Origin of the sequence: Methylobacterium ajmalii (assembly GCF_036448855.1) — a bacterium.
Classification (GTDB): domain Bacteria; phylum Pseudomonadota; class Alphaproteobacteria; order Rhizobiales; family Beijerinckiaceae; genus Methylobacterium; species Methylobacterium ajmalii.
Genome location: NZ_JAZFXT010000021.1, coordinates 169591 through 227087, shown reverse-complemented (window position 1 = coordinate 227087; position 57497 = coordinate 169591). Strand labels below are relative to the sequence as shown.

Below are 57497 nucleotides of genomic sequence, written 5' to 3'. Positions count from 1 at the left end.
CAAGGCGGCCGCCGCGATGGGGCTCATCGACGAACTGGCGCCGGAGGATTCGCTTCGCGCCCACGCGGTCGCCTTCGCCGAGCGGGTGGTGGCCGAAGGCCGGCCGCTCCTGAAGATCCGCGACCGCGACGACAAGATCGCCGAGGGGCGCGACGATCCCGGCCTGTTTGCGGCGTTCCGCGAGGAGAATGCCCGCAAGACCCGCGGCTTCGAGGCGCCGGAAGCCTGCATCGCCTGCATCGAGGCCGCCTGCCGGCTGCCCTTCGACGAGGGGCTGGCCTTCGAGCGCGCGGAGTTCCAGAAGCTCGTCTCAGGCACCCAGTCGGCGGCGCAGCGCTACGTCTTCTTCGCCGAGCGCCAGGCGGCCAAGATCCCGGACGTGCCGGACGACACGCCCGCCCGCCCGATCGCCCGCGTCGGCGTGATCGGCGCCGGCACGATGGGCGGCGGCATCTCGATGAACTTCCTGAACGCCGGCATCCCGGTGACGATCGTCGAGACGAAGCGCGACGCGCTCGACCGCGGCCTCAAGACCATCCGCACCAACTACGAGAACACCGCCAAGAAGGGCCGGCTGAAGCCCGAGGACGTCGAGACCCGGATGGGCCTCCTCACCGACACCCTGGAGCTGGAAAAGCTCGCCGAGTGCGACCTCATCATCGAGGCCGTGTTCGAGGATATGGGGATCAAGAAGGAGATCTTCTCCAAACTCGATCAAATTGCCAAGCCCGGCGCGATCCTGGCCTCCAACACCTCCTACCTCGACATCGACGCCATCGCGGCGATGACCAGCCGGCCGGCCGACGTGATCGGCATGCACTTCTTCTCGCCGGCCAACGTCATGCGCCTGCTGGAAGTCGTGCGCGGCGAGAAGACCGCCAAGGACGTCATCGCGACCGCGATGCAGATCGGCCGCAAGGTCGGCAAGATCCCGGTGCTGGTCGGCGTCTGCCACGGCTTCGTCGGCAACCGGATGCTGGCCCAGCGCCAGCGCGAGGCCAACCGTCTGATCCTCGAGGGCGTCACCCCCTGGGACGTCGACCGGGTGGTCTACGAGTTCGGCCTGCCGATGGGCCCGTTCACGATGAGCGACCTCGCCGGCCTCGACATCGGCTGGAGCCGGGAGACCAACAAGTCGGAGAGCGTGCGCGACCTCCTCTGCGAGCAGGACCGTCGCGGCCAGAAGACGAGCGCCGGCTTCTACGACTACGACGCCAAGCGCAAGGCGACGCCCTCCAAGGTCACCGAGGAGATCATCGCCAAGGTCGCCGAGCGCCAGGGCGTGAAGCGGCGCGACGCGACCGACCAGGAGATCCTGGAGCGTACCCTCTACCCGATGATCAACGAGGGCGCGAAGATCCTCGAGGAGGGCAAGGCGATCCGGGCCTCCGACATCGATATCGTGTGGATCAACGGTTACGGCTGGCCGGTCTATCGCGGCGGCCCGATGTTCTGGGCCGACACGATCGGCCTGCCGAAGGTGCTGGAGCGCCTGCGCGCCTACGAGGCCGAATACGGCGAGGACTTCAAGCCGTCGGCGTTGCTGGAGCGGCTTGCCGCCGAGGGCAAGGGCTTCAAGGACCTGTAGCGTCGTTCAGCCCTCCCCCCTCCTGCCGCAGGGTTGTCCGGGGAAAAGAAGGGTGCGGGTCCTCTCCTCTCCCCGCGGGCGGGGAGAGGGGAAACCCGCGCCATCCATTTCCCCGCAGAGGGGGGAGGGCTCAGGCGTCGCGCCGACCCAATTCAAGACATTAAGCCATCCAGGAGGCACCCCATGGACCTTCGCTTCACCCCCGAGGAGCGCGCCTTCCGCCAGGAAGTCCGCACCTTCTTCCAAGAGAATCTCCCGCAGGAGATCCGCCAGAAGATGATCGACGGGCGTCATCCGTCGAAGGACGACATCGTCACCTGGCAAAAAATCCTCAACAAGAAGGGCTGGGCGGTGCCGAACTGGCCTGTCGAGTGGGGCGGCACCGGCTGGGATCCGGTGCGCCAGTACATCTTCCTCGACGAGCTGCAGAGCTTCCCGGCCCCGTCGCCGCTGCAGTTCGGCGTCTACATGGTCGGGCCGGTGATCGCCCAGTTCGGCAACGAGGCGCAGAAGAAGCACTTCCTGCCGCGCATCGCCAACATCGACGACTGGTGGTGCCAGGGCTTCTCGGAGCCGGGCTCGGGCTCCGATCTCGCCTCGCTCAAGACCAAGGCGGTGCGCGAGGGCGACCACTACATCGTCAACGGCCAGAAGACCTGGACCACGCTCGGCCAGTACGCCGACTGGATCTTCTGCCTGGTGCGCACCGACGCCACCGTGAAGAAGCAGGAGGGCATCAGCTTCCTCCTCATCGACATGAAGACGCCGGGCATCACCGTACGGCCGATCCAGACCATCGACGGCGGCCACGAGGTCAACGAGGTCTTCTTCGACGACGTGAAGGTGCCGGTCGAGAACCTGGTCGGCCAGGAGAACAAGGGCTGGGACTATGCCAAGTTCCTGCTCGGCAACGAGCGCACCAACATCGCCCGGGTCGGCGTCTCGAAGCAGCGCATCCGGCGCCTGAAGGAGCTGGCGGCGATCGAGCGGGTCGGCGACACCCCGATCCTGGAGAACCCGCGCTTCCGCGAGAAGCTGGCGGCGCTCGAGATCGAGCTCAAGGCGCTGGAGATGACGCAGCTGCGGGTGGTCGCCGCCGAGCGCACTCGCGAGAAGGGCAAGCCCGACCCGGCCTCCTCGATCCTCAAGATCAAGGGCTCTGAGATCCAGCAGGCGACGACCGAGCTGCTGCTCGAAGTGGTCGGCCCCTACGCCCTGCCTTACGCGGCCGAGGACGAGGGCGACGAGCACCTGAGCAACGAGCCCCCGGTCGGCCCCGACTGGGCCGGGCCTGCCGCGCCGACCTACTTCAACTGGCGCAAGATCTCGATCTACGGCGGCTCGAACGAGATCCAGAAGAACATCATCGCAAAAGCGATCTTGGGGCTCTGAGGACAGGTGAGGGCCGGGCAGCAGAACAACCCGATCCCTCCCACCCTCGACCTCATCCTGAGGTGTCGGTCCATCGCAGATGGACTGACCTCGAAGGAGGGCTCCAGCGACCACCGAGACATCCGGAGCCCTCCTTCGAGGCTCCCCTCGGTCGCACCTCAGGATGAGGTTGCGATCGGGACGAATCGAACAAAGCCGCGCTTCAAAACCGGCGAGAACGGAAACGACCCGATGGATTTCGATCTGAGCGAGGAGCAGCGCCTCCTCAAGGACAGCGTCGAGCGACTTCTCGCTGACCGCTACGACTTCGAATCCCGCAAGCGCTACGGCCGTGAGCCCGAGGGCTTCACCAAGGCGATGTGGGCGGCTTACGCCGAGCAGGGCCTGCTCGCGGTGCCGTTCTCCGAGGAGGATGGCGGCATCGGCGGCGGGCCGGTCGAGACCATGATCGTCATGGAGGCGTTCGGCGGCGCGCTGGCGCTGGAGCCCTACCTGGCGACGGTCGTGCTCGCCGGCGGCGCGCTGCGTCATGCCGCGAGCCCGGAGCAGCGGGCCGAATGGCTGCCGGGCCTCATCGCCGGCGAGACCCGCTACGCCTTCGCGCATAGCGAGCGCCAGGCCCGCTACGACCTGAACGACGTCGGCGTCACCGCGCGCCGCGACGGCGACGGGTGGGTGCTGGAGGGCGAGAAGTCGCTCGTCCTGCACGGCGACAGCGCCGACCGGCTGATCGTCTCCGCCCGGACCGCGGGCTCGCGGCGCGACCGCGACGGCATCGGCCTGTTCCTGGTCGAGGCCAATGCCGAGGGCGTGTCGCGCCGCGGCTACCCGACCCAGGACGGCTTGCGGGCGGCGGAAGTCTCGCTGTCCTCGGTCCGCGTCGGGGCGGACGCGGCGATCGGCGATCCGGCGGGCGCGCTCCCCGTCATCGAGCGGGTCACCGACGAGGCGATCGCCGCGCTCTGCGCCGAGGCGGTCGGCGCCATGGACCGGATGCACAACCTGACGGTCGAGTACCTCAAGACCCGCAAGCAGTTCGGGGTGACGATCGGGTCGTTCCAGGTGCTCCAGCATCGGGCCGCCGAGATGTTCATCGCGCTCGAACAGGCCCGCTCGATGGCCTTCCTCGCCACCATGATGGCGGGCGAGGACGACGCGGAGGAGCGCGCCCGCGCCGTCGCCGGCGCCAAGGTGCAGATCGGCCGCTCCGGCCGCATCGTCGGTCAGGGCGCGGTGCAGCTCCATGGCGGCGTCGGCGTCACCATGGAGTACAGCGTCGGCCACTACTTCAAGCGCGTGACGATGATCGACCAGCTCTTCGGCGATGCCGACCACCATCTCGGTCGGGTCGCCCGGATGGGCGGGCTGATCGCCGCTTGACGCGGGATCGAGCGGGAGATGAATCCCGCTCATCTCGGCGCGGATAAAACTCGTTTGAGTTCCGCCCCGGGCGATTGTTGGGTGATCGTGCCTCAAGAGCACCCGACAATCCCCGGGAGGGACCCCAAGATGACCGGCACCGAGCCGCGCGCGCTCGCGGATGCGATCCGCTTCCTGTCCATCGACGCCATCGAGCGGGTGGGCGAGGGGCATCCGGGCACGCCGCTGGGCGCCGCCGACACGGTAACGGCGCTCTTCACCCGCCACCTCAAGTTCCTCGCCCGCGAGCCCCTGTGGTTCGACCGCGACCGCTTCGTCGAGTCGAACGGTCACGGGTCGATGCTGCTCTACTCGCTGCTCCACCTCTCGGGCTATGCGGGGATCGGGCTTGACGACATCAAGCGCTTCCGCGAACTCGGCTCGCCCTGCGAGGGCCACCCGGAATACGCCCCCGCCCACGGCATCGAGACCACCACCGGCCCGCTCGGCCAGGGCATCGCCAACGCCGCCGGCATGGCGCTGGCCGAGGCCTATCTCAACCGCTGGCTCGGGCCGGACATCATCGACCACCGCACCTATGCGCTCGTCGGCGACGGCTGCCTGCAGGAGGGCGTCGGCCAGGAGGTGATCTCGCTCGCCGGCCACCTGCGGCTCGGGAAGCTCACCTTCCTCTGGGACGACAACCAGATGACCGACGACGGCGCGATCGAGCTCGCGCTGAGCGACGACATGGCGGCGCGCTTCCGCCTCAGCCACTGGCACGTCCAGGAGGTCGACGGCCACGACATCGAGGCGGTCTCGGCGGCGCTGCTGCTCGCCAAGGCCGACCCGCGCCCCTCGATGATCCGCTGCACCACGGTGATCGGCCGCGGCCTGCCCGGTGTCGAGGGCACGCGGGCCGCCCACTCCGCCCGCATCCCGGCAAGCTTGAGCGAGGCCGCCCGCAAGGCCCTGAACTGGCCGCACCCCGCCTTCGAGATCCCGGACGAGATCCGCGCCGCCTGGCGCGAGGCCGGCGAGCGCAACGCCCCCGAATTCGACTCCTGGACCCGCCGCGTCGCCGCCCTGCCTCCGGAGCGCCGCCGCCTGCTCGACCGCCTGCGCGAGGGCAAGCTGCCGGAGGGCTGGGAGGCGCCGTTGCGGGCCTTCCGCGACGAGGCGGCCCGGTCGGGCAGGGCGCAATCCGGCATCGCGCTCTCGGGCGAGCTGGTCGACCGCCTCGCCGACGCCATTCCCGAACTTCTCTCCGGCGCGCCGGACCTCGAGGGCGCGACCCAGCACAAGCGCAAGCTCAAGGCCTTCACGGCCGAAGACCAGGGCGGACGCTACGTCCACTACGGCATCCGCGAGCACGCCATGGGGGCGATGATGAACGGCATGGCCGCCCATGGCGGCGTGGTGCCGGTCGGCGTCACCTACCTGGTCTTCTCGGATTACCTGCGCCCGGTGTTGCGGCTCGCCGCCATGATGGGGCTGCCGGTGCCGTTCGTATTCAGCCACGATTCGGTCGGCATCGGCCGCAACGGCCCGACCCACCAGCCGGTTGAGTACCTGGCCTCGCTCCGCGCCATTCCCAACATGCTGGTGCTGCGCCCGGCCGACGCCGTCGAGGCGGCCGAGAGCTGGGAGATCGCCCTCGACACCCGCACCGGCCCATCCTCGCTGATCTTCGCCCGCCAGGCCCTGCCGGCCGTTCGGCGCGACGGCTCGGGCGAGAACCGCTCGGCCCGCGGCGCCTACGTGCTGGAGGAGGCCACCGGCCCCCGCCGCGTCACGCTCCTCGCCACCGGCTCGGAGGTGGCGCTCGCCGTCGAGGCGCGCCGGCGGCTGGAGGAAGAGGGCATCCCGACGGCGGTGGTGTCGATGCCGTCCTGGGAGCTGTTCGAGCGCCAGGACGCCGCCTATCGCCGCGAGGTTCTGGGGCCCGGGACCGTCCGGGTCGGCGTCGAGGCGGCGGTACGCCTCGGCTGGGACCGCTACCTCGGCGAGGATGGCGGCTTCGTCGGCATGAGCGGCTTCGGCGCCTCGGGCGCGGAGGCCGACCTCGCCCGCCATTTCGGCCTCACCCCGGAGCGGGTCGTCGAGGAGGTGCGGGCGCGGCTCTGAAAGTCCGTCTGACCGAGCGCCATACACCATCCAACCCTCCGCCTCACTCTGGGGTGGAGGGTTGGATGGGAAATACCCCCCGCGATTACGTCGTCGTGAATCACGCAGGCTTCGAAACCTCATGACGAGGTCTGGTGCGGAACAAATACTCTACTCGATTTCAGCAGATCCTGCGAGTTCGCACCCTCGAAACAACGTCTTCGATCGAGGACGCGAACGGGGGTTCGACCGTCCGGAAAAACCTCGGTTCCTTGCCGGCGGTCGATTCCGAGCCCCCCATGCCGTTCATCGTACGGCTTCCGCCTGGTCGCTCGGCGATGGCCGCGCGACGGCCGGTGCCTCGCGGCTGCGCGTCGCGGCGCCGACGCGACGGCGCGCCCTACCTTGGCCCGATGATCCTGCTTCGCCACGGCCAGAGTGAGTTCAACCTGCATTTCCACGCGACGGGGGTCGATCCCGGCATCGTGGATGCGCCTCTGACGCCGCTCGGCCACGGGCAGGCGGAGGCCGCCTCCCGGTCGCTCGCCGGGGAGGGCGTGCGGCGCATCCTGTGCTCCCCCCTGACCCGGGCGCTCCAGACCGCGACGCCGGTGGCGGAGCGTCTCGGCCTGCCGATCCTCGTCACCCCGATGGTGCGCGAGCGCCGGGGTGCGAGCTGCGACACCGGCACCTGCCGGACCGACCTCGCCCGCGCCTGGCCGCATCTCGATCTCAGTCATATGGACGAGGTCTGGTGGCGCGGGGCCGACGAGGCGGAACAGGAGCCCGACCACCTGTTCGAGGCCCGCGTCGCGGCCTTCGGGAGCGCGATGGCCGGGGATCCCGACTGGTCCCACACCCTCGTCGTGTGCCACTGGGTGTTCATCATGGCGGTCACCGGCTGCAGCCTGGCCAACGGCGAGTGGGTCCGCTGCCGGATGGACGAGGCCGGTCGGCTGGCGGCGGTCGAGCGCTGACCGCCGCCAGCTACGCTCAGGCGAACGGATCGGCGACGATCGGCCAGAGCGGCCGGCCGGCCCGCGGCAGGACGAGCGCCGCGAAGTCGGGATTGGCGCTCCCCGTCACCGCGACGTGGAGGATACGATCGGCCCGCGGCGCGAAGCCGGCATTGAAGTGCTGGGCCGACTTCACGAACACGGTGGCGTAGTCGGTGAGCGAGACGCCGAACTGCTCGAAGGCCGAGGGCTGGAAGACCTGGGTGCGCAGGGCGTTGAGCACGATGTGCAGGCCGCCGGCCTCGACCATCACGCAATCGCCCATCGGCTGCTTGCCGTTGCCGTAGGTCTGGACCGCGTCCGCCTGGATGCCGATCACCCGCACGGCGAGATCCACGGGATCGCCCGACATCGGCCCGGTCTTGCCGCCAATGCGCAAGGCCAGGCGCGCGCCGAGGCCTGCCTCCCGGCAGAGCCGAACCGCGACCGGATCCCAGAAGCTGCCGATGGCGCAGCGCGTCGCGCCGGCCTCGACGAGGGCGCGCAGCAGGAACGTCGAATCGCTCGCCGCGCCCGCCCCGGCATTGTCCGACACGTCGGCCAGCACCGTCACGCCCTCCGGGGGCTTCAGCGCCACCTGCACCGCCTCGTCGAGGGTCAGCAGCCGGTCGGTGGTCGCCTCGCGCATCTCCCACAATTCGCGGGCGAGCGCCTCGGCGGTGGCCCGGGCCAGGTCCGGGTCGCCGTCGGTCACCGCCACCACCTTGGCGCCGACATCCGGGAGGTCGGCCCAGGGAAAGCCGTGGGCGAGCGACAGGGACAGGATGCCGTCCCGCCCCTCCGCTGCGCTCATCCGGTCGACGAAGCCGCGGGTCGGCTGGTTGGGCGTGCGCCACACCGCCAGCATCCGGCAATCGGCGACGGCGATCGTCGGCCGGATCCGGCCGGCCCGCGCGTCGTCGCAGAGGCGGAAGAGGTCGCGCGCCCGGTCGTCGACGTCGATGTGGGGGTATTCCTTGTAGGTGAGCAGCACGTCGGAGGCCGCGACGATGCGCTCGCTCAGGTGGCAGTGCAGGTCGAGCTCGACCCCCACCGTCACCCCCTTGCCGACGATCTCCCGGGCCGCGGCGACGAGCTCGCCCTCGCAATCGTCCTGCTCCTCGGCGACCATCGCGCCGTGGAGGTCGAACAGCACCATGTCGACCGGGCCGGCGGCCCTGAGGTCGGCCAGCACCCGGTCGCGCAGGTCCACCCACACGTCCTGGCGCGTCGGCCCGCCCGGCGGGGCGAAGGCCGCCAGGCTCTCCACCACCGCGTAGCCGGCGGCCTCGCCCATCGTGCGCCAGACCTTGAGCGGCCCGGCGAACCAGTGATCCGAGGTGCGGGAGGCGCCGGTCTCGACGTAGAGGTCCTCGAGGAAGGCGGCGCGCCCGGTCGGGATCGGCGAGAAGGTGTTGGTCTCGGTGCCGAGCGCGGCGATGAAGAGCTTCACGGATGGGTCTCCTCTGGGAGATGGTCTTCGAGACGGAGCCGGATCGGGGCGGCGCGCCTCATGCTCGCGCCGTCGTCCCGGGCACGCCTTCGGCCCCGGGATGACCCTGATTCCACGTTTCTGTCGAGGGGCCGGCCCTCACCCCGCCGCCGCCACGTGGACGCCCGGCCGCTTGCCGTCGTTCCACCGGCCGCCGATGGCGCGCTCGACCTGGGCGGCGAGCTGCAGCAGCAGCCCGTCGGCGCCCTGGCGCGCCTGCGCCTGGATGCCGAGCGGCAGGCCGTGCTCGTTCCACGCGAGCGGCATCGACAGGGCCGGCAGGCCGCACAGGTTGGCGAGCGGCGTGTAGGCGAAGTTGCGCCACAGGTTCTCGAACCAGGCGTAGACCGACGGCTCGTCGCTGATCGTCAGGTATTCGGTGGTGCCGACGCGCGGCGTCGGCACGGCGGTGATCGGGGTGAGGATGACGTCCCATTCCTCGAAGAAGGCGCCGAAACCCCGGGCCGTGGTGTTGAACGCCGCCTGCATCGCCGTCCGCTCCGCGTAGCTCGCATGGCGTCCGGCTTCCCAGATCCGGATGTTCATCGGCTCGATCAGGTCCTCGGGCGGCCGCTCGAGGCCCTTCAGGGCCAGCAGCCCGTTGATGGTCTGGGCGAAGTTGGTGATGTAGCAGGTGGTCTGGGCCGCGAAGGCGGCCCGGATGTCGACCGCCGGCAGCGCCCATTCGACGTGGTGGCCGAGGCCTTCGAGGAAGCGGCCGATCCGCTCCAGCTCGGCGACGTGCCGGGGTACGGCGCGGTAATCGCCCCATTCGTGCGACAGCGCGATGCGCAGGCGCCCGGGATCGCGCTCGATCAGCGTGGCGTAGGGCTCGGGCGCGGCCCAGTAGGGCATGAACTCGCCCGGAGCGCCGCCGCGGCACTGGTCGACGAAGACCGCGGTGTCGCGCACGGTCCGCGACTGGCAGCCCTGGATCGACACCACGCTGGTCAGGTCCGAGCCGTAGGGCGCGATCGAGAACACGCCGCGGGAGGGCTTGAGCCCGAGATTGCCGTTGACGCCCGCCGGGATGCGGATCGAGCCGCCGCCGTCGGTGGCGTGCGCCATCGGCACCACGCCCGAGGCCACCGCGGCGGCGGATCCCGCCGAGGAGCCGCAGGTGGTGTAGTCGAGGTTCCAGGGGTTGCGGGTGACGTAGACCGCCGGGTTCTCGGCCGAGCTGCACACGCCGAATTCCGGCGTGGTGGTGCGTCCGACGAGGTTGAGGCCGGCCTGCCGCATCTTGCCCGTCAGGTGGCTGTCGCTCGTCGCGCGGTTGCCGCGCATCAGGAGCGAGCCCATCTCCTGCAGCCGGCCCTTCAGGGTCGGCCCGAGGTCCTTCATCAGGAACGGCACGCCCGCGAAGGCGCCGTCGAGGTTGGTGCCGTCCGTCGCCGGGTCGGCGACGCAATCGTCGAACAGCTCGATCACGGCGCTCGTCGCCGGGTTGGTCAGCGCCACGCCGGCCGCCGCCTGGGCGGCCAGTTCCGCCGCCGTCACCTCGCCGGCGCGCACCCGCGCGGCGAGCCCGCAGGCGTCGTGCTGCGCCCATTCCTCCCAGGTCATGGCGAGGGTCATTGGTGTCGTCCCGTTGTTGTTGTCACTGGTATCGAAAGATCGGGCGCGTTCCTTCTCCCTTATGGGAGAGGGGTCAGGGGATCGAAGATCCCGCGTGAGGGTGGCCCGGTTTCCGCGACGAAACGGCACCGTCGAGCTGCCGGTACGACGCTCGGCGTCTCGTACGGAAGCCTGTCACCCTCGTGCGATCTTCGATCGCCCCGACCCCTTTCCCACACGGAAGAGGGGATCCCGCGCCGCATCGTTACTTGCCGGTGTCAGGCGGACGCCGCTTCCGGAAGATGCTCCCCCCGCCCGAACTCCCGCCCCGGCGCCGCCTCGATCAGAGCACGGGTATAGGCAGCCGAGGGCCGGGCGAAGACCTCGGCGGTCGGGCCTTCCTCGACGATGCGGCCGCGCTGCATCACGATCAGCCGGTCGCAGATCTGGGCCGCCACCCGCAGGTCGTGGGTGATGAACAGGATCGCGAGGTCGAAACGGCGCTGCACGTCGTCGAGGAGGGCGAGCACCTGGCGCTGCACCGAGACGTCGAGCGCCGAGACCGCCTCGTCGGCGATCAGGATCTCGGGTTCTATGGCCAGCGCCCGGGCGAGCGCGATGCGCTGGCGCTGGCCGCCGGAGAACTGGTGCGGGTAGCGGGCGAGCGCCGACGGGTCGAGCCCGACGAGGCCCATCAGCTCCCGGGCCTTCGCGGTCGCGGCCTCCGGGCTGGTGCCGAAATTCACCGGCCCCTCGATGATCGAGGCCCCGACCGTGCGGCGCGGGTTGAGCGAGCGGAACGGATCCTGGAAGACCACCTGGATCTTCCGGCGCATCGGCCGCAGCCGGCGCTCGGGCAGGCGGGCGATGTCCCGGTCGCCGACCATGATCTGGCCCCGACTCGGGGCGATCAGCCGGGCGATGCAGCGCGCGACCGTCGACTTGCCCGAGCCCGACTCGCCGACGATGCCGACCGTCTCGCCGCGGCGGATGCGCAACGCCACGTCGGCGGCGGCGTGGACGACCCGCTCCGTCTTGAACAGGCCGCCGCTGCGATAGGTCTTCTCGAGGCCCGCGGTCTCCAGCGCCAGGGCGCCGGTGACCGGCGGGCGCCGGGCGGGCGTCATCGTCGGCACCGCGCCGATCAGCATCTTGGTGTAGGGGTGCTGGGGCCGCTCCAGCACCTGGGCGGCCGGCCCCTGCTCGACGACGCGGCCGCGCTGCATCACCACCACCCGGTCGGCGATCTCCGCCACCACGCCGAAATCGTGGGTGATGAACAGGACGCCGGTGCCGCGGCGCTCCTGCATCTCGCGGATCAGCTTGAGGATCTGGGCCTGGGTGGTGACGTCGAGCGCCGTCGTGGGCTCGTCGGCGATGAGCAGCGCCGGGTCGAGGATGAGGGCGGCGGCTATCATCACCCGCTGGCGCTGGCCGCCGGAGAGCTGGTGCGGGTAGGAGGCGTGCATCCGCTCGGGGTCGGGCAGGTGCATGGCGTCCAGCATCGCCAGCACCTTGGCCCGGCGCTCCTTCGCGCCGAGGTCGGTGTGGATGCGCAGGACCTCCTCGATCTGGTCGCCGACGGTGAGCACCGGGTTCAGCGCCGTCATCGGCTCCTGGAAGATCATCGCCATGCGGTCGCCGCGCAGGGCCCGCAGGCGCTGGGGGCTCGCCGTCAGCACGTCCTCACCGTTGAGCCGGATCGCGCCGGCGACGGGCTTCAGCACCTTGGCGAGGAGCCCCATCACCGAGAAGGCGGTGACCGACTTGCCGGACCCGGATTCGCCGACGACGCAGACGATCTCGCCGCGGGCCACCGTGAACGAGACCCCGTCGACGGCGCGCGACCGGTCGCCGCCGCCCGGCAGCGCGATGGCGAGGTTCTCGATCTCGAGAACGGGGGAGGGCGCAGCGCTCATCGGCCGGTCATCTTCGGATCGAGGGTGTCGCGCAGGCCGTCGCCCAGCATGTTCACGGCCAGCACCGTGAGACCGAGGACGATGCCCGGATACAGGATGTTGTGGGGGTAGACCCGGAACAGGTTGCGGCCCTCCGCCATGATGTTGCCCCAGCTCGGCGTCTCCGGCGGGATGCCGATGCCCAGGAAGGAGAGCACCGCCTCGACCAGGATCGCCGAGGCGGCGATGAAGGTGCCCTGCACGATCAGGGGCGCGACGGTGTTGGGCAGGATGTGGCGCGCCATCAGCAGCGGCAGGCGGGTTCCGGCCATGATCGCGGCCTCGACGTAGGGTTCCTCGCGCACCGAGAGCACGATCGAGCGCACCAGCCGCACCACCCGGGGGATCTCCGGCACTACGATCGCGGCGATGACCGCCGGGAGGCCGGCCCGGAAGAGCGACACCACCGCGATGGCGAGCAGGATGCCGGGGATCGCCATCAGCCCGTCCATCAGCCGCATGATCGGCCCGTCGAGGGGGCGGATGTAGCCGGCGACGAGCCCGAGCAGCAGGCCGACGGCGAGCGACAGGGCCGCCACCGAGACGGCGATGGCGAGGGAGACCCGGGCGCCGTAGAGCACCCGGCTGTAGACGTCGCGCCCCAGGCTGTCGGTGCCCATCCGGTGACGGAAGGTCGAGGTCGAGCCGTCCTCGGCCCGGATCGTGCGCTCGAAGCCCGGCGGGCGGTTGCGGGTCGCCGGGTTGATCGCGCCCGGGTCGAGGGTGCCGAGGAGCGGCGCGAAGGCGCCGATCAGCGCCATCAGGAGGAGGAAGCCGGCGCCGATCGCGACGACCGGGTTGCGCATCAGGCGCGCGGCGAGGGTGCGGCCGGGCGGCAGGGGCGCGGCCGCGACGGGCGCCAGGAGGGTCGGCTCGGCACTCACGGGCTCGGCACTCAATGGCGGATCCTCGGGTCGAACAGGCTGTAGGTGAGGTCGATAAGGAGATTGATGAGGACGTAGACGCCCGAGAACATCAGGATCAGCGCCTGGATCGTCGGATAGTCCCGGGCCAGCACCGCATCGACCGTGAGGCGGCCGAGGCCGGGAATGGCGAAGACGCTCTCGGTCACCACCACGCCGCCGATGAGGAGCGCGATGCCGATGCCGACCACCGTCACGATCGGCACCGCGGCGTTCTTGAGCGCGTGGCGAAAGAGGATCTTGCGCTCGACCTGGCCCTTGGCACGGGCGGTGCGGATGTAGTCCTCGTTCAGGACCTCCAGCACGCTCGCCCGGGTCATGCGGGCGATGAGCGCGATGTAGACCACCGACAGGGTCACGGCCGGCAGGACCAGCCGGTGCAGGTAGCCGCCGAGGCCCGCGGAGAGCGGCTGGTAGCCCTGGACCGGGAACCAGCCGAGCGTGATCGAGAAGACGTAGATCAGGAGGTAGCCGATCACGAAGACCGGCACCGAGAACCCGAGCACCGACATGCCCATCACGATCCGGTCGAGCCAGGATCCGTGCCGGTAGGCGGCCACGACCCCGAGCGGGATCGCGACGCAGACCGCGATCAGCATCGTGGCGGCGGCGAGCGACAGGGTCGGCTCGATCCGCCCGAGGATCAGCTCGCCGATGCTCTTCTTGAAGAAGAACGACTCGCCGAGATTGCCGTGGAGGAGGTTGCCGATCCAGATCGCGAACTGCGCCGGCAGCGACTGGTCGAGCCCGAGCTTCTGGCGCACCTGCGCGATCTGCTCGCTCGAGGCGTTGTCCCCGGCGATCACCGCCGCCGGGTCGCCGGGGGTGAGCCGCAGCATCAGGAACACCAGCACCGCGACGATCGCCAGAACCGGAATGGCGGCGAGCAATCGCCGCAGGACGTAGCCGGCCATCGCCCTACTTCTTCTTCTCGACGTTCCAGAACACCGGCACGGCGGCGGTCAGGATGCCGGTGACGTTCTTGCGCGCGGCGATCGGGATGTAGAACTGGCCGAGCGGGATATAGGGCACAACCTCGCGCCAGCGGGCCTGAACCGACTCGGCGATCGCCTTCTGCTTGCCCGGATCGACCTCGCGGGCGAAGTCGTCGCGGAGCTTCTCCATCTCGGAATCGCAGGGCCAGCCGAACGGGGCCTTGTCGCAGCTCATGTTCACGAAGCTCGACATCACCGGGTTCAGGATGTCGGCCGAGACCCAGGAGGTGTTCATCAGGTTCCAGCCGCCCTTGTCGGCCGGATCCTTGCGTACCCGGCGCGACACCACGGTCTGCCAGTCCGAGGACTGCATATCGACCTTGAAGCCGCCCTTCTCGAGGAGCTGCTTGGCCACCGGCCCGAGATTGGTCAGGGTCTGCAGGTCGGTCGAGTGCAGGAGGACGATCGGCGTACCGTCGTAGCCCGCCTCCTTCAGGAGCTGCTTCGACTTCGCGAAGTTCGACTCGAGCAGCCCGTCCATCCCCTTCTCGGTGGCGAGGGCTGAGCCGCAGACGAACAGCGCCTTGCAGGCCTTGTAGTAGTCGGGATCGCCCACCGCCGCCTGGAGGAAGTCGGTCTGGTTGAGGGCGTAGGTCAGCGCCTGGCGCACCTTCGGGTTGTCGAAGGGCTTGATCAGGTGGTTCGGCCGCATCGAGTATTGCAGGCCGAGCGGGTTGTAGTCGACGAGGGCGACGTTGGAATCGCCCTTGATCAGCGGGATCAGGTCGTAGGCCGGCTGCTCGATCACGTCGATCTCGCCGGCGAGCAGCGCGTTGACCGCCTGCTGCTGGTCGGAGATCGCCAGCCACTCGACCCGGTCGAGCTTGACCACCTTGCCGCCGGCGAGCCCGGAGGCCGGCTCGGGCCGCGGCTTGTAGTCCTTGAACTTGGTGTAGACGATCTTGTCGCCGGGCTTCCACTCGTCGGTCTTCATCACGAACGGGCCGGAGCCCGTGAAGTCCGAGATCTGCTGGTTCGGGTCGGTCTCGGCGACCCGCTTGGGCATCATGAAGGGCACGTTCGAGGACGGCTTGGCGAGGCCGAACAGCAGCAGCCCGGTCGGCGACTTCAGCTTGACGGTGAAGCGGTTGGCGTCGTCGGCGCTCATGCCCTCGACGAAGGTCATCAGCTTCTGGCCGAGGGAGTCGCGGGCGCTCCAGCGCTTGATCGAGGCGACGCAGTCCTCCGCCGTCACCGGCTTGCCGTCGTGCCACTTCAGCCCGTCGCGCAAGGTGAACGTGTAGGTGAGGTTGTCGGGCGAGACCGTGTAGGTGTCGACCATCTGCGGCTTGACCTCGCCCTTCGCGTCGAGGGCGAACAGCGTGTCGTAGATCATGTAGCCGTGGTTGCGGACGATGTAGGCGGTGGTCCAGATCGGATCGACGATCTTGACGTCCGAATGCATCACCGCCTTGAGCGTCTGCGCCGGCGCGCCGACGGGCGCGAGCAGGGCGGCACTTGCCGCGACCAGGCCGAGAACGGACCGACGAAACGCCATCAAGTTGTCTCCCTCACAATCGAGCCGCCGGTGCGGCGGTGAAACCATTGCGTCGGACCGCGTCCGTCGCGGCGCCGACCATGCAATCGACAGACCAGTTCGCGTGTGACCTGCGACGCTGATCGACGGCGCCGCAAATCTGTGCGCTCGACAAGTCTAGGAAAGCGGCGTCGAGACCACCGAAATAGTCACGCGACCTTGCCGCTGCGGATCGGGGCAGGATGCGGGAGCCCGTGCGGGCTGACTACGACGAAAGCGTGCGACCGGTGCGCCGTTTTTCGTTGCACGCCTGCCGCAGGGTGACGAACCGCGGTGCAGTCAGGCGCGCAGGCGCTTGAGGGCGGTCTCGAGGTCGCGGCGCAGGCGCTCGGCGGCGAAGCTCGGCTGGCGGTCGGCCGGGACGCAAAGGTCGAGGGAGGTCTCGACCGGCATCGCCTCGGGGAAGGGGACCGCCGCCATGGTGCCGGCGGCGAGCTCCTCGGCGACCGCCGCGCGGGGCAGCACCGCCAGGGCCCCGGCCTGCGCCACCAGGGTGCGCTGCAGGTCGAGGGAGGAGGCCTCGAAGGTCGGGACGATCCGGCATCCGGCCTCGGCCGCGACCCGGTCGAAGAAGGTGCGGGCGCCGAAATCCGGACCCGGCAGGACCCAGCGGTATCCCGCGAGTGCCGGGAGCGCCGCGCCGCCGGTCCGGGTCACCGGATGGTCGGGCGGCGCGACGATGAATTGCGGCAGCCAGATGCGCTGCACCACCGTGACCGCGTCGGAGGGCGGGGCGAAGAAGGTGAGGGCGAGGTCGCAGGAGGCGTCCTCGATCGCCCGCATCGCGTCCTTGGCGGTGCCGGTGCGCAACCGGGCGCGGACATGGGGGTGGCGGCTCGCGAAACCGGAGAGCACCGGCACCAGGATCGCCGAGGCGATGCCCTCGGCGGCGTGGACGCCGACGACGCCGCTGCGCAGGCCCTTCAGGTCGTCGATCAGGCGCACGACGTGGTCGAGCTCGTTGATCGTGCGGTCGAGCTTGGCGGCGAGCAGCTCCCCGGCGGCGGTGAGCCGGATGCCGAGCGGACCGCGCTCGAGCAGCGGCGCGTCCATGTAATACTCGAGCTGCGAGATGTGCCGCGCCAGCACGTTGGGGTGGATGTCGAGCTGGCTGGCGGCGTCGCGCAGCGAGCTGCACCGGGTGACGACGGCGAAGTAGTGGAGAGCCACGATCTTCGCCATGCCGATGTCACCGTGCTGCTTTGGCCGTGGCGCCGCGGTCCGGCGCGGGGCGCCTCTGAGGAGTCCCGCACGCGCGGGCGCGCAAGGGCCGGGCGGTGCCAAGAAAGGCCATTGCTGTCAATAGGCTACAAGTTTGCCGAGGCGGGACGAATCGAGTTTCCGACCTTGCTGCGGCGCGGCATCGGTTCCGCGGCATTGCAAGATCGATCGGTCCCACGCCGGGATCCGCCACGATTCCAATCGCTTGTGAAGCCGCTAAGACGCCCCTTCCCCGCGTCCGGCCTCGGGCCGGCGAGGTATTGTTCGAGATAATAGCCCAGATGCATTGCCGCTTGTTCCCGATCTATAGATCGACTCTGCGGAAGACATCGGAATGACTCGATGCTAGGGTGACTTCGGTGAGCAAATGTAATAAGTTATTCATAAGGGATCTTGATGAGAGAAATCTATGATCGAGCCGCAGGCTCGGCCATTCTCTCTCGGGCCCGGCATTTCTCATCATGCGAACACGCTCCGACGTGCGGCCCGCCGGCCGCGTGAACGTGAGACGCCGATTGGAGACGCTGAACATGGGCAAGTTTGTGAACTCCGTTTCCGTGGCAGCCCTGATGGCGCTGGCGCCGCTCGCGCTGCCGCATGCCGCGCTCGCCAACGACAAGCTCGTCGACTTGTCGAAGAGCGACGACAACTGGGTGATGCCGGGCAAGAACTACGACTCGGACAACTACAGTGGCCTGACCCAGATCAACGACAAGAACGTCAAGAACCTGAAGGTGTCCTGGCAGTTCTCGACCGGTCTGCTCAACGGCCACGAGGGTGCGCCGCTGGTCGTGGATAACAAGATGTACGTCCACACCTCGTTCCCGAACAACACCTTTGCGCTCGGCCTCGACGATCCGGGCAAGATCCTGTGGCAGGACAAGCCGAAGCAGAACCCGGCCGCGCGCTCGGTGGCCTGCTGCGATCTCGTCAACCGCGGCCTCGCCTACTGGCCGGGCGACGGCAAGACCCCGGCCCTGATCCTCAAGACCCTGCTCGACGGCCACGTCGCGGCGCTCAACGCCGAGACCGGCGAGACGGTGTGGAAGATCGAGAATTCCGACATCAAGGTCGGCTCGACGCTGACCATTGCCCCCTACGTGGTGAAGGACAAGGTGATCATCGGCTCGTCGGGCGCCGAGCTCGGCGTGCGCGGCTACCTCACCGCCTACGACGTCAAGACCGGCGAGCAGAAGTGGCGCGCCTACGCGACCGGCCCGGATTCCGACCTGCTGCTCGCCAAGGACTTCAACATCCAGAACGCCCATTACGGCCAGAAGGGCCTCGGCACCTCGACCTGGGAGGGCGATTCCTGGAAGATCGGCGGCGGCACCAACTGGGGCTGGTACGCCTACGATCCCGGCACCAACCTGATCTACTTCGGCACCGGCAACCCGGCGCCGTGGAACGAGACGATGCGGCCGGGCGACAACAAGTGGACGATGACGATCTTCGGCCGCGACGCCGACACGGGTGAGGCGAAGTTCGGCTACCAGAAGACGCCGCACGACGAGTGGGACTATGCCGGCGTCAACGTGATGATGTTGTCGACCCAGAAGGACCTCGCCGGCAAGGAGCGCAAGCTCCTGACCCACCCGGACCGCAACGGCATCGTCTACACGCTCGACCGGACCAACGGCGATCTCGTCTCGGCGCACAAGATCGACGACACCGTCAACGTCTTCAAGACCGTCGACCTGAAGTCCGGCCTGCCGGTGCGCGACCCCGAATACGGCACCCGGATGGACCACCTCGCCAAGGACATCTGTCCCTCGGCGATGGGCTACCACAACCAGGGCCACGATTCGTACGATCCGAACCGCAAGCTCTTCTTCATGGGCATCAACCACATCTGCATGGATTGGGAGCCCTTCATGCTGCCCTACCGGGCCGGCCAGTTCTTCGTCGGCGCGACGCTGAACATGTATCCGGGCCCGAAGGGCGACCGCCAGAACGCCGAGGGGCTGGGCCAGATCAAGGCCTACGACGCCATCACGGGCAAGTTCAAGTGGGAGAAGATGGAGCGCTTCGCGGTCTGGGGCGGCACCATGGCGACGGCCGGCAACCTGGTCTTCTACGGAACCCTCGACGGCTACATCAAGGCGCGCAACTCCGACACGGGTGAGCTGCTCTGGAAGTCGAAGCTGCCGTCCGGCGCGATCGGCTACCCGATCACCTACACCCACAAGGGCACGCAATACGTCGCGATCTACTACGGTGTCGGCGGCTGGCCGGGCGTCGGCCTGGTCTTCGACCTGCAGGACCCGACCGCCGGCCTCGGTGCCGTCGGCGCCTTCAAGAAGCTCGCCAACTACACCCAGATGGGCGGCGGCGTGACGGTGTTCTCCCTCGACGGCAAGGGCCCGTACGACGACCCGAACGTCGGCGAGTACTCGGCGAACTGATCCGCCGATCCAGCGCTCCTCCCCGCCCACGGGGAGGAGCGTCCCGCTGCCTCACCTCGTGACGACGGATCCGATCATGTTGAGATCGTTCGGACGATCCCGCCTGCGCCTGGCGGGCCTGACGGCCCTCGCCGCCGCGCTGACCGCCCCGGCCTTCGCCCAGACCCAGCCCGCTCCGCCCGCCCAGATCCGGCAAACGGCCCCCGGCGAGGCCGCGGCCGCCGCCCAGGGCCGCCCCGACGAGGGCGTGCTGCGGGTCTGCGCCTCCGCCGCCCAGCCGCCGCTGTCGCTCAAGGACGGCAGCGGGCTCGAGAACCGCATCGCCGGCGCGGTCGCTGAGGCGATGGGGCGCAAGGTCCAGTTCGTCTGGTCCGACAAGCCGGCGATCTACCTGGTGCGCGACTTCCTCGACAAGAAGCTCTGCGACGTCGTCGCCGGGCTCGATACCGGCGACCCGCGGGTGCTGACGACGAAGCCCTATTACCGCAGCGGCTACGTCTTCGTGACCCGGGCCCAGGACGGGCTCGACGTGACCTCGTGGTCCGATCCGCGCCTCAAGCAGGTCGGCCACGTCGCGGTGCCGTTCGGCTCGCCGAGCGAGGTGATGCTGAAGAACATCGGCCGCTACGAGGAGGACATGGCCTACCTCTACTCGCTGGTGAACTTCCGCTCGCCGCGCAACCAGTACACCCAGATCGATCCGGCCCGCCTCGTCGGCGAGGTCGCGAGCGGCAAGGCCGACGTCGCGGTGCCCTTCGGTCCCGACGTCGCCCGCTTCGTCAAGGCCTCGAGCGTGCCGCTGCGCATGACGCTCGTCGCCGACGACGCCGCCCGCGGCGACGGCCAGAAGGTCGCGATGCGGTTCGACCAGTCGATGGGCGTGCGCCGCGACGACGCGGCGCTGCTCGCCGCCCTCGACCAGGCCCTCGTCAAGGCCCGCCCGGCGATCGACGCGATCCTGAAGGACGAGGGCGTGCCGACGGTGCCGACCGGGTCCTGATCCCCCGCTTCATCCCTCGTCCTGCGGGCCGCCGGAGGTGGCCCCTTCCCTCAACAGAGCGTCACTTCATGATCCAGCGTAGGACCGCCCTCGGCGCCAGCTTCGGGCTCGTCATCGTCATCGCCGGCCTCGGCGCCCTGCCGCGGCCCACCACGGCCCAGAGCAGCGCCGTCGACCTGCGCAACGTCGTCACCGGCGAGAAGCTCGACTTCAGCGACGTGCTGCCGGAGGGCAAGGACACGCCGGGGGTGAAGCAGTTCCTCGCCACCGGCCACAATCCCTACATCACCGATGCGAGCTGCCTGAAGAAGGGCGAGCAGACCTTCCTGGCCGCCTGCTCGGGCTGCCACGGCCATATCGGCGAGGGCAAGATCGGCCCCGGCCTCGCCGACAATTACTGGACCTACCCCCAGAACACGACCGATGCCGGCCTGTTCTCGACGGTGTTCGGCGGTGCCAACGGCCAGATGGGCCCGCACAACGAGAGCCTGACCCTCGACGACATGCTCCAGGTCACCGCCTGGGTCCGCCATCTCTACAGCGGCCCGGTGGCCGATGCCGAGTGGCTGAACGACGAGCAGAAGAAGGCCTACAAGCCCTACAAGCTCGGCGAGACCTTCCCCGACAACCCGCCCGGGATGTGCGCCAAGACCGGCAAGTCCTGACGGCGACCGATCCCGGGTCGCCGCACGACCCGGGCCGACGGGGCCGGAGCCGGTCTTCGCTCCGTCTCCCGACCCGCACACCCCCAACGATAACCCGACAGGAGGAACACCATGCGCCTGACCCTCGCCGTCATCGCCCTCGTCGCCGGCTCGGCCCTGCCGGCGCTCGCCTATGACGGCACCAAGTGCAAGGCCCCCGGCAATTGCTGGGAGCCCAAGCCCGGCTTCCCCGAGAAGGTCGCGGGGACGAAGTACGATCCCAAGCACGATCCCAAGGAACTGAACAAGCAGGCCGATTCCATCAAGGCGATGGAAGAGCGCAACAAGAAGCGCGTCGAGGCCTTCAAGAAGACCGGAAAGTTCGAATACGACGTCAACAAGATCGCGGCCCAGTAGGTCCCGAAAGCATTTTCCGACGACGTCGATGCCGGTTCGCCGCGGACAATGCGGCGAGATCGAAGATCCGGGCATCGTCCGATTGCAGCGCGATCGGACGATGCCCTCGGCGCGGCGCTGTTCGCGCCGCGCCCCCGCTTCCTCTGCGACCGATTCCGGAGTCCGCGATCCGCATGAACCAGATCAGGCCGGCCGACGCGGCCCTGACCGACTGGCGCCAGGCCGCCCTGCGCTTCGAGGCGGAGATCGCCAAGGCGGTGGTCGGCCAGGAGCGGGCCATCCGCCTCGTCACCATCGCGATCTTCGCCCGCGGGCACGTCCTGCTGGAGGGCGATGTCGGCGTCGGCAAGACCACCCTGCTGCGGGCGGTGGCAAGAGCACTCGGCGGCGCCTACGAGCGGGTCGAGGGCACCGTCGACATGATGCCCGCGGACCTGATCTATCACACCTACCTTGCCGAGGACGGCCGCCCGCGGATCGAGCCCGGCCCGGTGCTGCGCCGGTCGCAGGACCTCTCGGTGTTCTTCTTCAACGAGATCAACCGGGCGCGGCCGCAGGTCCATTCCCTTCTCCTGCGCCTGATGGCCGAGCGCAGCGTCCAGGCCTTCGACCGCGAGTACCGGTTCCCCCATCTCCAGGTCTTCGCCGACCGCAACCGGGTCGAGCGCGAGGAGACCTTCGAGCTGCCGGCGGCGGCCCGCGACCGGTTCCTGATGGAGATCGGCATGGAGGCGCCGACCGATCCGGATCTGCGCCGGCGCCTCGCCTTCGACCCGCGGTTCCACGACACCGACACGCTGGTGGCCGAGGTCGCCCCGGACGTGATCGACCAGGGGGCGGTCTCCGGCATCGCGGCGGCGCTCCAGCACGGCATCCACGCGAGCCCGGCCCTTGAGGAGTACGTCGTCCGGCTGTGGTCGGCGGTGCGCGAGCCGGCCAAGTCCGGCATCGTCCTGCCGGATGTCGCCATGGACTCCCTCGTGCAGGGCGGTGCCAGCCCGCGCGGCATCGCCTTCCTGATCCGCGCCGCCCGGGTCCGGGCCTGGCTCGAGGGCCGCGACGTGCTGCTGCCCGAGGATCTGCGCGCGGTGTTCCACGAGACGATGGCGCACCGGATCTTCCTCGAGCCGGTCTACGAGATGCGCCGGGAGCGGATCCTGCCCGAGTTCTGCCGCGCGGTGCTCGCCACGGTGCCGGCCCCGTGAGCCCCGACATCGTCTACCGCCTGCGCGGGCCCGCCGCCGGGCCGGGGCCGGGCGCGCACCGCGCCCGCGACACCGGCGGGCTCGGAACCTTCCGCGACCAGGTGCCGTTCTGGCGCCACCCGGATGCGCGCCGCATCGACCTGCGGGCGACCCTGCGCGACCCGTTCGAGGGCACGGTGGTGCGTCGCTTCGAGCAGAGCCGCGCCCTGGAGGTCTGGGCCCTGGTCGACGTCTCGGCCTCGATGCGGTTCCGCGGCGAGGGCGAGGCCTGGGCGCTGGTGACCGAGCTGTGCACCGCGCTCGCCCGCTCCGCCACCCGGATCGGCGACGCCTTCGGGCTGGTGGCCTGCGGCGCGCGGGCCGAGACCCTCGTCCCGGCCTCCCGCCGCCGCGGCACCGCCGAGGCGGTGGCCGATGCCCTCGCCGCCGTGGTGCCGGGCGGGGCGAGCGCCGCCGGGCTGGCGCAGGCCGCCGCCGGGCTCTCCGGGCGGCGCAAGCTCGTGGTGGCGATCTCGGATTTCCGCGTGCCCGCATCCGTGCTGGCAGGCCTGTTCGAGGCGCTGCAGGGCCACGACGTGGTGCCGGTGGCGATCGAGGACGGCGCCCTCGACGCGGGCCTGCCGGCCTTCGGGCTGATCGAGCTCGAGGACCTGGAGGGCGGCGGGCGTCGCCGGGTGCTGATGCGCCCGTCCCTGCGTGCGCGCTGGCTCGCCCGCGAGGCGGAGCGCCGCGAGGCCTTGCGCCGTCTCGCCCTGCGGCACGGCCGGCCGCCCTACCGCCTCGCCGGCCGCTTCGACGGCGACGACTTTTCCCGCCACCTCCTCGGGACCGCCGCATGACGGCTCGTGCGATGAGGGCGCGTGCGACCATGCCGCCGGATCGGATGCCATCGCCGGCACGGATCGCCAGGGCCGGTATCCTGGCCGCCTCGGTGCTGTTGCTCCCGGCCTTGCCCGCCGCCGCCCAGATCGGCGCCGTGACGGTGCGCAGCCCGCGGCCGTTCGGGCTGTTTCTCGGCGACCGCTTCGACGCCACGGTCGAGATCGAGGCCGCGGACGGGTTCGCCCCCCAGGCGGCCTCGCTGCCGAAGCCCGGGCCGCTGACCTACTGGCTCGATCTCGGGTCGGTCGCGGTGGCCCCCGGGCCGCTGCGGGACGGCAACCGGCTGTGGCGGCTCTCGCTCACCTACCAGACCTTCTACGCCGCCCTCGACGTGCGCCGCCTCGACATCCCAGCCTTCACCGTGACCTTCGCCAGCGAGGCCGCGCGCTCGACGACGAGCGCGGTCGCGGAGGTTCCGAGCTGGCCGATCCTGGTCTCGCCCCTGCGCGAGGTCCAGCCGCCGCCCGTTGCCGATCCCACCGAGTACATGCGGCCCGAGAGCCCGGTGCCGCGGCGCGATCCCGGGCCGGCCCGGGCCCTCGCCTGGGCCTTCGCGGCCCTCGGCCTCGCCGGCCTCGCGCTCCTCGCCCGCGACCGGGCCTGGTGGCCGCTCCATCGCCGCCCGGCCCGGGCCTTCGCGGCCGCCGCCCGGCAGGTGCGCCGCCTCTCCGCCCGGTCCGCCGACGAGGCGGCCTATCGCGAGGCGCTCCTGGCGCTCCATCGCGGCCTCGACCGCACCGACGGGCGGCGGGTGATGGGCGAGGATCTGCCCGCCTTCCTCGCCCGGCATCCGGCCTACGGTGCGCTGGCGCAGCCGCTCGACCGGTTCTTCGCGGCTTCCCGCGCCGCCTTCTTCGGCCGCGATCCCGCGGCGGCGCGGCGCCACTGGCCGTTCCCGGACCTCGTCGCCACCGCGCGCCGGCTCGCCGCCGCGGAGCGGGCGGGGGCGCCGGGCAGGGCGGAGGCCGCATCGTGAACCTGCTCGCCCGATTCGGCGTGACGGCACCGGGCTGGCTCTGGCTGCTGCCGCTCGCCCTGCTGCCGCTCGTCGCCACGGCGCAGCGGCGCGTGCCGGTGCCCTCGCTCGCCATGGTGCCGGCGGACGGGCTGTCGCGCCTCGTCGACGCGGTGCTGACGCTCGCCGGAATGGCGGCGATCGGTCTCCTGGTCCTCGCGCTCGCCGGGCCGCGGCTCGCCGGCGAGAGCGTCGCGCGGACCGGGGAGGGGGCACAGGTCTCGCTGCTGATCGACCGCAGCGGCAGCATGAACGAGACCTTCGCCGGGCGGCAGCCCTCGGGGGCCGAGGAATCGAAGGCCGCCGCCTCCCGGCGGATCCTCGAGGCCTTCGTCGGGCGCCGCGCCCACGACCTCGTCGCGGTCTCGGCCTTCTCGACCTCGCCGATGGCGGTGCTGCCGATGACCGACCGGCACGAGGCGGTGCGGGCGGCGATCCGGGCGATCGACCGGCCCGGCCTGGAGGCGACTAACGTCGCCCGCGGCCTCGGCCTGGCGCTGTCGCAGTTCGGTCCGGGCGCGTCGCAGGCCTCCCGCGTGCTGCTCCTCGTCTCGGACGGCGCCGCGGTCATCGACCGGCGGGTGCAGCCGCTCCTGCGCGAGGAATTCACGAAGATCCACCCGACCCTGTACTGGCTGTTCCTGCGCACCGCCGGCTCCCCCGGCCTCGGCGACAGGCCGGCGGGGGAAGACTCGCCGCAGGCCGCGCCCGAGCGCCACCTCGACCTGTTCTTCAAGAGCCTCGGCGTGCCCTACCGCGCCTTCGAGGCCGAGAACGCGCAGGCCGTGGACGAGGCGATCCGCGAGATCGACCGGCTCGAGCGCAAGCCGATCGCCTTCGTCGAGCGGCGCCCGCAGCGCGACCTCTCGGGGCTCGCCTACGGCCTCGCCGCCCTGGCGCTCGGGCTCCTCGTCGCCGGCAAGCTCGCCGAGACCGACCTCGCCGGCTGGCGCCCCGCCTCCCGCGAGGCAGCGCCCGGCCCGTCCCAGACCACCCGGCGCGCCGCATGAGGACCAGGATCACGCCCGTCGCGGCTCACTCCATCGCTGCCCTCTGGCGCCGGGCCCGCGGGCCCGTCCGCTCGGGCCTCCTCGTCACGCTACCGCTCATCGCCGCCGCCGGGGCGATCGTCTGCGCGGGCCTCGCCTGGCGCGATGCGCGCGCCAACCGGGCCATCGCGGCGCTCGAGGCCGGCACCGACCGGGCGGTGGGCGCGGAGGCGCCGCCCGAGCTGCTCCTCGCCCGCATCCGCTTCCTCGCCGCCCGGGAGCGGTTCGAGGAGGCCGAGCCGCTCCTTGCCGCCCTCGATCGCACCGGCTCGGCGGACCTGCGCGGACGCGCCCAGGTCTCGCTCGCCAATGCGCGGCTGCGGCAGGCCTTCGCCAAGCTGGAGGCGGGACAGCTCGATCCCGCCGCCCCCCTGGTCGGCCTCGCCCGCCAGGCCTATCGCCGGGCGCTCGCCCTGCGGCCGGAGGCCTGGGACGCCAAGTTCAACCTCGACGTCGCCTCGCGCCTAGTGCGCGACCTCCCCGAGCGGGGCCGAGAGCGGGGCGAGGAGATGCCGGCCGACCCGAAGAAAATCTGGACCGACATCCCGGGCCAGCCGCGGGGGCTGCCGTGACCGTCCCGAAGCCTCTGCCGGGTGCCGTCGCGCGCCTCCTCGGCGAGCCCCGCGGACGGCTGCTCGCCTGCGCCCTCGGCCTCACCCTCCTCACCGCGGTGGCGCCGCGCCTGCCGGTGACCGGCCGGCGGGTCGAGGCGGTGGTGGTGGTCGACATCACCGGCAGCATGAACACCCGCGACGAAACCCTCGCGGGCAAACCGGCGAGCCGGCTCGACAAGGCCAAGGCTGCCTTGCGGGCGCTCGCCGCGGACCTGCCCTGCGGCTCGCGGCTCGGCCTCGGGCTGTTCGCCGAGCGCCGTACCTTCCTGCTGTTTGAGCCGATCGACACCTGCACCGACTTCGCCGCCCTCGACGGGGCGATCGCCGGCCTCGACTGGCGCATGGGCTGGGAGGGCGACAGCCGGATCGCCGCCGGCCTGTTTCGCGCCGTCGCCCTCGCGGGCGAGCTCGGCAGCGATCTCGTCTTCGTCACCGACGGCCACGAGGCGCCGCCCCTGCCGGCCCGGGGCGGGCCCGCCTTCGAGGGCAAGCCCGGCGCGGTGCGCGGGCTGATCGTCGGGGCGGGCGGCCACGTCCCGTCGCCCATCCCCCGCTACGACGACCGCGGTCGGGAGATCGGGTTCTACGGGCCCGAGGACGTGCCGCACGAGAACCGCTTCGGCCCGCCGCCCCCGGGCGCCGAGACGCGCGAGGGCTACAACCCGCGCAACGCCCCCTTCGGCGGCGTCGCGACGCCCGGCACCGAGCATCTCTCGACCGTGCGCGAGACCTACCTGCGCGGCCTCGCCGCCGAGACCGGCCTCTCCTACGCGCCCCTCGACGACCCGGCGGGGCTGGCCGCGGCGCTCACCGCGGCGGCGACGCCCCGGCCGCGGCCGGTCCTGCTCGACCCGCGTCCGGTGCTCGGCGCCGGGGCGCTCGCCCTCCTGTCCGTCCTGTTCGGCTTCCTGCCGTGGCGCACGCGCCTGGCCGGGGCCGTCTCCCGCCTTCGTCACGGAGCGTGATCATGCGTCGTTTCCCCATTCGCCCGCCCCGCCGCGCCGCCCTCGTCGTGCTGACGATCGGCGCCGGCCTGTCCGCGGCGCTGGCCCACGGGCCGACCCCGCAGAAGATCGAGGCCGACGTCGCCATCGCGGCGCCGCCCGACGCGGTCTGGGCCATCGCCGGCAAGTTCGGGGCCGAGGCCGACTGGAACCCGCTCGTCGCGAGCGGCAGGAGCACCGGCGACGGTACGAAGAACGGCGACACCCGGACCCTGACGCTGAAGAACGGCGGGACCCTGCACGAGAGCCTCGACGAGTATGACGCCGCCCAGCGCAGCTACTCCTACCGCCTCGACGATCCAGACCTGAAGGCCCTGCCGGTGTCGTCCTACTCCGCCACCCTCACGGTGACGCCGGACGGGACGGGCAGCAAGGTGGCGTGGTTCGGCCGGTTCTACCGCGGCGACACCGGCAACGAGCCGCCGGAGGAGCTGAGCGACGCGGCCGGCCGGGCGGCGATGAAGGCGTATCTCGAGACCGGCCTCGCCGGCCTGAAGGCGAAGGTGGAGAGCAGGCGGTGAGGCGGGCCCGCCTCCTCGCCGTCCTGGCCTTCGCCCATCTGGCCTGCGCACACGGCGCCCTGGCGGGCGAGATCTACGTCGCCGGCCAGGAGGCCGGTGTGGTGTCGCGGGTCGATCCCGCGACGAACCGGGTCGTCGCCACGATCCCGGTCGGGCCCGGGCCCGCCGGGCTCGCGACCGGGCCGGGGGGACGGGTCTACGTCACCCACCCGGACCACCGGGCGATCACGGTGATCGACGGGCCCGCGGGCCGCGTCGTCGCCCGCCTCGACCACCCGGGCTCGCCCTTCGGCATCGCGGCGGCGCCGGACGGGTCGGCGCTCTATGTCGGCGACTGGCGCCGGGGCGAGGTGGTGCGGCGCGACCCCCGCACCGGCGCGGCCACGGGGCCGGCGGTGCCGGTCGCCGATCCCGCCGGCCTCGTCCTCGACCGGTCGGGTGGACGGCTCTACGTCGCCGACCGCGAGCACCGGCGGGTCGTCGCGATCGATACCGCCGCCATGCGGATCGCCGGCACGGTGCCGGCGGGCGAGGGGCCCTTCGCCCTGGCGCTGAGCCCGGACGGCGCGCGGCTCTACGTCGCCAACGTGCGCAGCGGCGACCTCACGGTGATCGCGACCGGGACGCTGACGGCGCTCGCCACCGTGCCGGTCGGGGCGATGCCCTACGGCGTCGCCGCGACGGCCGACGGCCGCCTCGTGGTGGTGAGCCGCCAGCATGCCGGCGCCGTCGCGGTGATCGCGGCGGACGGACTCTCGACCCTCGGCGATGTTCCGGTCGGGCGCTATCCCGAGGGCGTGCTGGCGCTGGAGGACGGCCGCGTCGCCGTCGCCAACTGGTTCTCGGGCGACCTGTCCTTCGTCGATCCGCAGGCGCGCCGGGAGCTCGCGCGGCTGCCCCTGGCCGACGGTCCCCGCGGCCTCGCGGCCTCGCTCCGGTGAGGTGGGCCGTGGCGACCCTTCCGCGTGCGGCGCTCCCGATCCTCCTCGTGCTCGCCGGCTGCGGCGACGAGCCGGCCCGCGAGGAGGCTTCCCCGGTCGTCGCCCGCCGCGACACGGCCGCCCGCTCCGACTGGCTCGGCGCCGACGACCGCACCGATCCGGCGCTGTGGCTCGCCGCCCGTGCCGCGGGCCGTCCGGTGCCGGGCGCCGACGCCACGGTGGTTGCCCTCCGGGCGGCCCTGGCCCTCGCCCGCCCGCACTTCGTCGAGGACGAGCGGATGATCGCCAACCGCACGGCGCAGGTCGCCCGCATGGTCGCGAGCGTGCCGGACCCGGAGACCCTGGTCTCGGGCCTCACCGCGGTGGTGGCCCCGACCGGTCGCCGGCAACTCTACGGCGCCCTGTGCCAGCAATACGTCAACCTGCGCACCGCCGGCGCCGAGCACCGCACCGCCCTCGACCGGCTTCGCGAGAGCTACGGGGCCCAGGACGGGCCCGATCCCGGCGAGCGGAGCACCGCCGGCGCCGAAGACGCTCGCCTCGAAAACTCTCGCCCCGAAGACCCTCGCTCCCCGTCGCCCCGATGACCCGCCCCTTTCCGGAGACAAACCCGATGCGCCGCGCCGCCATCCTCCTCGCCCTGACATCGAGCTCGGTCCTCGCCGCCGAGACGCCGAACGCCGTCAGCAACGATGCGGTCAAGCTCTCGGGCCTGGTCCGGTTCGTGGCCGAATCCTGCCCCGGCACGAAGCCCGACTACGCCCGGTTCCGGGAGGTCGTGCAGCGGCTCGGCACCGATCTCGCGGCCCTGTCGCACGGCGAGGCGCTGATCCGCTCAGCCACCTACACCCACGCCTACCAGAAGGACCCGGAGGCGAGCTGCCGCCAGGCGCAGGAGCGCTTCGGCCCGAACGGCACGGTGGTGCCCGGCCTGATCGGGCCGGGCTGACCCGGACCTACCGGGTCCGCCCCGCCGCCTCGCGCAGGGCGTCGAGGAGCGGGCCTTCGAGCAGCAGGGCCGAGCCGTAATGGAACTCGTCGTCGTAGGCGCGGCGCGAGTTCATCGACAGCGAGGCGCTGTGCATGGCGAGGAGGTTCCCGGCCGCATCGAACAGGCCGGAGCCCGAGCCGCCGTAGCCGTTGTTGCAATCGTGCCGGGCCATGCGGATCCCGTCCTCGCCGGGCCGGTCGATCCGCCGGATGGCGCAGGTCTCGAGGCTCGTCGCGCTGCCGAAATTCTCGTGGCCGGCCGGGGAGACCATCGTCACCGGCACCGTCCCGCCGCCGGTGGGCAGCCGGGCGGCGGCATCCGGCACCGGCTGCGCGGCCACCGCGGTGACCGGCTCGCGCAAGGAGAGGAGCGCCCAGTCGTCGGTGATGTGCAGGGCGCTCGCCCCGGGCGCAACGCCGAGGTGCAGGCTGTCCGGCTCGAAATCGTGGTTGCGGCCGGCGATCTGGAAGAAGCAATCGGCCACCGCGCGGGTGACCTCGAGGCGCCGGCTGCGGAAGTTATGGGCGTTCAGCATCACCACCCGCGGCCCGGCGATCAGCCAGGCCGCCGCGGCCCGCTTGGGCACGCCGCCCGCGTCGCGGCAGAACAGGATGCCGGCCCCCGGGAAGCGGGCGAAGTCCGGCCCGGCCATCGCCCGGCGCCCGTCCTGCGGGTAGAGCGCGGCGAGCCGGCCATCCCCCGCCGCCGCCGGTCCCGACAGGAGCGCGGCACCGATCAGGGCCGCCAGGATCTGCCGTCTCGGAAAGGGCATCGGGCCGTGATCCTCGCGGGTCTTCTTGACGGACCCGCAAGGATTACAGATCGGTGACGCCCCTGCGTCAAGCGGCGAGGCGGCCGTGCGACAGGCGGGCGCGCCGCTGCGGCACGGCGGCACCCGGCTGGTGCGGTCAGCGCACCGCCGGTCCTTCCGCGTCGCTGGTGCGGCCGGGGACCGACGGGGCCAGGGTCTCCTGGCCGGCGAAGATGCCCGGATCCTTCGAGGTCACGTCGACCGAGACCGTCGCCACCACGGCGGCGCCGCACCAGTTGGAGCGGAACGTGCCGTTCAGGATGCTGCGCGGATCGGCGGTGATCAGCCCGCACTCGCTCTTCGTCATGCTGGTGTTGTGGTAGCGCAGGTCGATGGTGAAGTTCTTCACCGTGTAGGCGATGCCGACGTTGCCGTACGTGTAGTCGGGAAGCTTGAATACGCCGAACGAGGCCTTCGTCGTGCCGAGGAAGTACTGTCCGACCTCGGCCGAGACGAGGAAGCCGCTCGGCATCACCCCGAAGGTGCCCTCCGGGATGGTGTATTTGGCGACGCCGGAGACGTAGGTGCCCGGCGCGTGGGTGCCGAAGTAGCTCGGCGAGTGGTAGACGTTGAGGCCGAGCGTCAGGGCGTCGTTCACCGCGTAGGCGGCCTTGCCGACGAACTCGTAGTAATCGGCGTTGTTGGCGGTGTAGATCGTGCCGTCCGGCCCGATTAGGGCGCGCTCGCCGGGATAGTTGTAGAACAGGTAGCCGAGGTCGAACGACCAGGCGCCGAAGGTCGGCCGGATGCCGGCGGAGAAGTCCATCTCCATCGTGGGCCGGTTCGGCAGGTCGACCTGCTCGCCGGCGATTCCGGCGTAGAACAGCCCGTCGAGCATCTGGAACTCGAGGTAGCCCTGGGCGCCCGGATGACGGTTGGTCTGCGAGATGCCGCGCGAGTTGTAATCCGACACGAAGCGGAAGCCGAAGGCCGCCGAGACCATCTGCGGGTCGACCGCCGGCAGCGTCGGCACCACGGTCGGGGCCTGCTTCGGCACCGGCGCGTCGGCCGCGCGGCTCACCGACGGGAAGGCCAGGGCGAGGGGAAGGGCCAGCAAGGCGAGGCGAGGCGACATCGGAATGTCCGGAAGCTGGAGGAAAACAGCACAGCGGTCGCCATGATCGAGGCGTAGATACTGGCGTGGTGTTTGGCTCCGCGGATCTTCGCCTTCGGCGAAGAACGCATCCTGAGCACTTCATTTGTTTCGCAGCAGCGGCATCCTGTCACGCGTTCAAACGGGATGAAAAGTGACGTACGGCAAGGCGATGTATTCGTGCAACACTTGCTGTCCGACGCCGTGCTGTCACCCATCGCGCCGCCCTGCGGCCCGGTACGACAAGGTTAAAAATCGATCTATGCTGCTGCGCGACGTTTATTACATGGGTTGAGATGGCGACGTAATAGAATATTACTGGAACGTCTCTTGCTCCAATAGAGAGCGTCAACGAGATCGGTCCTCCCGGAGTACTGTCGGCGCATCGGTTTCGAGGGGTGACGGTTCGCGTTCCGCGCGCGAACGCCCGGCCGAACGCCCGGCGCGCCTCATCCGGCCGGGCCGAAGACGGGGCCGACAACGCGCAATGCGCGATCCAGTTCCGATCCGGCATCCGCCCGGTCGAGGGAGCCGTCCCTCGCGTCCCGGCCCGGCCGATCGCCGTCGATGACGCAGAGATCCGCCTCGAGGGCGTCCGCCAGATGCCAGGCCCGTCCGGGATCGCCGGAGAAGAGACCGAACGATCGCGCCTCGCCGCCGTGTCCCCGCTCCAGCGCGAGGCGGGCGGCAAGCGCCCGCTCGTCGTCGAACGGGATCGGCGCCACGACGCACGCGAAGGCGTGGCCGCGCACGAGCCGCATCGCCTCCGTGCAGCGGTCGAGCACCAGGAATCCCGGCCAGGCCGAGCCCGGGGGCCGGCCGGCGACCAGCTTGGCGCCGGCCGCGAGGTCGGCCGCCAGCGCCGCGTCGAGGCCGGTCCCGAGCTCGCGCGACACCAGGGGGCCGATCTCGGTCGCCCCGTCGAGCGGATCGCCGGCGCGCATCGCGGCCGCCCCGGCCCGGAGGGCGTCGAGAAGGCCGGGCAGCGCCTGCGCGTGGACGTGGAGGCGGGCCTGGCTCGCGAAGGTGGAGCCGGTCCAGTTCCGGCCGCCGCCCAGGATCGCGGCCGCGACGCGGGCCGGGTCGGCGCCCGGCAGCACGATCGTCCCGGCCTTCGGCGCCCCGATCCCGGCGCCGAGATCGAGGTCGTCCGCCCCGCGCGACGGGTCCGGCTCGGCGAGGAGCCCGGGATGGCCGCGCAGGAGGCGCGCGCTCTCGGCGTCGCCGGCCAGGACGGTCAGCACGCCCTCGGGAAAGCCCGCGCCGACGAGGAGCGCGGCGAGGCGGGACAGCGTCCGCGTGGCGCGCGGATCGGCGCAGGCGACGAGGGCGTTGCCGCGGGCGAGCGCTTCGGCCCGCGCGCACAGGCCGGAGACGGGCGCGCTCCAATGCAGTACGGTGCCGACGACCCCCGCGGGCGCGCGTCGCAGGCGGGCCACCCGGCCGTCGCCGAGATCCGTCCAGGTCGTGCCGCTTCCCTCGGCGAGGGCGGCGGCCGCGTCCAGCAGGCGCAGCGCCTCCGCGAGGTCGCGGCCGGCGGTGTGGCGCAGCGGACGGCCGGTCTCGCGGCTCTCCAGGCGAGCGAGGTCCGCGCCTTCCGCCCGCAGCCGTTCGGCGCAGAGCCGCAGGACCCGTCCCCGCCCGGGCGCGCCGAGGGCCTTCCAGGCGGAAAGGCCGCGATGCGCATCCTCGACCGCGCGGTCGATCTCGGTCGCGCGCACCGGGGAGAAGCGCGCCATCTCCTCGCCCGTCGCCGGGCTGACGTGGCGGACGAGGGGCGTCGCGTCGGCGGGGCGGGAGACGCGGATCGCCGGCGCTTCCCCGGATCCCGGCCGGAGCGAGGTGCCCGCCAGCAGCCCGTCGACCAGCGCGTGGACCGTCCGGCGCGCCCGCGCGGCATCGCCCTCGCTCCCGTCGCGGCCCGCCGCGACGTGGGAGCGCAGCCAGAGCCCGTCGATCATCGCCGAGATCATCGTCGCGTAGGTCGCCACGCACTCCTCCGGCACCAGGCCGCGCAGGGCGTGGCTCAGGTTGGTGACCATCCGACGCTGGTAGACGTGCTGCACCCGCTGGAAGCGCGTCGAATGGGTGATCTGGCCCCAGAAGGCGAGCCAGACGGCGCTGGTGCGCCGGTCGAACTCCTCGTCGGCGAGCGCCGCGTCGCCGACGGCGAAGAGCCGGTCGCGCCGGGTCGTGGCCGCCGCCAGCCGCGCCGCGGTCGCGCGGGCGAGGCGGGCGGCCATGAAGCGCAGGGTCGCTTCGAGCAGCCCGTCCTTGTCGCCGAAGTAATGCGCGAAGAGGCCCGTCGAGACGTTGGCCCGCCGGGCGATCTCGCTCAGCGAGGCGGCCTTGAAGCCGACCTCCGCCAGGGTCTCGATCGTCGCCTCGATCAGGTGCCGACGCCGGGCCGCCTCGAAGCTCTGCAGGGTCTCTTGGCGAGTCTCTCGCCGTGACTCTTGCCGATTCATCCGCCCCTCGCCCCGTGGGTGGCCGCTCCGCCGACGACGGATTGAATGATCATTCAAAATCTTACAGACGGCAAGGCCGCCCGCGGTAGGAGGGAAAGCCTATGCACCCCGAGGACTTCGCTCGACATGCTGCGACGCACAACAAAACTCCCGAAAGCCACGCGATGATGCAGGGAATGATGAAAAATTTTGCGTGACTTTGGGCAAAGCAGTGTATTGAATGATCGTTCAACGGGACTGGCCGGCGGGAAGCCCGGCTAGGGTGTGGTCGGAGGTGTCATGCGAAATATCCTGGCTCGTGCGCTCCTGGGCGCGTCCCTGCTGGCCACGCCGGCGGCTGCGGCCGATCCGGCCTCCTGCAAGGCGGTGCGGTTTTCCGATGTCGGCTGGACCGACATCACGGCGACGACGGCCCTCGCCTCGCGCGTGCTGAGCGGCATGGGCTACGCGCCCAAGACCCAGATCCTGTCGGTCCCCGTGACCTACGCGTCCCTCGGTGCCAAGAACATCGACGTCTTCCTGGGCAACTGGATGCCGACGATGGAGGCCGATCGGAAGCCCTACCTCGACAAGAAGGAAGTCGAGGTGATCGGGCCGAACCTAACGGGGGCCAAATACACCTTCGCGGTGCCCGAGTACCTGTACGACCAGGGCCTGAAGAGCTTCGACGACATCCATAAGTTCAAGCGCCAGCTCAAGGGCAAGATCTACGGGATCGAGCCGGGCAACGACGGCAACCGGACGATCCTCGGGATCATCAAGGACAACAAGTACGACCTCGGCAGCTTCGATCTGGTCGAGTCGAGCGAGCAGGGCATGCTCGCCCAGGTCGAGCGCGCCGTGCAGCGCAAGGAGCCGATCCTGTTCCTCGGCTGGGAGCCCCACCCGATGAACACCAAGTTCAAGATGCGCTACCTGTCGGGCGGCGACGACACCTTCGGGCCGAACTACGGCGGTGCCGAGATCTTCACCAACCTGCGCACCGGCTTCGCCGAGCAGTGCCCGAACCTCGGCAGGTTCTTCAAGAACCTGACCTTCGACCTGCCGACCGAGAACCTAGTGATGGGCTCGATCCTGTTCGACGGGCTCCCGGCCGAGAAGGCCGCCGAGACCTGGCTGAAGGCCAATCCGGGCGCCTGGTCGCGCTGGCTCGACGGCGTCGAGACCCTCGACGGCAAGCCCGCCCTGCCGGCGGTCCGGGCGAGCCTCGGGCTCCACTGACGCCGCGCGGCGGGGCGCGCCCGCCGCCACCCCGACCCCGTCGGCGGCGGCCGGCGGTCCCCCGTCATTCCATGAAGCGGGTGCCCCCATGTACGACTGGATCGTCGGCCACAAAATCTCGCTTGGCATCTGGCTCAAGGTCTTCGTCGATTTCCTGAACACCCATGCGCAGTCGTTCTTCGACTTGGTCTCGACGGTCCTCAGCGCGATGGTGCAGGGGCTGACCGACGGGCTGATCGCCGTGCCGCCGCTCATGCTGATCGGGCTGTTCGCGCTCGGGGCCTACCTGCTGCACCGCTCGATCGGGCTCGCGCTGTTCATCGTCGCCTCGCTGCTCCTCGTCGTGAACCTCGGCTACTGGGAGGCGACGATCGAGACCCTCTCCCTGGTGATCTGGTCGACGGCGGTGTGCGTGCTGATCGGCGTGCCGGTCGGCATCCTGGGGGCGCACAAGCCGCTGTTCTACGAGGCGATCCGGCCGCTGCTCGACCTGATGCAGACGATCCCGACCTTCGTCTACCTGATCCCGACCCTCGTCCTGTTCGGCCTCGGCACGGTGCCGGGCATCATCTCGACGGTGATCTTCGCGCTCCCCGCGCCGATCCGCCTAACCCAGCTCGGCATCGCCTCGGTGCCCCCGAGCCTGCGCGAGGCGGCGCTCGCCTACGGCGCCACGCGGACGCAGATGCTGTTCAAGGTCGAGCTGCCGAGCGCGATGCCGACCATCCTGGCCGGCATCACCCAGTGCATCATGCTGAGCCTGTCGATGGTGGTCATCGCCGCGCTGGTGGGCGCCGACGGGCTCGGCAAGCCGGTCGTGCGCGCGCTCAACACTGTCAACATCGCGATGGGCTTCGAGGCCGGGCTCGCCATCGTGATCCTCGCGGTCATCCTCGACCGCGTGTGCAAGCGTCCGGCGCCACGCAAACGGAAGGCTGCCCGATGACCGCGATCGACATGGACCGGCGCACCCTCTCGGACGCCACCCCGCTGACCGTCCCGATGGACCCGGCCCCCGCCACTCCCGCTTCCGACTGCGCCGTCGCGCTGCGCGACGTCGACATCGCCTTCGGCCGCAACGTCAAGGCGGCGCTCGCCCTGTCCGACGAGGGACTGACGCGCGACGAGATCCGCCGGCGCACCGACGTCCTGATGGGCACGTTCAAGGTCAGCCTCGACGTGCGGCCGGGCGAGATCTGCGTCCTGATGGGCCTGTCGGGATCGGGCAAGTCGACCGTGCTGCGGGCGATCAACGGGCTGAACAAGGTCGCCCGCGGCGCGGTGCTGGTGCGCCACCGCGGCGAGCCGGTCGACGTCACCCGCTGTCGGGCCGCGACCCTGCGCGAGGTGCGGCTCAACACCGTCTCGATGGTCTTCCAGCAATTCGGCCTGCTGCCCTGGCGCAGCGTGCGCGACAATGTCGGGTTCGGGCTCGAGTTGCGCGGCGTGCCGGCCACGGAGCGCAACCGCACCGTCGACGAGAAGCTCGCGATGGTCGGCCTCGAATCCTGGGCCGACAAGATGGTGCAGGAGCTCTCGGGCGGCATGCAGCAGCGCGTCGGCCTCGCCCGGGCCTTCGCCACCGACGCCGACATCCTGCTGATGGACGAGCCGTTCTCGGCCCTCGACCCGCTGATCCGCGACAAGCTGCAGGACGACCTCCTGGAGCTGCAGCGCCGGCTCAACAAGACCATCGTGTTCGTCAGCCACGACCTGTCGGAGGCGCTGAAGCTCGGCAACCGCATCGCGATCATGGAGGGCGGCCACGTCGTCCAGTACGGCACGCCCTCCGACATCGTGCTGCGGCCGGCCAACGCCTACGTGGCCGAGTTCGTCAAGCACATGAACCCCCTCGAGGTGTTCGACAGCGGTGCCGTGATGACGCCCGCCTCCGCCCTGAGACGGGACGGCGATGCCGTGATCCTCGACGGCAGCGGCGAGGTGCGCCTGCGCCTCGACCGGGCCGAGCGCCCGGTCTCGGCCGAAATCCGCGGGCGCGAGATGCCGCTCGGCCGCGTCGACGGCAGCGGGGCCGGCGGCGGCGAGACCCCCGGGGTCGTGGTCGCCCCGGTGGACCTGCCGCTGCGGGCCGCGATCGACCTGCGCCTGCGCTCGCCCTACCCGATCGTCTTCGTGGACGATCTCGGGCGTCTCGCCGGCCTGTGCGACCACGGCGAGATCTATCGCGGGCTGCTCCAGAATCCGTGAGCGCGGCCGTCGCCCGCGCCCCGCCCGACATCCCCCTCCACCGAGGTCGTTCCCCGAGGTCGTCACCGATGCCGTCCGTTCCGATCCACCGTCCCTTCATCGCCGGGCGCCCCGCCGCGGAGGCCGGCCGGCGCAGCTTCCCGGCGATCAACCCGGCCGACGGCCGCGTGCTGGCCGAGGTCGAGCACACGACCCGCGAGGACCTGGAAGACGCGATCGAGGCCGCGCGGGCCGGGCAGGCGGCCTGGGCCGCCACGCCGGCGCGCGAGCGCGGCCGGGTGCTGATGCGGGCGGTCGGCCTCCTGCGCGCCCGCAACGACGAACTCGCCCGGCTCGAGACCCTCGACACCGGCAAGCCGATCGCCGAGACCCGCAGCGTCGACATCGTAACCGGTGCCGACGTGCTCGAATACTATGCCGGCCTCGCCGCGGCGATCGAGGGCCGGCAGATCCCCCTGCGGGAGACCTCCTTCGCCTATACGCGCCGCGAGCCGCTCGGCCTCGTCGCCGGCATCGGCGCCTGGAACTACCCGATCCAGATCGCGCTGTGGAAGTCGGCCCCGGCGCTCGCCGCCGGCAACGCGATGCTGTTCAAGCCGAGCGAGGTCACCTCGCTCACCGCCTTCGCGCTCGCCGGGATCTACGCCGAGGCCGGCCTGCCGGCGGGCGTGTTCAGCGTCCTGCCGGGGCTCGGCGCCGAGATCGGGACCTGGCTCACCGAGCATCCGGCGATCGCCAAGGTGTCGTTCACCGGCGGCACCGCCACCGGGGCCAAGGTGATGGCGGGCACCGCCCGCTCGACCCTCAAGGACGTGACGCTGGAGCTCGGCGGCAAGTCGCCGCTCGTCGTCCTCGACGATGCCGACCTCGACCGCGCCGCCGACATCGCAGTGGCGGCGAACTTCTTCAGCTCGGGCCAGGTCTGCACGAACGGCACCCGGGTCTTCGTGCCCGGGCACCTGATGGAGCCGTTCACCGCGCGGGTGCTGGAGCGCGTGGCGCGCATCCGCATGGGCGATCCCCTCGACGAGGCGACGAATTTCGGGCCGCTGGCGAGCCATGCCCACCGCAAGAAGGTGATGGGCTTCATCCGCTCGGGCGTCGAGCAGGGCGCCCGCCTCCTCGTCGGCGGCCACGCGCCGGAGGGGGCTCTCGCGGCCGGCGCCTACGTGGCGCCGACGGTGTTCGGAGAGTGCCGCGACGACATGGAGATCGTGCGCGAGGAGATCTTCGGGCCGGTGATGTGCCTGCTCGGCTACGAGACCGAGGCCGAGGTGCTGGCCCGGGCCAACGCCACCTCGTACGGCCTCGCCGCCGGTGTCGTCACCCGCGACCTCGCGCGCGCCCACCGGATCGTCCACGGCCTCGAGGCCGGCATCTGCTGGATCAACACCTGGGGCGAATCGCCTCCCGAGATGCCGGTGGGCGGCAACAAGCAGTCGGGCCTCGGCCGCGAGAACGGAATCGAATCGCTCGAACGCTTCACCCGCACGAAGTCGATCCAGATCGAGCTCGGCGACTTCGCCCCCGTGTTCTGACGCAGGAACCGCCACCGACCCGCGGCGGCGTCCCGGTCCCCGCGACCGGCCCGCGCCGCCCGTCCCCCGAGACCGGATCCGAGATCATGCCGCAGACAGACGCACCCGAGTACGACTTCATCATCGTCGGCGCCGGCTCCGCCGGCAACGTGCTCGCCACGCGGCTCACCGAGGATCGGGACACGACGGTGCTGCTGCTGGAGGCCGGCGGCCCGGATTACCGCCTCGACTTCCGCACCCAGATGCCGGCGGCGCTGGCCTATCCGCTCCAGGGCCGGCGCTACAACTGGGCCTACCTCACCGATCCCGAGCCCCACATGAACGGGCGGCGGATGGAATGCGGCCGCGGCAAGGGGCTCGGCGGCTCCTCGCTCATCAACGGCATGTGCTACATCCGCGGCAACGCCCTCGACTACGACGGCTGGGCCCAGCTGCCGGGCCTGTCGGGCTGGTCCTACGACCAGTGCCTGCCGTATTTCCGCAAGGCCGAGAGCCGCGACGCCGGGCCCGACCCCTATCACGGCGGCGACGGCCCCTTGAGCGTGACGACGGCGAAGCCCGGCGCCAACCCGCTCTTTGCCGCCATGGTGGAGGCCGGGGTCCAGGCCGGCTTCCCGCGCACCCCCGACCTCAACGGCTACCAGCAGGAGGGGTTCGGGCCGATGGACCGGAGCGTGACCCCGAAGGGCCGCCGCTCCAGCACCGCCCGGGGCTACCTCGACCAGGCACGCGCCCGCCCGAACCTGACCATCGTCACCGGGGCGCTCACCGACCGGGTCCTGTTCGAGGGCCGGCGCGCGAGCGGCGTCGCCTACCTTCAGGGCGGGCGTGCCGCCGCGGCACGGGCGCGCCGCGAGGTGCTGGTCTGCTCCGGCGCCATCGCTTCGCCCCAGCTCCTCCAGCGCTCCGGCGTCGGCCCGGCGGACCTCCTGCGCGGCCTCGACGTGCCGGTGGTGCTCGACCTGCCGGGCGTCGGCGAGAACCTCCAGGACCACCTCGAGATCTACGTTCAGTACGAGTGCACGAAGCCGGTCTCCCTGGCGCCGGCCCTGCGGCCCTGGAACCAGCCGGCCATCGGCGCGCAGTGGCTGTTTCTCGGCACCGGGATCGGCGCCAGCAACCAGTTCGAGGCCGGCGGCTTCATCCGCTCGAGCCCGGACTTCGCCTGGCCCAACCTGCAGTACCACTTCCTGCCGCTGGCGATCAGCTACAACGGCAGCAACCCGATCAAGGCGCACGGCTTCCAGGCCCATGTCGGCTCGATGCGCTCGCCGAGCCGCGGCCGGATCCGCCTGACCTCCCGCGACCCGCGGGAGCATCCGAGCATCCTGTTCAACTACATGGCGACGGAGCAGGACTGGCGCGAGTTCCGCGACGCGATCCGCATCACCCGGGAGATCGTGGCCCAGCCGGCGCTCGATCCCTATCGCGGCCGCGAGATCAGCCCCGGCCCGGCGCGACGGACCGATGCCGAGCTCGACGCCTTCGTGCGCGAGCACGCCGAGACCGCCTATCACCCCTCCTGCTCGTGCAAGATGGGCGAGGACGCGATGGCGGTGGTGGACGGGGAGGGCCGGGTCCACGGCCTCGAGGGCCTGCGGGTCGTCGACGCCTCGATCATGCCGCTGATCGTCACCGGCAACCTCAACGCGCCGACGATCATGATGGCCGAGAAGATCGCCGACCGCATCCGCGGCCGCGCGCCGCTGCCGCGCAGCGACGCGCCCTACTTCGTCGCCGGCGACGCGCCGGTGCGCAGCGCCCCCGCCCGCGCGGCGTGACGGGGGCGGGAACGCCCGGCCTCGCCCCCGGGGGGTACGATGCCCCCGGGCTTCGCTCAGAACGCGATCGCGTCCACCACCTTGCGGAAGCGCGGCAGCATCGCCTCGCGATCCTGGGCGCGCACGACGCCGACGGCGCGGAAGTAGCCGTCGGGCTGGAAGCGGATCGTCTGGGAGACCACCACCGGCGTGCCGGACGGGATGTCGACGGCCCGGGCCACGATCTCGTGCCAGTCGGCGCCGTTCTGCCGGAAGCTCTGCGACCGCTCGATCGCGAAGTCCTTCATCGTCTGGTTCGAGTACAGCGCCGCCTTGGCGAAGGCGTCGCGCTGGTCGGCGGACGGGGCCGGCTGCACCGCCTCGGCCAGCACCAGGATCGGCTGTTCGAGGTTCGTCATCTGGTCCTTCGGCCCGTCGGTGTAGAGCACCGAGTTGCCGCCGAGCACCCGCACGGGCCGGAAGCCCGCGTTCTGGGTGACCCGGAACGGCAGGGCCGCGACCTGCTGGTCGATGGTGAGGGCCGGGCGCACCCGCACGCTCGTCAGCATCGCCCGCATCGCCTCGTCGCTCTCGGCGCCCGGCAGGGTCTGGCCGATGACGATGCCGGTCACGCTCGGGTCGGAGACGAGGAAGACCCACTTGTGCAGGGCCGGCGCGCCGGCGGGCTGCTCGACCGGCTGCTCGCCGGTGAACAGCATGCCCTCGCGCCCGTCGGCGAGCTTGAGCGTCTCGCGGGTCTTCACCACGAGGCCCTGGGTCTTCAGGTTCTCGTCGGTGAAGTTGGTGGCGAGATCCTTGTAGGCCTGGGCCGGCAGCTCGACGACCGAGACCGTGGCGCCGCCGTTCTGCCGCTCGAAGCCGGTGAAGCGGCGCGACACCACCATCTCCTTGGCCGGCTCGAAGCCGAAGCGCGAGCCCGGCGGGTAGACTGGATCGGCCGCCAGGGCCCCGGCCGGCAGGCCGATCAGGCCGGTGAGGAGCGCCAGGCTGCGCAGCGACAGGGGACTCGTCGACATCAGACTCGTCTCTGGGTTCGCGGGGAGACCGTCCGGGAGCGGGCGGTGCTCGGAAGAAGGGCGCGTCGCGGCCCGGGGAGCGGGCCGCGCGCGGGACGTGGATGCCTCTGCCGAGCGCGCCGGTCTGTCAAGCGCGGCGGATCGCCGAGACGCGCCGCAAGGTCAGGTTGAGCCGCCCACCCGCCGGCACCGAAGCGGGCAGGACCGGCCCGGGCGCCGGGGAGAGGAGGTCCGCGCTCCGGGCCAGGATGCGGTCGACGCCGTGGAAGATCAGGCGCGAGGGCCCGCCGATCACCATCGCGTCACCGGAGACGAGGCGCACCGAGCGGGTCGGGTCGGTGCGCGCGGTGCCGCCGTAGCGGAACAGGGCGGTCGCGCCGAGGGACAGGGACAGGACGGGGGCCGAGAACTCCGCCTCGTCCCGGTCCTGGTGCAGCCCCATCCGGGTCCCGGGGGCGTAGAGGTTGACGAGGCAGGCCTCGGGCTCGGCCGGGCAGCCGGCGAGCGCCGCCCAGGCCCGCAGCACCTTCGCAGGCATCGCCGGCCAGGGCCGGCCGGTCTCCGGGTGGCTCGCCTGGTAGCGGTAGCCCGCCCGGTCGGAGACCCATCCCAGGGGGCCGCAATTCGTCATCCGGACCGAGAACGGTTTTCCCGTGCGCGGCATCGTCGGCGTGAAGGCCGGCGCCTCGCGCAGGATCTCCGCCAGATCCGCGGCGAGCGCGGCCTGCGCCTCGGCGTCGAGGTAGCCCGGCACGTGGATCAGGCCGGGGGCGAGTTCGATCAGGGCACGGTCCCTCCGCGGGGAGGGCCGTCCTACCCGATTTCCCGACAAGCGGGCAGGCCTGGAATCTCTCGACGGACCGGCGGGCCCGGTATTTTCCGGTCGACCGGCGGGCCCGGCGTGATAGACCTCTCTCGGGTCTTCCCCTACGGCATGACGATCCCCACGACGACTCCCATGACGATCCGCTCCGCCACCCTGGTCGGCTCCGGCGCCATCCTGCTCTGGTCGCTGCTCGCGCTCTTCACCGCGGCCTCCGGCGCGGTGCCGCCGTTCCAGCTCGCCGCGATGACCTTCCTGGTCGGCGGCCTCCTCGGCTGCGCCAGCTGGATCGTGCGGCCGTCCGGGCTCGCGTCCCTGCGCCAGCCGCCCGCGGTCTGGGCGCTCGGGATCGCCGGGCTGTTCGGGTACCACGCGCTCTACTTCGCGGCGCTCCGCCTCGCGCCGCCGGCGGAGGCCGGGCTGATCAGCTATCTCTGGCCGCTCCTGATCGTGCTGTTCTCCGCACTCCTGCCGGGGGAGGGCGGCCTGCGCGCGGCCCACCTCGCCGGCGCGCTCCTCGGGCTCGCCGGCGTCGTGGCACTGTTTCTCGGCCGCGGCTCGCTCACCTTCGAGGCCGCCGCCCTGCCGGGCTACGCCGCGGCGCTCGCCTGCGCCTTCCTGTGGTCGGGCTACTCGGTGCTGTCGCGCCGGGTCGGCGCGGTGCCGACCGACGCAGTGGCGGGCTTCTGCCTCGCCACCGCGGCCTTGAGCTTCGCCTGCCACCTTGCCGTCGAGCGCACGGTGTGGCCGGACGGACCGGCGCAATGGGCCGCGGTCGCGGCGCTGGGCCTCGGGCCGGTCGGGGCGGCGTTCTACCTCTGGGACATCGGTGTGAAGCGCGGCGACATCCGCCTCCTCGGCGTCGGCTCCTACGCCGCCCCGGTCCTCTCCACCCTGATCCTCGTCGCCGCCGGCTACGCCCCGGCGACCTGGGCGCTGGCGCTCGCCTGCGGGCTCATCGTCGCCGGCGCCCTGGTGGCGACCCGGGGCGGGAAGGCGGCTTAGGAGTAGCGGGTATTCCCATGTCCGGGGCAGGGCTCCGGATCGGAGGGTGAAGACCGCTGGAATGATTCCGGGCCGCCGTCGGAAGAAGGCGGCCCGGGACGTATCGTCCGTGATCCGATGCCGAGGGCCGAACCTCGACATGGGGCCTTAATCGAGCTGGCGCCTCATAATAGCCGACCCAATATTCCGCATTGAGCCCGAAGGGCAGGGCGGGCAGGCAACACCATAGTTGCCTGCCTGAAACACCAAAGTTCCGCACATAATTTGGAGGCCGTGCAACCTCACGTGAGATGCCCCTCGCGAGGTTTGTCGCTTGCAGCCTCGGATCCGAGAATCCCTCGACCGGCCGGCAAGTTCGCCGAAGGCGGGACGAGGCGTCGCCATGGGCTACAATCACAACAATCCGCAGAACCGGGCGAAGGCGACCTCGATGCTGCGGCAGTTGAAGGTCCAACTCGTAGACGTGACGGGCGCGCAGGTCGAAGCCCGCAGCAACCTCTTCGCCGCCTCCGAGGCGTACTGGCAGCTATCCAAGGCGGCCGGCGTGCACCTCTACCAGGAGGGCGGCGGCTGGCATGCCGACCTTGAGTTCAAGGGGTTGCCGCCGGGCGTTCCCCGGATCGTCGGCACCCCGGAACCCGTCCCCACGCGAGCGGAGGCCGTCGAGAGCGTCGTCGAGATGATGTCGATGTGCGCCCAGCGCGACGGCATCACTCCTCCGGACCCGAAGACGGGGCTGCGCTGGTTCCGGTTCGACGATCACGAGGTCCCGGTCGACCCGGAGATGCTGGAACACTTCGCCTCCCGCGTCTCCGTGGTCGCGTTCGACGCGGCGCACATCCGGAAGGAGCTCGATCTCCTTCGTGCCGACATCGCGGGCGACGCCCCCGTCACGGCCGAGGCCTGGGCGGCCGCGGACTTCCAGCTTCGGTACGACGCCTGCCGCATGTGCTGCGCCGCCATGGCCTTCGGGATCATGCAGGTCTCGTACGATCCGCAGGCGGACCTCGAACCGGTCTCGGCGTCGGCTCCCGGGATGCACTGAGCGCCGAGTTCAGGCGGCGTCGGCTCCCGGTCGACACGCCTTCAGGTCGCGGCGTCGATAGAGCTTCGTCCGGACCCGGTCGTATGGCGCCGCCTCTCGGACACCGCCTTCCGCGAGCCGGCGCATCGCCTGCTGCGGCGAGAGGCCGAGGTAGGCGGTCGCCTCCATGAGTGTGACGTACTCGGAGGCGAATGCCTCGACGCTCGCCCTGGTCAGCGCCCTGACCGACCGCGGATCGCGCGGGCGGTATCCGGGCGACCACTCCAGCATGCCTTCCCTGACGAGGCACCACAGGTTCTTCGGGTCGACGCCGGCCAACATCGCGGCCGCCTCGGTCTCGGTGACGTCGTCGGCGGAGCCTTCGCCCTGGATGACCCTGAAGAGCTCGTCGCGGTCGATCAGGAGGTCGCCGTAGCGCCTGCCCGTCGTATGGCGTCCCACCCATGCGAGCCGTCCATCGAGGATCAGGTTCAGGATCTCGACGGTGCCGACCCGCAGGCCGGGCGCGGCCCGATCAATCGTCATCCGCGGCTCGGCGGGGTTGGCCACGGGCACGGCGTTTTGGAACAGCCTCGACATGAAGGCATCGACCTCTGGGCGCAGGAAGCGGCGCTTCGAGCCCGCGTTCCGGTCGGCTTCGGGCAGGACGGGCAGCCATCCCGCCTCCTCAAGGTGCCCGACCTGCTTCACCGAGAACCCGGTCCGGGCGGCGACGTCCTTGGCCGTGAGGTGGTCCTCGACGTTCGCGACGACCTTCCCGAATTCCTCGACGGTGATCCAGAGCCGGCGCCCCTCCGCGACGGCCTCGGCCCCGATCAGCCGGAGCAGGCCGACGTCGGACCGCGAGCTCGAAAAGGCGGCGCTCCGTTGCGTGTGCATGCGCCGCTCGTCCAGCCGCACGCCGAGGAAGGCCGTCCCCGGGCTTATGGGTAGCTTGGAAAATGCGTGCTCCCGCAGGACGTGGCGGAATTTCTCGAACGCTGGGTCTTGGCGATTCGAACGCAGGACCGCGTGGACGCGTCCGTAGACCTTGCCGTGGCCGATGGAGCCGCGCTTCCCGAAGCTCAGGCGTCCGACGATGCCGTCGAGCGCATCCTCGACCGCGTCCGCCCCCCGCGCGGCGATGCGGTACCCTTCCTCCGCCGCCCGCGCGAGGTCGCCCATGTCCGAGGGATGCGTTCCGGGACCGTGGATGACCGAGACGCCGAGCGCCTCGCAGAAGGCCGAGGCGGCGTGCAGCGGCACGTCGTCCAGCCAGTTGCCCGGATCGCACGTGCCGTCGAGACGGGCGGCGAACCAGTCCACGAAGGCGGTTCCGGGGGCGGGTGCCGCCTCCGTGCGTAGCCGGTCCAGAACGGGGAGGACGCGGTCGGCCAGCGTCGCCGAGAAATCGTGGCCGGCCCGGAGCGTCGCGTCGGCCTCGACGTGCACCAGGACCGTCCCGTGCCGGCCGCAGACCCTCACCGGCTCCAGCAGCCATTCGAGCCTCGACCACGGCCGGGCCTCCGTCGGTCCCTCGAACCGGGCGAGATCCTCCGCGACGCAGTGCGGGCACACCCGCGTCGCCGACGCCAGTGCCGATCCGGGTGGAAAGCGGTGGCCGCCGACCACGACATTCTTGTCGCCGACGTCGTGCGAGGGCGTGTACCGACCAAGGTCCGACCGGCTGGCCGGGTTCTGCCGGTTCAAGGCGGCAAGGGCGTCCAGGGCGCGCCCGTCGCCGCGCCCCAGGGCCTCGACGTCGATCCGCATGTCCCTCAGGAGGGTCTGCAGGTCGACGCCGTTCAAGGCGGCGAGGCGGGCTGCGTAGCCCATCGCCGGTTCCTTCGGCTGCAAAGGATGCCCGAGGTTCAGGAACGTATCCCGGGCCGGAAGGGTGGTTGCGTCCCCGTTCACGACGATCGCGCCGGTGCGTCGTCGATGGTCAGGAACGAGCCCTGGCGCAGCCCCCTCCAGTGTTCCGCCAAGAACGGGTTCTTGTCGTCCTGCCCGTAGGCCAGGGAGCGGCGCTCGAAGGCGACGGCGAAGTGACCGTAGGTCAGCGCCTCCCTCTTCCAGTGCATCGCCTCCTGGAGGGCTCCCTCCACGAGCTGGCAGATCCGGGCGTACCGGTGCCGGGCCGCGAAGGCTAGGCGCTCGGGCAGGTCGGTATCCGCCAGGTGGCTCGACGCGATGCCGACCGCCTCGCCCATCCGGGAGAGGATGTTCAGGACGAGATCCTTCTCCTCGGGCATCGCCACGTCGGCGAACCGGACGAAGTTCCCGCGCCGCTCGACCTGATCGTCGCCGATGGGCAGCCCGAGAACCTCGGGCAGGCCGGAGAACACGAACGCGACGGGCCACTTCGTGTCGATGGCCACGCCCTTGATGGCGTTCGCGAGTTCCTCGCGGTCGGATTGGGAGGCGTTCCGCTTCAGGAGGTGCTGGGCCTCGTCGATGTGGACCAGGAACACGCCCTGCGACTGGAGATGTCCGGCCATCCCGTCCCAGACCTCGCCGCGTCCGGTCTTCATGGCCAGCCCGTATCCAGCTTCCCGGACGATCTGCAGGCCGACGAGGCGAGGGGGCGCGTAGCCCTTGAGCTTGATCGAGACGTAGCGCGGCTTGAGCCCGTAGGGCGTCGGGACGGGCCGCAGCGCCGCGTGACCGCTCAGCAGGCGCCCGATGGCGGCCGTCTTGCCGGCGCCGCTCGCCCCGACGAGGAAGAAGCAGTCCGCCTCCTGCCGGGGGAGGCGGCGCGTCGCGACGTACCGCTCCAGGTAGCGGTTGAAGCCCGTGAGGAGGGCGTCGTCGCGGTCGCACTCGACGTAGACCGACTTGACCTTCTCCAGGCCGTCGATCACGCGCCGGCTGCCCTCGGGCATGCCGGCGCTGACGCCCCGGAAGTAGTCGTCTTCGTCCAAGGAGAGGCGGGTGGCGGCTTCGAGTTGGGCGGTCATGAGCGTTCCTCGTCACGGTAGCGGTTCACGGACCGACGCTTGGTCGGCTTGGCAGGGTCGGCCACCCGGCCGGAGCCCGGCTTCCTCGCGACCGAAACGCCCAGCGTGTCCGGTTCGTCCGCGGTGGACATCGGCGCGCCCACGGGCTTCGGCCTGGGCGCCGACGCCCGGTCGCCGCCGCGCTCAAGGCGCTCGAAGAAGGCGAGGTGCTGGTCGTTCGTCATGATGTCGGACGGGACGCCGGCCCGGATGCGCGCCTCTTCCGCCGCCCGCTTGATGAACTGGCGCGCCTCGTACCTGACGCTGCGGCCGGCGGCGTCCTCGTCGGCGGCGAAGCGCTTGATCTCGTCGTTGAAGTGCTCAAGCCTCGTCAGCGGCACCCCGCGGAACTCGTCCGCCTTGAACTCCATGAAGTCGCCCGCGGCGCCGATGGCGCGCCGGGCTTCCTCCGGAACGAGCACGAGCATGGTGCCCAGGTCGTTGGGGTTGATGACCCCGGTCAGCTCGCGCTTGCCCACCAGGCCGAGGAGGACGCCCATCTTCGGGTGCTTGTACTGCACGTGCATGAAGGTGATGCCCGGCGGGCGGATGCGCAGGCCCCGCTTCCGGATGCCGAACGCCACGTGCCTCTGCACCTCGTCCGGCGGGGGGAGCAGGTCGTTGGAGGACCGCTCCCAGGCCGAGAGCGGGCTCATTCCGGAGAGGCCGGAATGGGGGCGGAGGTGGTAGTCGTCGACGATGAAGCGGACGAGCAGGAGCTCGATCTCGTGGGCCATGACGCTGGCGAGCGCCTCCGCCTCGTAGTCGCCGCGCTTCACCACGTTGGAGAAAGCCTGGCCGGTGAAAGTGCGGCAGAAGCGCTTGAAGGTCCGGAAGAACGACTCGATGTGGCCGCGCGAGGTGGGATTGCCGCCGGGGTAGCGGTGGGTGATGCCGACGCGCCGGACCGTGTCGCGGAAGTCGCCCTCGAAGGCGGGTCCGCCGTCGGTCGCGACCTCGCGCGACCTCGCCGCCATGTTCCATTCCGAGGTAGCCTTGGCGAGCTTGGCCCATCCCGACTTGTCGATGAACATCGAGTGGAGGGCGCGCCGGGAGCCCATGGTGGACGGCTTGTCGGGCGTGACGTTCAAGGCGACGATGCAGCGGGTGACGACGTCGATGCCGGCGGTGACCGTGCAGCGGACCCTGCGGTCGACCTTCTGCGCGGCCTCGCGGACCTTCGGGGTCAACGTGTCGTAGACCTCGGCGTCGTTGAGGATGGCGAAGAGATCCATCTCCCAATCGTCCATCTCGACGCGGCCCATCCGCTCGATGACCTCAAGCCCGTCGTAGGTCCGCAGGCCCTGGCCGACCGGTGCGTACTTGCGGCCCGCCACCTCCGGGCCGAGCCGTCCGGCGTCGACGACCATCGGCGCCATCCTGTTGACGCGGCGTCGGACTGCCCGCTCGTTCACCGACAGTTGGGCGTCCTTGGGCAGCTCCTTGTTGCGCTTACGGACCGCCGCGTCGACGTCCATGAAGACATCGTCCTTCGCGGGCATCCCGCGGCTGGCGTACTGGTCGATCTGCTGCTCGATGATCTCCAGGACCCGGGCGTCGAGTTGCCTGCGGTTCCCGCACCGGCGGTAGCCGGGCTTGAAGGCGCTGGACCGGAACTCGGCGTCCTCGTAATCGGCCAGCCATTCCCTGAGGGTCGTCGGCCCCGGGTAGTCGTAGGTCTTGGCCTCCTGCCCGGCGATCCGCCGTCCGGGAGGCCGCGCCATCCGATACCGGTCGAGGTACCAGCGATGCACGGCGTCGCGCTCGCGCTCGATGAAGGCCGCGAGACCCTCCTGCGAGAGGGCGGGCTTCTTCCCGTGGCCATCCAGGCCGGCGCGGGCACGCTGGACGCGCGTGCACCATTCGACCTTCCAGGCGATGGTCCGCAACTCCTCGTCGTTCAGGTCGTGCAGCAGGAGGTCGTCGTCGCGGAGGGCAAGGTCCCTCGCGGCCGCAGAGAAGTAGTTCTCGTCGACGGCGATGAGCTTGGCGTCCCGAAGCTCCTGCTGGCGCTTGTCGGTGAGGTGCCATGCATCGTCGTCGTCGACGAGCATCTCGCCGTCCACAACGTGTATCAGCACCCAGGCCTGCGCGAGACGTTCCGCGGGGCGGTAGCACTCGCCGTTCCGCCGGACGCGGTCGTTGAGGGAGAGATAAAGTCGGGTGTTTGGCATGTATTCGTCATTCCTTTGAGGGTGCCGGGAGGGTGTCTTTGAAGGGCATCCTCCCGGTGCGAGCTGCAGGGTCTGTTAAGCGGCGTGGTTAGCGCCGATCAGGCTCGACCCGTTGGTTAAGGGGGTGTCCATGTGGAGGCGCTCGCCCGGCGGGTTCCTCAGGAGACCCGCCGGGATGAGGGCGAAGGCCGCCCTCATCCCCCTCACGCCGTATCCGGACGCCTGCCCGATGGCGGCGGCGGTGACGGTCCCGGGAAGGTTCGGGAGCGTCGCTCGGACGGCCTCCCAAGCCTCGCTGTCCTGCTCGGCGCCGCAGCGGGCGATCAGGCTGGCGTTCTCGACCGCCGCGGGGTCGAGCCCCTCGAAGGTCACCAGCCTGAAGTCATCGGCGACCCCTGCGGTGTCCTGCTCGCAGATGAGCTCCAGCTTCGCCCAGGTGTCGTCTTCCTTCGCCGACTCGGCCGTGTCCTTGACCGCGTAGGCCTTGCGATGGCCGCAGCGATGCTCGACGACGACGTCGATGAAGTAGACGTGCAGGACGCCGTTGCGGCGGAAGTTGACCTTCACCTGCTCGTGGATCGCACGGACGGTCGAGAACGAGGCGAGGACCGTGATGACGGTCCGCTCGGACTCGCTGTCGAAGCCGTGCGTCCGGCGCCTGACCGGATCGGGCAGGTCTCCGACCGAGGGCCCGTGCTTGCGCGACCGGGGTACGCGGTCCGGATCGGTCCGCGCGTAGTCGATGCCGACGAGATCGGGAGCCGCTCGCGCGACCGTTCCCGTGTCCCCCTTTGGCCGGGACTAGCCTGTCACCCTTTGGGGGCGACGAGGGCCGGGGCCGAGAACAGGGTCTGGCGGCCGGCGCACATGTCGGCAAGAGTCGTGTGGCGATTGAACATCGTGGCATCTCCCGGGAAGAAAGCTGGACACCGCACCCCGTGACGGGGCGGGCCTTCGTGGTCACGCGAAGGTTCGGGCGCCCGTGGGCGCTCCGAGGTCAGTTCCGGTGGGGGGATGTCGCCGCTATTCGGGAAGCGCCGGTCCGGGGGAGACGTAGGGTCATGCAGGGCATGCTTGCTCTCCTTCGGTGGGGCCAGGCGCTGGCCGGTGGATGGATGTTCGGGCGGTGGAGTTAACGTGCCATCGCCCAGGCTGACGGCCGGTTAACAATTCCCTGGCCGGTGGATTTTCGGTGAGACGGCTGTGGACAACGCGTGACGACCGTCGACGCCCGTTCACTGGTGTCCCGCCCCGGGGAAGGCCACGACGTTGCCGTCCGCCCGGCGGGTCAAGCGGCGTTCCTCGACGAGCTCCATCCCGGTCTCGACCTCGACGGCCACGGACCCCAGCAGGCTGTCCATGTCGTCGGGCGGCAGGAGGCGCGAGAGACGCAGCAGGCCCAGGATGATCTCCGCGATGCGGGCATCGACGTCACCGTGCATGGGGCCCTCCTTCGACGGCGCCCGCCTCGCCGGCCGGCGTCGCCGGGGTTTCCGCGATGATCGTGCGGACCTCGTCACCGCCGAGGACGCGCCGCTCGACCAGTCGGGAGGCGACGCGCTCGATGCGGTCGAGGTTCGCGCGGACCAGGCCGAGGGTCCGGACGTAGAGACGGTCGAGTTCGCGCGCCGTGCTGTCCCTGAGCGCGGCGTCCGCGCGGACGAGCGCGTGCATTTCAGAATGATCACCCCTGTAAAGGAGCGACCCCGAGAGGCCCCAGGACGCGGCCTTCGAGGCGAGCAGGGCCGTGGCGGTGGCGAGGTCGCTGAAGCGCTCGCCGCCGGCACCCGAGGTCGGCTCGCCGAAGACCTCGTCGGCCGCCCTGCCGGCGAGTTGGGTGCAGGCAAGCGCCTCGACCTGCGCGGAGGTCATCATGACGGGATTTCGCAGGCGCGCGTTCGTGCTGCCGGCCCAGGCCCCGCGCTCGACGATGGTCACGACGTCGAGCGCCGTCGTCGCGGTCACCTCGCCGATCACGGCATGGCTGGCCTCGTGGCGCGCGATGGCCCGGACGGTCTCGGGGGCACGGGTCTCGGGCGGGCAGACCTGGCGCACGAGGTCGGCCATCGCCACGGGCCGGCCAGCGGCCCGGGCGGCGGCGCGGGCGCCCCTGGCCCAGCCGGCGACGTCGGCCCCGGTGGCGCCGAGCCCGAGGATGCCGAGCGGCGTCAGGTCCGCCCCGGCCGGGACGTGGTCGCCGAGGTGCTGGCAGAGGATGCCGACGATGGCCTCGGCGTCCGGGAGCCCGATCCTCAAGACCCTGTTGAGGCGACCCGGCCTGACGAGTGCCGGGTCAAGTCTATCCGGGTAATTTGTTGCCGCGACGATGATCAAATTGGCGCTCGATGAAGCAGCCGAATCGATCTCCTGCAACAGGGCTGTGATCACTGGCGTCCAAAAATCTCTGTGGCGATTATCTAAACTTTCACGTGACGGAACTCCGTCCAGCTCATCGATGAGTAATACCGCCGGACCGTTGGCGGATGCTTCCTGGAATGTGTTGGAAATGGCGCGGATTACGTCGCCGAGGTGTCCGGAGTTGTTCGTGAACCACGCGGACGCGCTGGCCACGTGAAGCCTGAGCTTCAAGCTCCTGGCCAAACTGACGGCAAAGCTCGTCTTGCCGTTGCCGGGCGGTCCCGCGACGATGACCGCGCGGTCACCTTGGACGGCTTCCGCCCAGGGGATGCCTTCGGTGCGCCACGCGTCGACGGCGGCCACGAGCGCCAGGCCCCATTCCTTCGCCTCGCCGAGCCCGAAAACGTGTTCCAGGGGTGGGGCGTCGTTGGTCGCGACCACGGCCTGCCTTGCGGCGACCACGGCGGCGAGCCGCTTCTTGCAGGTGGCCGCGGTGGAGTTGCGGCGGATGGCGGAGCAGGCGTCGAGGAACGTCAGCCCGGCAAGCGGCGGAAGCTTGCGGGGCCGGCGACCGGTGACCAGCGTGATCACCGTCCGGACCGCCTTCGGCGTCGGGGCGCCCAGCCTCAGCCGGATGTCGGCGGCCACTGTCAGGGTGGACGGCAGGTAGCGTTCGGGCGCCTGCGAGACGCCCGCGACGTTGGAGCCGCCCCCGAGCAGGGCGGCCACCGTATCGCATCCCTGGTCGGGGAGATCCTGTGTCCTCTTGGTTCCGGAGCGCCGGAAGATTTCCGCGAACGCTCCCGCGGTACGGAGTGCATCGCCGACCGGCTGGACCATCTCGGGGTGTGCTACCTCGACGACGACGGCGAGGCCGCTGCGCCTCCTGATGGCGGCTTGATCGCGCTCGGACAAGGCCTCCACCAACATCGCGGTCGCGAGCATCCGGGGGACGGAATTCTTGTCGAGGAAGGCGGCGTGCGCTTCCTCGGGAGATGCATGGACGGCGTCGGCGTCCCGGTCGTCGAGGAGGTCGTCACGCTCGGCTTGGTGGGCTGTGCGGCGGGCGTGGTCCAGCAGCGCGCTGGCGGGAGTCTTCCTGGTGTCCATGGCGGCCTCCGGCATGGGGCCGCCGCGCGTCGATGCGCGCCGGTCAGACCCCTGCGGGTTTGTCGGATCGGGTGGGGAGGTGGCGGGCCGGCTGGGCGTCGGCGGCGCGCGGTATGCGCTCAAGGCGGGTCATGGGTTTCTCCTGGAGGATCGTGCGCGTGAGGGTCAGTCCGGGTCGCCGGGGTCCCAGGCGTCGAAGTCGACCCGGCGTGCCGTCGCGGATACCCTGATGCCGGGGCGGGCCGGGGCCGACCGCTCCCTCAGTCGCAGGGCTAGGGCTTCGGCCTCCTCAAGGGCGGACCTGCCGAGGGCGACGAGCACGGCGGCGGCGATGCGGGCGAACGCCGCCTCGCCGTAGGTGGCGTGGCAGCCGCTGAGCCGCCTGAAGATCTCGCCGACTTGGCGGGCGGGGTCCTCGGTCTCGGGCGGGGGTGCGGCGAAGGAATGGGTAGGTACATGGCCGGACGCGACGGGGGCGTCGGCGGGCTCGGTGATGGCGTCGGTCAAGGCGGCCTCCGTAGGGCCGCCGGACGCCAAGCGTCGGTCAGGCCCCCTGTAGGGCGTCGGGGGAAAGCGGGGTTCGGCCGATGGCCGGGGCTCTCCGTATGAGGTGCAGGGAACGGGGCACGGTGATCTCGCGAGGGGACGGGTGACCGCCCAGGTTCGGAACAAACTGGCAACAGGCGGGCAGGACGTCAAGGCGTCAGGCGATCCTCGGCAGTCTGCAGCGTTCGGCCGGTGGATAGGTGTGGATGGATCCTGCAAGGGTGCAGGTCATGGCGGTCCCGTCGCCACTGACGCGTTCTCGGCCAACCGCGCCCGAATTTCGTCGAGGGTGACGGGTCGGAAGCCGAAGCAATCGACACCGACGTCGGTGCTGGCCGCGGTACCCGGCAGCGTACCGTGGGAATGCCCGTAGAGGTGTAGGTCGCCGCGGTGCATGCGCGGCCAGATGCGATGGGCGTAGTGGCTCAGCCAGACGCCCTGCGGCGCACCGTCCGGTCCGGGGACGACCACCCGGGCCACGTCGACGATGCCGTCCCAGGGTAACCGCGAACCGATCTTGTCGTGGTTGCCCCGGACGAGGAAACGACGACGTCCGCGGAGGCGGCCGAAGACGGAACGGGCGTAGTCCTCGCCGCAACGGTAGCAGAAGTCGCCGAGGTGCCAGACCGTGTCCTCGGGGCCGACCGCGGCGTTCCAGTTCGCGATCAGCGCCTCGTCGTGTTCCTCGATGGAGGTAAACGGACGGCGGGTGGTCATCTGCTCGCCCAGAAGGGCCCGGTGGCCGAAATGGTGGTCGCTCGAAAATAGGGTTCTGGATGGCATCGGAGCCTCGCGGGATGCGGAGGCTCGGCACGCGGCGGCACTCCGGCGGTCAGTCAGTCGGGCGCTCGCGGTCGGGTTTCATGGCGGTGTCTCCTGAGGGTGGTCGACCGTGTATCGGTGCGGGGTGCCTGTGCAAGCCTGGGGCGCCGGGATCCACAGCACAGCGACGCCGTAGCGGTGCCGAAGGCGGTTCCGATTCGCCGGGCCGGTGCCCGAAAACGCGACTCAGTAGCGGGATATCGGGTAGCGCTACCTGATACCCCACGCGCGAATAAAAGCCCTCTTTCGGGGATACGAACCGAGTTGAACTTCAGTCGAAAAGTGTCGCTGTTACAGGCTTGTCCGAAAGGTAATTCAGCTTGATGAGGCGGATCTTCGCCGCCTCCCTGGAAACTGCGAAGGCGTCGGTAATTGCAGCAATCAATTGATCGGAAAGTTCGGTTCCGATGCGAAAGGGGGTGAGCTTCCCGCTTGCTAGAACGAGGGGCCGAAGCAGGTCAGTGAGCGCCTCCCGAGGCATCAAAAAAGCACCGCTCGCGTAGGACGCCTGCCACTCCATCCAATCGACCTGAGGGGCATCCAGCATCGTTTCACGCTTGCAGACGACGCGTGCCCCACCTCGTTCGACGAACAGGTCTCCGGCGGCAAATCTCAACTGGAAAACTTCGTCATGGAAGACGGCATGGCCCAGTTCATGTGCGAGTGTTGTTCTATAACGGTTCTCCCTGGTATCGCTCGCGGAAAGTGTCTGAGAGACCTTGATCTCTGGTCGAACTCCAACGGAAAAGTTGGTGACGCCCTCAACGTCGAAGCCGTCATCGGTGAGGTCGGCGTAAACGTCGAGATCTGAGACATGCTGCTCGACGAGGACACAGAGCTCGTCGGTGGTCAAAGGAAAGCGGATGCGTCCTACTTTGTCCTGGAGGAGACGACGTACGATGACCTCGCATGCACGGTCGAGGTCTTTCTCTCGGTAGTATGGGCGCTTGCCAAAGCGACCTGTCCTATCGACGACCCAGGAGACCATCTTCAGAGCCTATTTGGCAGTTCGACGGAAGGCGCTAAACATTTGCACGACGTCCTCGCGCGGTATATTCGCATCCCTCACATCTGAAGGTAATATACCAGATAGATAAAACAAATAGTCTGATTCAATTCTTAGAGCCTCTGAAAATTGGCTAATTATATGATCAGATGTTGGCTGTCTTCTGTCTCTCTCAATATCATTTAGGTATTGAGGCGTGATTGGCCTCTCGTCATCCTCCTTCATGATCATGCTCGCCAGCTCCTTTTGGCTGATGCCGAGCTGCTTTCTCCGTGCCGCGATGTAGGAGCCAAAAGTCGAGGACATGTGCGATCTGCCATTGTCAGCCAATTCGCGGATCAGCGTACCACTGACGGATTCGTCCGGGTAGCCATCGGAAAGGGTATGGTGAACGGGACCGTCCGCTCAACGTCGTTCGCGGCCGGCAGCGTCATCCCGACGGGATCGGCCTCGGGCGCTCACCGGAGCGGGCAGGCCTGCATCGTACCGCAGCAGGTCATGCCGGACAGCTTCGCGGCAGCGACGAACTGCACCAGCTTCTCCTTACGAAGTCGCTCCTCGCGCAACACGCCCACCACGTCCTCGCGGTGCGGGCAGTTCCGTCTTAGGACGGCATGGCCATCCCGTCGCCTGCGGCCACATGGACACGGACAACGGCCGTTCCGAAGTCGGTCCCCCGTCCTCCGCAGGAGCGGTTCGAGCGAGGCGAGCAGAGAGGGGTCGCCCAGCATGAAGGCTTCGTAAGCATCGGCGAGCCCCGCCCTTCCGGCATGATCGAGGGCACGCTGGTGATGGAGGCCTGCCGCGCCATGCGACAAAGCGTGCTGCTCGGGCCAGAGACCTGTCCGGGCTGCGGTACGCTGCATGCGCAGGTAATCCTCAAGCCGGTTCCACCATCCCGCAGCCGACGGCCGGTCGGAAACTGCGGCCTGCTCAGGCAGGCCAAGGCAGAACCAGCCATCCGCCTCTATGTGCCGCTCGAAGCAGCGAACCGGGAATACCGTGCCTGGGACGTGTTCACGTGCTCGCACCGCCCCGTCGAGCTCAGCTACCTCAAGCTCGACGACGAACGACGCCACCGCGGCATTGAGTGTCACCGCGGCCAGACCCCTTGCGCGGTTCGGGAACGAGGCGCCTACCTGGAACCAGGCCGGCGCCTCGGCGAGAGCTAATTCTAACAGGTTGTCAGCCGTTGGCATGGAAGCGATGCTCCGGCTCGGGCCGCCGGATGGTAGGAGCAACTGCCACGGTCCTCGCCACGGCCGGGGCCGCCGGCGTGCCCAGCAGAGCCTCGACCGCCTCGTAGTCGAGGTTGTTGGCCTTGCCGAAACGGAAGATCTGCTTCACCCGAGAGTGAGCGGCTTCACGAGCGGTCGGCCCCAGGCTCGTCTCCGTTCCGGAGCAATCCTGCTGAAGCCCCTCCGAGCCCGAGACCGCCCGGCTCGACGCGCATCGAACGCTCCGGTCGCCCCGAATTCCAAGCCGCGTCACGGGCGTCTGGCCGAGCTCCAGGCCGATGGCGATACCGAGGTCGTCGATGTCGTGCAGCATCGCCTGGCACAGGTTAAACGATGAGCGGATGCCGCCGGCCATCCTGACCGCCGTCTCGACGGAAGCGGCCCTGTCGGTCTCGACACGCGACCCGTCCGCGACGATGCCGTGTACGCAATCGCCGATGAAGCG

Annotated in this window: 50 protein-coding genes (2 of these 50 only partly in view); 26 read left to right on the top strand and 24 right to left on the bottom strand. The window is 70.5% G+C overall.

The features are described from left to right. The 5 genes from V3T34_RS08680 to V3T34_RS08660 all read left to right on the top strand — a co-directional run. Positions 1-1588 carry the 3' portion of a 3-hydroxyacyl-CoA dehydrogenase NAD-binding domain-containing protein gene (locus V3T34_RS08680; RefSeq protein ID WP_305079493.1) on the top strand. The gene continues 503 nt to the left of window position 1, outside the view, so 1588 of the gene's 2091 nt are visible here — the last part of the coding sequence; its start codon lies off the left edge, out of view; it ends in the stop codon at positions 1586-1588. A 183-nt stretch (positions 1589-1771) separates the two neighbouring features. Beyond that, positions 1772-2980, top strand: a complete 1209-nt coding sequence (gene pimC, locus V3T34_RS08675; protein ID WP_060850091.1) for a pimeloyl-CoA dehydrogenase large subunit — start codon at positions 1772-1774, stop codon at positions 2978-2980. A gap of 231 nt (positions 2981-3211) precedes the next feature. Further along, a complete protein-coding gene (locus tag V3T34_RS08670; RefSeq protein ID WP_331369145.1) occupies positions 3212-4360 on the top strand; it encodes an acyl-CoA dehydrogenase family protein in 1149 nt (382 codons plus the stop codon). A 129-nt stretch (positions 4361-4489) separates the two neighbouring features. Further along, positions 4490-6466, top strand: coding sequence for a transketolase family protein (locus tag V3T34_RS08665; protein ID WP_305079495.1), 1977 nt, complete (start codon positions 4490-4492; stop codon positions 6464-6466). Positions 6467-6858: 392 nt separating this feature from the next. Next, on the top strand, positions 6859-7422 hold the full coding sequence (locus V3T34_RS08660) for a histidine phosphatase family protein (protein WP_305079496.1): 564 nt from the start codon (positions 6859-6861) through the stop codon (positions 7420-7422). 16 nt (positions 7423-7438) lie between these two features. Here the strand turns inward: V3T34_RS08660 and V3T34_RS08655 are convergent, their stop codons facing one another. The 7 genes from V3T34_RS08655 to V3T34_RS08625 all read right to left on the bottom strand — a co-directional run bounded on the left by V3T34_RS08655 (position 7439) and on the right by V3T34_RS08625 (position 17084). After that, positions 7439-8893 (bottom strand): M81 family metallopeptidase, encoded by a 1455-nt coding sequence (locus V3T34_RS08655; RefSeq protein ID WP_305079497.1) that lies wholly within the window; start codon positions 8891-8893, stop codon positions 7439-7441. A gap of 138 nt (positions 8894-9031) precedes the next feature. Continuing rightward, complete coding sequence (locus V3T34_RS08650; RefSeq protein WP_331369144.1) at positions 9032-10510, bottom strand: amidase; 1479 nt, start codon at positions 10508-10510, stop codon at positions 9032-9034. A 257-nt stretch (positions 10511-10767) separates the two neighbouring features. Beyond that, positions 10768-12408, bottom strand: coding sequence for an ABC transporter ATP-binding protein (locus V3T34_RS08645; protein ID WP_305076676.1), 1641 nt, complete (start codon positions 12406-12408; stop codon positions 10768-10770). Next, positions 12405-13346, bottom strand: a complete 942-nt coding sequence (locus tag V3T34_RS08640) for an ABC transporter permease (protein WP_236013034.1) — start codon at positions 13344-13346, stop codon at positions 12405-12407. The genes V3T34_RS08645 and V3T34_RS08640 overlap by 4 nt, the downstream gene beginning before the upstream one ends. Then, positions 13343-14284: an ABC transporter permease gene (locus V3T34_RS08635; RefSeq protein ID WP_060850098.1), complete on the bottom strand. Its 942-nt coding sequence runs from the start codon at positions 14282-14284 to the stop codon at positions 13343-13345. The genes V3T34_RS08640 and V3T34_RS08635 overlap by 4 nt, the downstream gene beginning before the upstream one ends. A gap of 4 nt (positions 14285-14288) precedes the next feature. Next, positions 14289-15863, bottom strand: coding sequence for an ABC transporter substrate-binding protein (locus tag V3T34_RS08630; RefSeq protein ID WP_305076675.1), 1575 nt, complete (start codon positions 15861-15863; stop codon positions 14289-14291). 318 nt (positions 15864-16181) lie between these two features. Next, complete coding sequence (locus V3T34_RS08625) at positions 16182-17084, bottom strand: LysR substrate-binding domain-containing protein (RefSeq protein WP_305076674.1); 903 nt, start codon at positions 17082-17084, stop codon at positions 16182-16184. A gap of 569 nt (positions 17085-17653) precedes the next feature. Between V3T34_RS08625 and V3T34_RS08620 the strand changes: the two genes are divergently transcribed. The 14 genes from V3T34_RS08620 (at position 17654) to V3T34_RS08555 (ending at position 29769) form a co-directional block, all read left to right on the top strand. After that, positions 17654-19528 (top strand): methanol/ethanol family PQQ-dependent dehydrogenase, encoded by a 1875-nt coding sequence (locus V3T34_RS08620; RefSeq protein WP_091887427.1) that lies wholly within the window; start codon positions 17654-17656, stop codon positions 19526-19528. Between the two features lie 76 nt (positions 19529-19604). Next, positions 19605-20528, top strand: coding sequence for a methanol oxidation system protein MoxJ (gene moxJ, locus V3T34_RS08615; protein ID WP_305076673.1), 924 nt, complete (start codon positions 19605-19607; stop codon positions 20526-20528). 68 nt (positions 20529-20596) lie between these two features. Further along, positions 20597-21193, top strand: a complete 597-nt coding sequence (moxG, locus tag V3T34_RS08610; protein ID WP_091887425.1) for a cytochrome c(L), periplasmic — start codon at positions 20597-20599, stop codon at positions 21191-21193. Between the two features lie 111 nt (positions 21194-21304). Next, a complete protein-coding gene (locus V3T34_RS08605) occupies positions 21305-21589 on the top strand; it encodes a methanol dehydrogenase [cytochrome c] subunit (protein WP_060850103.1) in 285 nt (94 codons plus the stop codon). A gap of 173 nt (positions 21590-21762) precedes the next feature. Beyond that, the gene (locus V3T34_RS08600; protein WP_305076672.1) at positions 21763-22794 is read left to right on the top strand and encodes an AAA family ATPase; all 1032 of its coding nucleotides are present in this window, start codon (positions 21763-21765) and stop codon (positions 22792-22794) included. Next, a complete protein-coding gene (locus V3T34_RS08595; RefSeq protein ID WP_305076671.1) occupies positions 22791-23633 on the top strand; it encodes a DUF58 domain-containing protein in 843 nt (280 codons plus the stop codon). The genes V3T34_RS08600 and V3T34_RS08595 overlap by 4 nt, the downstream gene beginning before the upstream one ends. A gap of 44 nt (positions 23634-23677) precedes the next feature. Continuing rightward, complete coding sequence (locus V3T34_RS08590) at positions 23678-24652, top strand: nonribosomal peptide synthetase MxaA (RefSeq protein WP_305076670.1); 975 nt, start codon at positions 23678-23680, stop codon at positions 24650-24652. Further along, a complete protein-coding gene (locus tag V3T34_RS08585; RefSeq protein WP_305076682.1) occupies positions 24646-25701 on the top strand; it encodes a vWA domain-containing protein in 1056 nt (351 codons plus the stop codon). Before V3T34_RS08590 ends, V3T34_RS08585 begins: the two co-directional genes overlap by 7 nt. Beyond that, positions 25698-26312, top strand: coding sequence for an MxaK protein (locus tag V3T34_RS08580; RefSeq protein ID WP_305076669.1), 615 nt, complete (start codon positions 25698-25700; stop codon positions 26310-26312). Before V3T34_RS08585 ends, V3T34_RS08580 begins: the two co-directional genes overlap by 4 nt. Continuing rightward, positions 26309-27319 (top strand): vWA domain-containing protein, encoded by a 1011-nt coding sequence (locus tag V3T34_RS08575; RefSeq protein ID WP_305076668.1) that lies wholly within the window; start codon positions 26309-26311, stop codon positions 27317-27319. The genes V3T34_RS08580 and V3T34_RS08575 overlap by 4 nt, the downstream gene beginning before the upstream one ends. 2 nt (positions 27320-27321) lie before the next feature. After that, positions 27322-27879 carry an SRPBCC family protein gene (locus V3T34_RS08570; protein WP_305076667.1) on the top strand — a complete coding sequence of 186 codons (558 nt, stop codon included), beginning with the start codon at positions 27322-27324 and terminating at the stop codon, positions 27877-27879. After that, positions 27876-28820, top strand: a complete 945-nt coding sequence (locus V3T34_RS08565; RefSeq protein ID WP_091887416.1) for a Vgb family protein — start codon at positions 27876-27878, stop codon at positions 28818-28820. The genes V3T34_RS08570 and V3T34_RS08565 overlap by 4 nt, the downstream gene beginning before the upstream one ends. Positions 28821-28828: 8 nt before the next feature. After that, positions 28829-29407, top strand: coding sequence for a hypothetical protein (locus V3T34_RS08560; RefSeq protein ID WP_305076666.1), 579 nt, complete (start codon positions 28829-28831; stop codon positions 29405-29407). 26 nt (positions 29408-29433) lie between these two features. After that, positions 29434-29769: a hypothetical protein gene (locus V3T34_RS08555; protein WP_305076665.1), complete on the top strand. Its 336-nt coding sequence runs from the start codon at positions 29434-29436 to the stop codon at positions 29767-29769. A gap of 7 nt (positions 29770-29776) precedes the next feature. Here V3T34_RS08555 and V3T34_RS08550 read toward each other — a convergent pair whose 3' ends face one another. The 3 genes from V3T34_RS08550 to betI form a co-directional block, all read right to left on the bottom strand. Continuing rightward, on the bottom strand, positions 29777-30583 hold the full coding sequence (locus V3T34_RS08550; RefSeq protein WP_305076664.1) for a trypsin-like peptidase domain-containing protein: 807 nt from the start codon (positions 30581-30583) through the stop codon (positions 29777-29779). A gap of 136 nt (positions 30584-30719) precedes the next feature. Further along, the gene (locus V3T34_RS08545) at positions 30720-31697 is read right to left on the bottom strand and encodes a TorF family putative porin (RefSeq protein ID WP_305076663.1); all 978 of its coding nucleotides are present in this window, start codon (positions 31695-31697) and stop codon (positions 30720-30722) included. Between the two features lie 467 nt (positions 31698-32164). After that, a complete protein-coding gene (gene betI, locus V3T34_RS08540; RefSeq protein WP_305076662.1) occupies positions 32165-34183 on the bottom strand; it encodes a transcriptional regulator BetI in 2019 nt (672 codons plus the stop codon). 279 nt (positions 34184-34462) lie between these two features. Here betI and V3T34_RS08535 point away from each other — a divergent pair, with 279 nt between their 5' ends. The 5 genes from V3T34_RS08535 to betA all read left to right on the top strand — a co-directional run bounded on the left by V3T34_RS08535 (position 34463) and on the right by betA (position 40931). Then, a complete protein-coding gene (locus tag V3T34_RS08535; protein ID WP_305076661.1) occupies positions 34463-35404 on the top strand; it encodes a choline ABC transporter substrate-binding protein in 942 nt (313 codons plus the stop codon). Positions 35405-35492: 88 nt separating this feature from the next. After that, positions 35493-36350 (top strand): choline ABC transporter permease subunit, encoded by an 858-nt coding sequence (gene choW / locus V3T34_RS08530; RefSeq protein ID WP_060850116.1) that lies wholly within the window; start codon positions 35493-35495, stop codon positions 36348-36350. Between the two features lie 56 nt (positions 36351-36406). Further along, a complete protein-coding gene (gene choV / locus V3T34_RS08525) occupies positions 36407-37612 on the top strand; it encodes a choline ABC transporter ATP-binding protein (RefSeq protein WP_091887477.1) in 1206 nt (401 codons plus the stop codon). A gap of 68 nt (positions 37613-37680) precedes the next feature. Further along, on the top strand, positions 37681-39150 hold the full coding sequence (gene betB / locus V3T34_RS08520; protein WP_305076660.1) for a betaine-aldehyde dehydrogenase: 1470 nt from the start codon (positions 37681-37683) through the stop codon (positions 39148-39150). An 86-nt stretch (positions 39151-39236) separates the two neighbouring features. After that, on the top strand, positions 39237-40931 hold the full coding sequence (gene betA, locus V3T34_RS08515) for a choline dehydrogenase (protein WP_331369143.1): 1695 nt from the start codon (positions 39237-39239) through the stop codon (positions 40929-40931). 56 nt (positions 40932-40987) lie between these two features. On the opposite strand, the gene V3T34_RS08510 is transcribed toward betA, so the two are convergent. Further along, positions 40988-41947, bottom strand: a complete 960-nt coding sequence (locus V3T34_RS08510; protein WP_244533736.1) for a hypothetical protein — start codon at positions 41945-41947, stop codon at positions 40988-40990. A gap of 127 nt (positions 41948-42074) precedes the next feature. Then, positions 42075-42701 carry an alpha-ketoglutarate-dependent dioxygenase AlkB gene (locus tag V3T34_RS08505; RefSeq protein ID WP_305076658.1) on the bottom strand — a complete coding sequence of 209 codons (627 nt, stop codon included), beginning with the start codon at positions 42699-42701 and terminating at the stop codon, positions 42075-42077. A 204-nt stretch (positions 42702-42905) separates the two neighbouring features. On the opposite strand from V3T34_RS08505, the gene yddG reads away from it, so the two are divergent. Together yddG and V3T34_RS08495 are read left to right on the top strand one after the other, a co-directional pair. Then, positions 42906-43775, top strand: a complete 870-nt coding sequence (gene yddG / locus V3T34_RS08500; RefSeq protein ID WP_305076657.1) for an aromatic amino acid exporter YddG — start codon at positions 42906-42908, stop codon at positions 43773-43775. Positions 43776-44157: 382 nt separating this feature from the next. Then, positions 44158-44820 (top strand): hypothetical protein, encoded by a 663-nt coding sequence (locus V3T34_RS08495; RefSeq protein ID WP_305076656.1) that lies wholly within the window; start codon positions 44158-44160, stop codon positions 44818-44820. A 9-nt stretch (positions 44821-44829) separates the two neighbouring features. Here V3T34_RS08495 and V3T34_RS08490 read toward each other — a convergent pair whose 3' ends face one another. The 12 genes from V3T34_RS08490 to V3T34_RS08435 form a co-directional block, all read right to left on the bottom strand. Then, the gene (locus V3T34_RS08490) at positions 44830-46716 is read right to left on the bottom strand and encodes a TniQ family protein (protein ID WP_305076655.1); all 1887 of its coding nucleotides are present in this window, start codon (positions 46714-46716) and stop codon (positions 44830-44832) included. Beyond that, positions 46713-47759 carry an ATP-binding protein gene (locus V3T34_RS08485; RefSeq protein WP_305076654.1) on the bottom strand — a complete coding sequence of 349 codons (1047 nt, stop codon included), beginning with the start codon at positions 47757-47759 and terminating at the stop codon, positions 46713-46715. The genes V3T34_RS08490 and V3T34_RS08485 overlap by 4 nt, the downstream gene beginning before the upstream one ends. Continuing rightward, positions 47756-49879: an integrase core domain-containing protein gene (locus V3T34_RS08480; RefSeq protein ID WP_305076653.1), complete on the bottom strand. Its 2124-nt coding sequence runs from the start codon at positions 49877-49879 to the stop codon at positions 47756-47758. The genes V3T34_RS08485 and V3T34_RS08480 overlap by 4 nt, the downstream gene beginning before the upstream one ends. Before the next feature lie 168 nt (positions 49880-50047). Then, a complete protein-coding gene (locus V3T34_RS08475) occupies positions 50048-50539 on the bottom strand; it encodes a hypothetical protein (protein ID WP_305076652.1) in 492 nt (163 codons plus the stop codon). A 668-nt stretch (positions 50540-51207) separates the two neighbouring features. Then, the gene (locus V3T34_RS08470; protein WP_305076651.1) at positions 51208-51414 is read right to left on the bottom strand and encodes a hypothetical protein; all 207 of its coding nucleotides are present in this window, start codon (positions 51412-51414) and stop codon (positions 51208-51210) included. Then, positions 51404-53440 (bottom strand): AAA family ATPase, encoded by a 2037-nt coding sequence (locus V3T34_RS08465; protein ID WP_305076650.1) that lies wholly within the window; start codon positions 53438-53440, stop codon positions 51404-51406. The genes V3T34_RS08470 and V3T34_RS08465 overlap by 11 nt, the downstream gene beginning before the upstream one ends. A 165-nt stretch (positions 53441-53605) precedes the next feature. Beyond that, positions 53606-53947, bottom strand: a complete 342-nt coding sequence (locus tag V3T34_RS08460) for a hypothetical protein (protein WP_305076649.1) — start codon at positions 53945-53947, stop codon at positions 53606-53608. 267 nt (positions 53948-54214) lie between these two features. After that, on the bottom strand, positions 54215-54769 hold the full coding sequence (locus V3T34_RS08455) for a metallophosphoesterase (RefSeq protein WP_305076648.1): 555 nt from the start codon (positions 54767-54769) through the stop codon (positions 54215-54217). 310 nt (positions 54770-55079) lie between these two features. After that, entirely contained in the window at positions 55080-55796 is a 717-nt protein-coding gene (locus V3T34_RS08450) for an ImmA/IrrE family metallo-endopeptidase (protein WP_305076647.1), read from the bottom strand. Positions 55797-55805: 9 nt separating this feature from the next. After that, complete coding sequence (locus V3T34_RS08445) at positions 55806-56120, bottom strand: helix-turn-helix domain-containing protein (protein WP_305076646.1); 315 nt, start codon at positions 56118-56120, stop codon at positions 55806-55808. Between the two features lie 152 nt (positions 56121-56272). After that, positions 56273-57013 (bottom strand): E2 domain-containing protein, encoded by a 741-nt coding sequence (locus tag V3T34_RS28560; protein ID WP_407942684.1) that lies wholly within the window; start codon positions 57011-57013, stop codon positions 56273-56275. After that, positions 57000-57497: the end of an adenylate/guanylate cyclase domain-containing protein gene (locus V3T34_RS08435; protein ID WP_305076644.1), read on the bottom strand. Its footprint extends 1113 nt past the window's final position; 498 of the gene's 1611 nt are visible here — the last part of the coding sequence; the start codon falls outside the window, past its right edge — the gene reads right to left on this strand; it ends in the stop codon at positions 57000-57002. The genes V3T34_RS28560 and V3T34_RS08435 overlap by 14 nt, the downstream gene beginning before the upstream one ends.

Excerpts from the sequence above, each read along its gene's own strand:
- pimC (WP_060850091.1), top strand. The coding sequence starts at position 1,772 with ATGGACCTTCGCTTCACCCCCGAGGAGCGCGCCTTCCGCCAGGAAGTC.
- V3T34_RS08670 (WP_331369145.1), top strand. The coding sequence starts at position 3,212 with ATGGATTTCGATCTGAGCGAGGAGCAGCGCCTCCTCAAGGACAGCGTC.
- V3T34_RS08665 (WP_305079495.1), top strand. The coding sequence starts at position 4,490 with ATGACCGGCACCGAGCCGCGCGCGCTCGCGGATGCGATCCGCTTCCTG.
- V3T34_RS08660 (WP_305079496.1), top strand. The coding sequence starts at position 6,859 with ATGATCCTGCTTCGCCACGGCCAGAGTGAGTTCAACCTGCATTTCCAC.
- V3T34_RS08650 (WP_331369144.1), bottom strand. The coding sequence starts at position 10,510 with ATGACCCTCGCCATGACCTGGGAGGAATGGGCGCAGCACGACGCCTGC.
- V3T34_RS08645 (WP_305076676.1), bottom strand. The coding sequence starts at position 12,408 with ATGAGCGCTGCGCCCTCCCCCGTTCTCGAGATCGAGAACCTCGCCATC.
- V3T34_RS08635 (WP_060850098.1), bottom strand. The coding sequence starts at position 14,284 with ATGGCCGGCTACGTCCTGCGGCGATTGCTCGCCGCCATTCCGGTTCTG.
- V3T34_RS08630 (WP_305076675.1), bottom strand. The coding sequence starts at position 15,863 with ATGGCGTTTCGTCGGTCCGTTCTCGGCCTGGTCGCGGCAAGTGCCGCC.
- V3T34_RS08625 (WP_305076674.1), bottom strand. The coding sequence starts at position 17,084 with ATGGCGAAGATCGTGGCTCTCCACTACTTCGCCGTCGTCACCCGGTGC.
- V3T34_RS08620 (WP_091887427.1), top strand. The coding sequence starts at position 17,654 with ATGGGCAAGTTTGTGAACTCCGTTTCCGTGGCAGCCCTGATGGCGCTG.
- moxJ (WP_305076673.1), top strand. The coding sequence starts at position 19,605 with ATGTTGAGATCGTTCGGACGATCCCGCCTGCGCCTGGCGGGCCTGACG.
- moxG (WP_091887425.1), top strand. The coding sequence starts at position 20,597 with ATGATCCAGCGTAGGACCGCCCTCGGCGCCAGCTTCGGGCTCGTCATC.
- V3T34_RS08605 (WP_060850103.1), top strand. The coding sequence starts at position 21,305 with ATGCGCCTGACCCTCGCCGTCATCGCCCTCGTCGCCGGCTCGGCCCTG.
- V3T34_RS08600 (WP_305076672.1), top strand. The coding sequence starts at position 21,763 with ATGAACCAGATCAGGCCGGCCGACGCGGCCCTGACCGACTGGCGCCAG.
- V3T34_RS08590 (WP_305076670.1), top strand. The coding sequence starts at position 23,678 with ATGCCATCGCCGGCACGGATCGCCAGGGCCGGTATCCTGGCCGCCTCG.
- V3T34_RS08580 (WP_305076669.1), top strand. The coding sequence starts at position 25,698 with ATGAGGACCAGGATCACGCCCGTCGCGGCTCACTCCATCGCTGCCCTC.
- V3T34_RS08570 (WP_305076667.1), top strand. The coding sequence starts at position 27,322 with ATGCGTCGTTTCCCCATTCGCCCGCCCCGCCGCGCCGCCCTCGTCGTG.
- V3T34_RS08555 (WP_305076665.1), top strand. The coding sequence starts at position 29,434 with ATGCGCCGCGCCGCCATCCTCCTCGCCCTGACATCGAGCTCGGTCCTC.
- V3T34_RS08550 (WP_305076664.1), bottom strand. The coding sequence starts at position 30,583 with ATGCCCTTTCCGAGACGGCAGATCCTGGCGGCCCTGATCGGTGCCGCG.
- V3T34_RS08545 (WP_305076663.1), bottom strand. The coding sequence starts at position 31,697 with ATGTCGCCTCGCCTCGCCTTGCTGGCCCTTCCCCTCGCCCTGGCCTTC.
- betI (WP_305076662.1), bottom strand. The coding sequence starts at position 34,183 with ATGAATCGGCAAGAGTCACGGCGAGAGACTCGCCAAGAGACCCTGCAG.
- V3T34_RS08535 (WP_305076661.1), top strand. The coding sequence starts at position 34,463 with ATGCGAAATATCCTGGCTCGTGCGCTCCTGGGCGCGTCCCTGCTGGCC.
- choW (WP_060850116.1), top strand. The coding sequence starts at position 35,493 with ATGTACGACTGGATCGTCGGCCACAAAATCTCGCTTGGCATCTGGCTC.
- choV (WP_091887477.1), top strand. The coding sequence starts at position 36,407 with ATGGACCCGGCCCCCGCCACTCCCGCTTCCGACTGCGCCGTCGCGCTG.
- betB (WP_305076660.1), top strand. The coding sequence starts at position 37,681 with ATGCCGTCCGTTCCGATCCACCGTCCCTTCATCGCCGGGCGCCCCGCC.
- betA (WP_331369143.1), top strand. The coding sequence starts at position 39,237 with ATGCCGCAGACAGACGCACCCGAGTACGACTTCATCATCGTCGGCGCC.
- V3T34_RS08510 (WP_244533736.1), bottom strand. The coding sequence starts at position 41,947 with ATGTCGACGAGTCCCCTGTCGCTGCGCAGCCTGGCGCTCCTCACCGGC.
- yddG (WP_305076657.1), top strand. The coding sequence starts at position 42,906 with ATGACGATCCGCTCCGCCACCCTGGTCGGCTCCGGCGCCATCCTGCTC.
- V3T34_RS08495 (WP_305076656.1), top strand. The coding sequence starts at position 44,158 with ATGGGCTACAATCACAACAATCCGCAGAACCGGGCGAAGGCGACCTCG.
- V3T34_RS08485 (WP_305076654.1), bottom strand. The coding sequence starts at position 47,759 with ATGACCGCCCAACTCGAAGCCGCCACCCGCCTCTCCTTGGACGAAGAC.
- V3T34_RS08470 (WP_305076651.1), bottom strand. The coding sequence starts at position 51,414 with ATGCACGGTGACGTCGATGCCCGCATCGCGGAGATCATCCTGGGCCTG.
- V3T34_RS08465 (WP_305076650.1), bottom strand. The coding sequence starts at position 53,440 with ATGGACACCAGGAAGACTCCCGCCAGCGCGCTGCTGGACCACGCCCGC.
- V3T34_RS08455 (WP_305076648.1), bottom strand. The coding sequence starts at position 54,769 with ATGCCATCCAGAACCCTATTTTCGAGCGACCACCATTTCGGCCACCGG.
- V3T34_RS08450 (WP_305076647.1), bottom strand. The coding sequence starts at position 55,796 with ATGGTCTCCTGGGTCGTCGATAGGACAGGTCGCTTTGGCAAGCGCCCA.
- V3T34_RS08445 (WP_305076646.1), bottom strand. The coding sequence starts at position 56,120 with ATGTCCTCGACTTTTGGCTCCTACATCGCGGCACGGAGAAAGCAGCTC.
- V3T34_RS28560 (WP_407942684.1), bottom strand. The coding sequence starts at position 57,013 with ATGCCAACGGCTGACAACCTGTTAGAATTAGCTCTCGCCGAGGCGCCG.